This window comes from Hoeflea sp. AS60 (genome assembly GCF_038900115.1).
GTDB lineage: Bacteria > Pseudomonadota > Alphaproteobacteria > Rhizobiales > Rhizobiaceae > Hoeflea.
Genome location: NZ_JBBMQP010000001.1, coordinates 1,644,110 through 1,701,780 on the forward strand (window position 1 = coordinate 1,644,110; position 57,671 = coordinate 1,701,780).

A 57,671-nucleotide genomic window follows, 5' to 3' on the forward strand; every position below is an offset into this window, starting at 1 on the left:
GCGCACGAAAGGACGCCGCGACAGCGTGATGCCCACCGAACCGCCCCAGGAATGGGTGATCTCGATATCATCGAGATCCGGATAGATCTCGGTGATCTGACGGCGGATGTGGCTCGATATGTCGTTGGGATTGTCCGAGGTATAGGCCTCGCGCCCGCCAAACAGCAGCCGTCCGTCGGCGCTCTTGCGGAAATAGCGCACCACGAAGCGCGAATCGTCGACCGATTCTCCGCCCGGGATCACCGGGCTGTTGTGACCGAGCGGCACGGTCGCGCCGATGAACGAGCGGATCGGCATCACATGCGCGGATGTCACCGGCTCGAGCCCGTCGATGAAGGCGTTGCAGGCAATCAGCGCCTTGCCGGCCACAATGTCGCCCGCGTCGGTCTTGACCGTCACCTTGCCGCCCGAACTCGAAATCGCCCGTGCCCGTGTGTTTTCATGCAGCCGCGCCCCGGCCTTTGATCCGGCGCGGGCCAGTCCGACGATATATTTGAGCGGATTGATGTGGCCCGTCCCCGCGTCGTGGGTGCCGCCGTGATAGCGCGTCGAGCCAAGGGCAGAGGCAAGTTGCTCGCGGTCGAGAAAGCGCAGGCCCTTATAGCCGTACTCCTCGGTCATGATCTTCACGTGGTCGCGGTAGTCGTTGACATAGCCCGGCTTGTGCGCCGCCGAGATCTGGCCCGGACGGAAATCGGCGTCGATGTCGTGCGTTGCCGAAAAGGTGAGCAGATGCGCCTTCGCCCGCTCGGCCACGGCAAACTGCGCCTTGGCGTTGTCGCGGCCAAAATCCGCCTCGCTTTCCTCCACCCAGGCGCGCTGGCCGGTGCCGAGCTGACCGCCATTGCGGCCCGAAGCGCCGTCGCCGAAGCGCGCGCCCTCGATCAGCACAACGTCCTTGCCGGCAGCTGCCAGATGATAGGCCGCCTGCAGGCCGGTAAAGCCGCCGCCGACGATCACCACGTCAGCGGTCGTCGGCCCGGGAAGGGCAGGGTAGGCAGGACGGTCACTGAGCGTCGCCTCATAGAAGGAGACGCCCGGTGCGATGGGGCTTTGGTAGGTCATTCAGGTCTCATTTCAAACGTTAAGCAGCAGGAATTCTCGTTCCCAGGGGCTGATCACCTGCATGAACGTCTCGAACTCGCCGCGCTTCACTCCGGCATAGGTGTTGATGAACTCCTGTCCGAACACTTCCGCAAAGGCGGGCTCGCTCTCGAGCAGCGACACGGCTTCGAGCAGCCCGCGCGGCAGGTCGACCGAGCCTTCGTTGACGGTCTTGTAGGCCGGGTCGCTTGGAACCAGCGCATTGACCATTCCGAGATAGCCGCAGGCAAGCGACGCCGCCAGTGCCAGATAGGAATTGGCGTCAGACGAGGGCAGGCGGTTTTCAACGCGCCGCGCCACCGGTTCTGAATGCGGTACCCGAAATGCGGTCGTCCGGTTGTCATAGCCCCAGGCATTGTTGACAGGACAGGCCATGTCGGGCGTCAGCCGCCGGTAGGAATTGACGTATGGCGCCATCATCACCAGTGCCTTGGGCACATAGTGCTGCATCCCGCCGATGAAGCTGAAAAATGCTTCGCTCGGTTCGCCATCCGGCTTTGAGAACACGTTCTTGCCGGTCTTGGCGTCGACCACCGACTGGTGGATGTGCATGGCGGAGCCGGCATATTGCTGCATCGGCTTGGCCATGAATGTGGCGTACATGCCGTGCTTGATCGCCGCCTCGCGGATTGTCCGCTTGAACAGGAACACCTGGTCGGCAAGCTCGATCGGGTCGCCGTGGCGCAGGTTGATTTCCAGCTGCGCCGGGCCTTCCTCATGGATCAGCGTGTCGATCTCCAGACCCTGCTTGTCGGAGAAATCGTAGATATCGTCGACAAGCTCGTCGAATTCGTTGACGCCGGCGATGGAGTAGGATTGCCCGCCGGTAATCGTCCGGCCCGAACGGCCCCGTGGCGGTTTCAGCGGATAATCCGGATCATCCGACTGCGCCACCAGATAGAATTCGATTTCCGGTGCCACCACCGGCTTCCAGCCCCGCGCGGTGTAGAGCTCGACCACCTGCTTGAGCACATTGCGCGGGGTGTAGCTGACCGGATCGCCCTTGGTTGTGACCATGTCGCAGATCACCTGCGCCGTCGGATCGGTTTCCCACGGCACCACCGACAGCGTCGACAGATCCGGCACCAGCTTTAGGTCGCCATCGAGCGGATCATAGCGGAAGTCTCCGGTTTCCTCCGGATATTCACCCGAGATTGTGTGCCGGAAAACCGCTGAAGGCAGCGACAGCGAGGTGTTGGAGGTGAATTTCGACGATGGCATCATCTTGCCGCGCGCCACTCCTGCGAAATCCGGTGTGATGCACTCGATGTCCTCGATGCCGCGGACTCTGAGCCATTCGGTGGCCTGGGTCCAGTTGGCGACGCCGCGTTTGGTGTCGAGAAACTTCGGGGCAGCTGGCTGCGCCGGTTTAGCTGAAGCCGGTTTGCCGGACTTGCGGGATGCCATAAATCACCTTGGTTTTGTCAATGATGCCGAGATCATAGAGGTTTTTTCGCGTCGCGCCAGCCACGAGCCGGCCACGAGCCCGCCATGAGCAAGCCCCGAGCAAGCATGCGGACACAACGCAGTCGTGCCTGTCTGGTGTCATCGCACCCCATCGGCTCAGAATGGAAATTGCCGCCGGTGAAGATGAAGGCGTCAAACTTGCACTCGAAGATATTCGATTTCGAAGATGTGCGTTCAGGTTGCTTTAACCCTGTTCTGCCAGCATGTGCTGAAGGGGAGAGACGACCGCCATTTTTCAAGTGCGGCGCTTGCGCATGATGCGGCCCTGCTTTTACGGGGCTCGCGCTCCCAATGTTGTTTCAGCAATTTCAGTAGGAACTGCCCATGACCATCGACAGGTTGCTCGCCCGGTTCTCAATCCAGACCAAGGTTGTTGTCTTTATTGTTCCGCTCGTCGCCGCAATGGCCGGGTTGGCTGCCATCAATCTGTACACCGGAAACCTGCTGGGCCAGCGCTTGACCGGCACCAGCGCCAGCATCGAGAGCCTGAGCGGCTTCAAGGAAGCCTATGCCGGCATGACCAATTTTCTCCATGACCAGAGCGAGGAAAAGCGTGTCGCGGTGATGAGCAGCCTCGATTCCCAGTTGAGCCGCATGGAAAAGGTTCTCGAACTGGCCGAGACCCAAGGCGAATCCGAAGCGATCACCAATTCCCGTGCCCTGGCCGAGGGCCTGCGCGGCGATGTCGACGCGCTGTGGAACCTGCACGGCGAGGTAACACTCATTCATGCCGCCTTTGATGATACGCTTGGCGAGATTGCCGACGTCCGCAACCGTCTCGAAGGCGTCGTCGCAACGGTTGGCGACGAACTGGCCGCGGCTGAAAGCGACACCAAGTCGATGCTTCGCGCTGCTGGCGAGCTTGGTGACGGCGCTGAGGCCATTGTCGCCATTTCAAGCGCCATTGTCGCTGCAGAAACACCCGAAGAGGCGTTTGACGTCGCCAAGAAATCGCGCCGGGATATCCAGAAACTGGGCCGTGGCCTGCCCAAGGTCATTCCGCAAGACAATGCCGAGCTCAGCCAGCGGGTCAGTGAGAGCACCGACGGTCTGCTCGCCACCATCAAGGCAGGCAGCATCGATGAAGCCGGCATGGCCGAGCTGCAGGGATATGCCAATGCGTTGCGCCCCTCCAGCCGGATGCTGCGCGGCCTTGCCTCGCAGGCCGCTCGCGAGGCCACCGCGAAGTTCAGTGAGCTCGACGCCGAGATCTTGCAGGGCCAGCAGATCATCAATGACAGCCGCGATTTCCTCTCCCATCTTGCGGCGCTGGAACTGTCCATCGTCCACTTCCTTGGCATGCCCAATGAAACCCGTGGCGAGGCTGTTGCTGCCAGGCTCAGCAATGTCGACCAGAGCATCCAGCTGATCGCCTTCTCCGATGGTGGCGAAACGGTGATGGAGGCGATCGGCGGCGGCTGGAGCGCCAAATCTGTCAGCATTCCGGCGCTGATGGCCGATCTGATCGCAAAGAAACAGGCCGAAACCGACATGTTCATGGATGCCTCCGAGCGCATCGACCAGGCCTGGAGCGGTGTCGTCGATTTCACCAACAGCCAGCAGCGCGGCTCTGAAGCGGTCAAGGATCGCGCATCAGGAATCACCCTGACTGCAGCCCTCGTTGGTGGCCTCTTCGGTCTCATCGCAGCCTTCATGCTGGTCTCGGCACTCAAGGGTCCGATCCGTCGTCTGGTCCGCGCCATGGGCGATGTGGCCTCGGGCGATCTCGATGTCGATGTCACCGACAGCGCCCGCGCCGACGAGATCGGCGAAATGGCCCGCGCGCTTGATGTCTTCAAGACCAATGCCATCGACAAGATCCGCATCGAGAGCGAGGGCGAAAAGCAGCGCGAAATGGCAACCCAGGCCCGCGCGCAGTCCGACACCGAGAAGGCCGAGGCCGACGCCCAGGTTCGCTTTGCCGTCCAGTCGCTGGGTGCCGCTCTGCGTGATCTGTCTGAGGGCAACCTTGTCTCCACCATCGACACGCCCTTCACCGGCGAACTCGACAGCCTGCGCATCGATTTCAACGAATCCGTTCAGACCATGCGCGATACCTTGAGCCAGATCCGCGACAATGCCGGCTCGATCAGCTCCAACAGCGACCAGATGAAATCCGCCGCCGACGATCTGGCCCGCCGCACCGAGCAGCAGGCAGCCTCGCTCGAACAGACTGCCGCAGCCGTTGATGAAATCTCGGCCACCGTCCGCACCGCCTCCGTCAGGGCATCCGACACCGACAAGCTGGCCGGCGAAACCGCATCCGACGCCCGCGCGTCCGGCGAAGTCGTTGCCCGCGCTGTCGATGCCATGAGCCGCATCGAGGATGCGTCAAGCAAGATCAACCAGATCATCGGCGTGATTGACGAGATCGCCTTCCAGACCAACCTTCTGGCGCTCAATGCCGGCGTCGAGGCAGCGCGTGCAGGCGAGGCCGGTCGCGGCTTTGCCGTGGTTGCCCAGGAAGTCCGCGAACTGGCCGGCCGCTCGGCCACCGCCGCCAAGGAGATCAAGGAACTGATCGCAGCGTCGGGCACCGAGGTCCGCTCCGGCGTCAGCCTCGTTGGCGAAACAGGTGAAGCCATCACCCGCATCATCGCCCGCATCGAGGAAATCTCCGGCCACGTCGGCGCCATGGCGACCGCAAGCCAGGAACAGTCTGCCGGCCTCGCCGAGGTCAACACCGCCGTCAACCAGATGGACCAGATGACCCAGCAGAACGCGGCCATGGTCGAGGAGACCAACGCCTCGAGCCACACGCTGGCCCAGGAAGCAGCCGAGCTCACAGCCCTGGTCGCCAAGTTCCGCCTCGACCTGGAAGCCGGCCACCACGCCACGCACAGCCGCGCGGCGTAAGGCACCAGTCCTCTCCGAGACCCCGGGCTCGACCCGGGGTCCAGCAGCGCCACGTCCGTGGCGCGAGTGACCCAGTTGAACCAAGAGGGAATGCCGCGCGTCCGAATGCCCCCAATCTCCCCCCTTGCGGGGGAGATGTCACCGCAGGTGACAGAGGGGGGTATCGATCCGAACTCGGTGTCTGCGGCTTCACCCCCCTCTGCCCTGTCGGGCATCTCCCCCGCAAGGGTGGAGATTAGAGGCCGCGATATCCCGCCCATCCGTAAACCTCCCGGACCCGCGTCAGCGCCCCGCCGGCAATGGCGTTGATCTTCGCCCTTTGCGATCCCGGCCAAGTTGCATAATGTGCACTTTGACAGGCGCATGCGACGTGCCGGGGAGACATTTTGGAAATCGAAAGCTTTATCGCCCGTTGGACCGCCCGCGAGGGCGGCGCGGAACGGGCCAATTACCAGATGTTCCTCTCGGAACTGTGCGATGTGCTGGGCGTGGACAGGCCCGAGCCCGCCGGTGCCGAACGCGCGCTCAATGATTATGTGTTCGAACGCGCGGTGCGGCGGCGGCCAAGCGATGACATCGTATCCTCACGGCGCATCGACCTTTACAAGAAGGGCTGCTTCATTCTGGAAGCCAAGCAGTCGCGGCTGCCTGGCGGCAGGAACGCGATCCCTGGCCAGAAATCCTTTTTCGAGGATGACGCCCACGATCTCGGCAAGCGCAACGTAAAGCGCGGCTGGGATGTGATGATGCAGAACGCCCGCAGGCAGGCGGAGAACTATGTCTTCCTGCTCGATGCCGATCATCCCGCACCGCCATTCGTCATCACCTGCGATGTCGGACACGCCTTCGAGATCTTTGCCGACTTCACCGGCACCGGCCGCGCCTATGGCCAGTTTCCGGACCGGAAGGGGTTCAGGATCTATCTCGAAGACCTGCGCAAGCCCGAGATCCGCACTCTGCTCACACAGATCTGGACCGATCCGCTCAGCCTCGATCCGGCGCGGGAATCAGCCCGGGTGACACGCGAAATCGCCACGCGTCTTGCCGCTGTCTCCAAGGCACTTGAGCTCAAGCACCCGCCCGAGGAAGTGGCGCATTTCCTCATGCGCTGCATCTTCACCATGTTCGCCGAGGATGTGAAGCTGCTGCCCGAGGCCTCGTTCACCGAACTGCTCAGCGATTGCATTGACTCCCCCGCAGCCTTCACCCCGCTGGTCGAGGAGTTGTGGGCCAAGATGGATGAGCCCAAGCGTGACAAGCGCTTCTTTTCCGCCTTCAAGGATTATCTCAGGCATTTCAACGGCAATCTGTTCAAGAATGCCCGCGCCTTCCCATTGGGCCGCGAGGAAATCGGCGAATTGCATCAGGCCGCCAAGGCCAAATGGACCGAGGTCGATCCGGCGATCTTCGGCACGCTGCTGGAGCAGGCGCTGGAGCCCGGCGAACGGCGCAAGCTCGGCGCGCATTATACGCCGCGCTCTTATGTCCAGCGGCTGGTCGAAGTCACCGTCATGGAGCCTTTGCGCTCCGATTGGGACAAGGCGCTGACCAAGGCCGAGGACGCCAAGGAGACCGGCAACGAGGCGCAAGCCATCAAGCTGGTGCGCGGCTTCCACCATCAGCTTTGCACCACGCGGGTGCTCGATCCGGCCTGCGGCACCGGCAATTTTCTGTATGTCAGCCTTGAGCTGATGAAAAAGCTCGAAGGCGAGGTGCTGGAAGTGCTGGCCCGGCTCGGCGTCTCTGAAAGCCTCGGCCTTGAGGGCGAGACCGTCGATCCGCACCAGTTCCTCGGACTTGAGCTCAATCCCCGCGCCGCAGCCATTGCCGAACTGGTGGTCTGGATCGGCTATCTGCAGCAATGGTACAAGGTCCGCGACGGCCACCCGGCCGAACCCATCCTGCGCGCCTTCCAAAACATCAATTTCGGCCACCGCGAGGGCTATGACGCGGTGCTGACCTGGGATGGTTACCCGCTTCCCACAGTTGTGGAGCGGGACGGCAATCGCATCGAGACTTTTCCCAATGCACGGCGGCCCGACTGGCCGGAGGCTGAGTTCATCGTTGGCAATCCGCCTTTCATTGGCGGCAAGGATCTGCGCTCGCGCATGGGCTCATCCTATGTCGAGACCCTGTGGGCAGAGCACAAGCATATGAATGAAAGCGCCGATTTCGTCATGTACTGGTGGGACCGCGCCGCAGAATTCCTGTCCCGCAAGAAGACGCCGCTCAGGCGCTTCGGCCTGGTCACCACCAATTCCATCAGTCAGAAGTTCCAGCGCCGGGTGATGGAAAAGCATCTCGACGCCAAGAAGCCGGTCAGCATCATCTACGCCGTCGCCGACCACCCCTGGACCAAGGCCACCCGCGACAGCGCCGCCGTACGCATCGCCATGACAGTCGGAGAGGCCGGTCGCAGCGACGGGCTGTTGCGCGACGTCGTTAGCGAAACCGGGCTTGATACTGACGAGCCGAGGATCGTGTTTGCCAATAGGCTCGGAAAGATCAATTCGGATTTGACTGTTGGAGTTGATCTGTCAAAGGCGAACGGTCTGTTGGCGAACAAGGGACTTGGTTCTCGTGGCGTCCAGCTCATGGGAAGTGGCTTCATTGTCACGCCAACCGAGGCGGCGCATCTCGGGCTTGGCAAGCGCCCCGGCCTCGAAAACCACATCAGGCTTTACCGCAATGGCCGCGACCTGACTGCCCGATCCCGCGACGTGATGGTCATTGACCTTTTCGGATTGTCAAAGGAGCAGGTGCGGCGGGATTTTCCGGAGGTCTATCAGCATCTGACCACGCGTGTTCGCTACGATCTCGATGAACATGGTCAACCGCGTACTGACAAGGATGGCCGCAAGCTTGGCCGCGAGTGGAACAATCGCGAAAGCTACAAGGAAAATTGGTGGGTATTTGGCGAACCAAGGAAGGATCTAAGACCCGCTCTTGATGGCTTGTCGCGCTACATTGTGACAGTAGAAACGAGCAAGCATCGTGTCTTTCAGTTCTTAGATATTGGTATGTTGCCTGATAATAAGCTCATTGCAATAGCAGCGGGTTTAGGCGAATATTTGTCAATCATATCATCACACGTTCATACACTTTGGGCCTCCGCGGCAGGTGGTTTGTTGGAAGATCGACCTGTTTATGTCAAATCATCCTGCTTCGACCCCTTCCCATTTCCCGATCCCTCCGCGGACCTGCGGCAAAAGCTGCGGGACGCCGGTGAGGAGCTCGACGCCACCCGCAAGCGAGTGCTGGCGGATCATCCCGACCTGACGCTCACCGGGCTCTACAATGTGCTCGAAAAATTGAAATCCGGCGCGGCGCTGACCGAGAAGGACGAGGACGTCAAGCATCGCGGCCTGGTGCTGATCCTCAACGAACTGCACGAGACGATCGACCGGCTGACGGCCGAGGCCTATGGCTGGCCCGTTGATCTCACCGAGGAGCAGATCCTCGAAAACCTGATGGCGCTCAACGCCGAACGGGCCAAAGAGGAGGCGCTGGGCCAGATCCGCTGGCTCCGCCCCGACTACCAGATCCCGCGCTTTGCCAAGGGAACATCAGCCAAAACCGGCACCCTCGATCTCGGCGACACTGTGGTGGAAATCGACACCGGCAAGCCCGCCTTCCCGAAAGACCGCTACGAGCAGCCGCTTGCCGTCGAAGCGCTGCTTTCAGCAAGCGCCACGCCCCTCGACGCCGCCACACTGTCCCGCGCCTTCAAGGGCGGCGGCAAGCGCATCGAACCGCGCATCGCCCAGGTGCTGGTTACCCTCGCCCGCTACGGCCGCGTCACAGCACTGGCTGACGGCAAATACGCGGCAAGGCGCGCGGCTTAGGGTTTTGATTTAAAAGTAAAATATTGAGTTTGACATGCGGGTTTGGCGTGCTCCAAATCTCCCCCCCTTGCGGGGGAGATGTCACCGTAGGTGACAGAGGGGGGTAAGGTCCTGCACATGCCGGTCCATCCGGCTGAATCAAACCACACCCCCCTCTGTCGGCGATGCCGACATCTCCCCCGCAAGGGGGGAGATTGGGCTCCCCGCAAAACGCCGTGCCGTGCACATCCACAAAATCCCCCAAACTTTTTCCACACCCTCCACCCCCATGCCATACTCCCCGCACTCCCGCTGCCGGATGGATCGCGAACGTATCGGACCAGGCGGGAGGAAGGCCTCTCGGGGTTTGCCGTGACGTGCGGTGAAGCGCGAGGGGAGGCGGAAGCCAGCGTGGCTCCGTCGGCGTTCCTGATCTTCGTGAGCGAGGATCGGGTTCAGTCGGCCACCGGTGATGCGTTCAGTCCCTTGGCCCTTGGGCGATGCGGGCAGAGAGCGCTGAAACGGGCCTGTGGCGGAGGTCGTTCCCCTTGCGGGGGCGGTGCTTCGTGCCGGAAACCACGCAAGACATGTCTCTGGCGCGGCCCTTGTCCAGGGTTGCGCTCGAGGCGGTGACTGCCTGTCGGATGCGGACATCATCCGGCGAGTTTCGGGTCCGTGCGCGGGTTGCGCCACCCAAACACCCAAACCATTCAGAGGCGACGCCCGCGCGCGGCCCTCCGGACCCCGGTTTCCTGTCACACCCCGGCGGCATTCCCGCGCGGGAAATCTTCCGCATGTCCTTTGCCCGATTGCGGCAGCTTGGCAACACCTGCGCCCCAAAACGCCTTGGCAAACCCTTATGCTTGCTTTGCAGGGTGGAAAAACAGGCGTAGAGGATTTCTCCCATACCCATTTTCTCGGGCCCATATCGGGAGCGCGTGTTGTGAACAGTTTTCCATTGATCAGGTAGCCATGGCGGAGGTCCCGGTCCGGACCTGATGCAGGCTTGTCTGCCGCATCCGGTCTGACGTCCGTTTCAGATTTCCGCCAAAGCTCCGACAGATTTTTTGACAGCCAGATTCGGCCATGAAGCCCGGCAGTCAAGCGAATGATCCGACCCGCCGGCACGCTCCGCGTCCGGCAGGCCGGGCACCATTGCTGCTGCTGTCAGTTTCTGTCAGCGAGATCCATTATTCAGCGTGACGACGCACTCCACGGCACCCTGCCGGCGCTCGTCTCTTGTCATTCATGAGGTATACCCAATGTCTCCGTTTTTCCGCTCGGCGATTGTGCTGGGCCTGTTGTGCGCCACCGGCCCGCTCGCCATCGACATGTATCTGCCGGCACTTCCGCGCATTGCCGAAAGTCTCAATGGCACCATGGCCGGCGCGCAGCTGACCATCACCGCCTATTTCATCGCCTATGGTCTGGCCCAGATGGTCTACGGCCCGGTGGCCGATATGGTCGGCCGCAAGCCGCCGCTGATGGCAGGCCTTGCGCTGTTTCTGGCAGGCTCCATCGGCTGTGCCCTGGCGCCCGACATGAACTGGCTGGTCGCAGCCCGCATCGTTCAGGCGCTCGGCGGGGCGGCTGCCATGGTCATTCCGCGCGCCATCATCCGCGACATGCACACCGGACCCCAGGCCACACGGCTGATGGCGCTGGTCATGCTGATCATCTCGGTCTCGCCGATGCTGGCTCCCCTGGCAGGCTCCGGCGTCATCGCCGTCTCCGGCTGGCGCGGGATCTTCGTCCTGCTCGCGGTCGCGGCCGGGCTCTCCATTCTGGTCACGCTCCTGCTGCAGCCTGAAACGCTGGCGCCACAAAACCGGGTTCCGGTTCGTGTCTCCGCACTTTTGAGCGGCACGGCAACGCTGCTGCGCGATCCGGTGTTCATGGGGCTGACCTTTGTCGGCGGCTTCGGCATGGCGAGCTTCTTCGTCTTCCTCGCCGGCGCCTCCTTTGTCTACACCGGCTATTACGGGCTCTCGCCCACCGGCTTCAGCCTTGCCTTTGCCGCCAATGCCGCAGGCTTTTTCTCGGCCTCGCAACTGGCAGCGGGGCTTGGCGAGAAGTTCGGCTCCACCCGCGTGGTCACCTGGGCGGTGTCGGGCTTCCTCGGCTTTACCCTGGCGCTGCTCGCACTTGTCTGGGCCGGCTTCGACCAGTTCGCCCTGCTGGTCGCCATGCTGATCGGCGCCAACGCCTGCCTCGGTCTGGTCATCCCTACCGCCATGGTCATGGCGCTCGATGATCACGGCGACATCGCCGGCCTCGCCTCCTCATTGGGCGGCATGCTGCAAATGCTGACCGGCGGCATTCTGGCCATGCTCGCGGGGCCGTATTTTGATGGCACGCCGCTGCCGATGGTCGCGGCAATCGCGCTTGCCGCGGTGCTGTCGTTTGCGGCAATGCGCATCACCGACTCAGCCCGCACTCGCCGCGGCCTGATGCCGGTCTAGCCAAACGAAAAACCCCGCTGCGAGGCAAGTCGCAGCGGGGTCAATCTGCCTGGAGGCATGTCCGGGATCCTCAGCCCGGATCAGCGGGCCCAAGCGAACGGATCCAACTTCACCGGCCCGGAATCACTTGCCTTGTGTCACGATCACCGGGATCAGCAGATCACCCCAGTTGCCCTCGCCGCCATGGTGGCGGGCGGAACGGACCAGCTCCACCGAGACGCCGGCGTCCACGGCTTTCATGACGGAGTGGTTGAGACGGTGCAGATCGTTTGCGAGCATGCGGATTGCTGCCTGCTGGTCTGCATCCATAGCCGAAGACTGCTCTTCTGCTCTTTCCTTGACGCGGGTCTGGGGTGCCATTTGCATTTCTCCTCTAGCGGGGTTTGTGATCGGGTCGTCTGATGGGGTCCCCACCCGCCCGGGTCGTGTTGGGCGGGTGAGGGGATTTTTTGCTTTATTCAGCGGCTGGCTTGAACTGGGCGTGCTCGGTCGATTCACCCATTGCGGTGGTCGAGGACTTGCCGCCGGTGATCGCCATCGATACGGCGTCGAAATAGCCGGTGCCGACTTCGCGCTGGTGCTTGGTCGCTGTGTAGCCGTTGACCTCGGACGCGAATTCCGCTTCCTGCAGCTCGGAATAGGCCGACATCTGCCGGTCCTTGTAGCCGCGGGCCAGTTCGAACATGCCGTGGTTGAGCTGGTGGAAACCAGCCAGCGTGATGAACTGGAACTTGTAGCCCATGGCGCCGAGTTCGCGCTGGAACTTGGCGATGGTCGCGTCGTCGAGGTGCTTTTTCCAGTTGAACGACGGCGAGCAGTTGTAGGCGAGCAGCTTGCCAGGATGATGCTTGTGCACACCTTCGGCAAACTTGCGGGCCTGCTCGAGATCGGGCTTGGAAGTCTCGCACCAGATCAGGTCGCAATGCGGCGCATAGGCAACCGCGCGGGCGATGCAGGGCTCGAGGCCGTTCTTGATGTTGTAGAAGCCCTCGATGGTGCGGCCAGCATCATAGTCGACAAACGGACGGTCGCGCTCGTCAATGTCCGACGTCAAGAGCTTCGCAGCTTCCGCATCTGTGCGGGCGATGACCAGCGTCGGCGTGCCCATCACGTCGGCGGCAAGCCGCGCAGCGTTGAGGTTGCGGATATGGGCTGCGGTCGGGATCAGAACCTTGCCGCCCAGATGGCCACACTTCTTTTCAGACGCCAGCTGGTCTTCATAGTGAACGCCGGCAACGCCTGCTTCAATGAAGGCCTTCATGATTTCGAATGCGTTGAGCGGGCCGCCGAAACCGGCTTCCGCGTCGGCAACGATCGGGGCGAACCAGGTGTCGACCGACAGGCCGTTGCCTTCTGCAGTCTCGATCTGGTCGGCGCGCTGCAGCGTACGGTTGATGCGTTTGGCAAGCTCGGGTGCAGCGTTTGCAGGATAGAGCGACTGGTCGGGATACATCGACGAGGCGGTGTTGGAGTCGGCAGCAACCTGCCAACCCGAAAGGTAGATCGCCTTCAGCCCTGCGCGAACCTGCTGCATGGCCTGGTTGCCGGTCATCGCGCCCAGCGAATTGACGAAGTCTTCCTCGTGGATCAGCTTCCACAGCCGGTTGGCGCCCATTTCTGCGAGGCTGTGCTTGATGTTGACCGAGCCGCGCAGCTTCTGAACGTCTGCAGGGCTGTAAGGACGCTCAACGCCGTCATAGCGGCCTTCAGGAGCGGTGGGAACGAGGTTGTAAAAATCAGTCATGATGTGTCTCCGGTCTGCAATTGTCAGGTTCGGGCAAACCAGCTTGGGAGCTCTTCGTTCGCCTTCGATGTGACAGGATTTACATTGCGCCGCACATGAAGCCGAGAAAATTCCGCAATTACAGTCGATAATTGAGGTCATGCTGTCTTGTCTTTTACAAATTCCTTCTGTAAATTTGTCACAATTGTAAAAGATGAAAACTCTCAGACTTCAGTAAAAGTCTGTAAAAACCTGTAAAGACGGGCGCCATGGCTGAACAGAAGATATTTGCCGGTCCGCGGATCCGCCGCATCCGCAATGCCAAGGGCCTGACCCAGACCGCAATGGCGGAGGCGCTGGCTATTTCGCCGTCCTATCTCAACCTGATCGAACGCAACCAGCGCCCACTGACGGTCCAGCTGATCCTCAAGCTCTCCGGCGTGTACAAGGTCGATGTCGAGGAACTCCAAGGCGAGGGCGGCGGCACCACGCTGGCAAGCCTCAAGGAAGTCTTCGCCGATCCGCTGCTGACCGGTGAGCTGCCCGGCGACCAGGAAGTGGTCGAGATCGCCGAAGCCGCGCCCAATGCCAGCGCCGCTATCATCAAGCTGCATCGCGCCTACCGCGAGCAGGCCGAGCGCCTGTCCGATCTGTCGGCCATGCTGGCCCGTGATGGGCACAGCCCGGCACTGTCGGGCGCAAGGCTGCCGATGGATGAAGTGCGCGAGGTTCTTGAAACACGGCCCAACGATCATCCTGCACTGGAAGAGGAGGCGGAAGCCTTTCACCACCTGCTCAAGCCCGGCGATGATCTGATGGGTGCGCTCAAGGCCTGGCTCAGGACCGAGCACGGCGTCGTCGTCCGCTCATTGCCGGTCGCCACCATGCCAAATTGGCGCCGCCGCTATGACCGGCACTCGCAGCGCCTGTTCCTCTCCGAGCGGCTGTCACCATTTGATCAGCTGCGCGAAGTCGCCATGGAGGCGTCGCTGATCCGTATGAATGTCGCCATTGCCGCCGGCATCAACGAGCTGCAGCTGTCAAGCGACGAGGCCCGCCGCATCGCCCGGTTCGAGCTGGCGAGGTATGCGGCGCATGCGTTGATGATGCCGTATGAGGCATTCCATTCGGCGGCCCAGCGCGCTCGTTATGATATCGACGTGCTGAAGTCGCGCTTTGCCGTGTCGTTCGAGCAAGCCGCCAACCGGCTCACCACCCTGTGCCGTCCTACCTTGCAGGGTGTGCCATTCTTCATGCTGGAAGTCGATGTGTCGGGCCACCGCTTCCGCCGCGCCGGCGCGCAAGGATTTCCCCAGCAGCGCTTCGGCGGCAATTGCCCGAAATTGTCGATCCATGCTGCGTTCTCGCAACCCTCCCAGGTTCTGGTCGAGGCGGTGGAATTGCCCGGCGGCGCCGAGTTTCTGACCATCTCGCGCACGCTGGAGGGGCCGCAGGGGGCCTTCTCCGAACGGCCGCGCCGCACCGCCATTCTTCTGGGCTGCGATATCGGCTTCCGCGATGAAATTGTCTATGGCGGCGCATTGGCCATGACAGGTGGCAAGTCATCGCAGCCGGTTGCCATTGCCGTGGGACCGTCCTGCAGATTGTGCGAGCGCGCCGGCTGTCTCGCCCGTGTCGAACCACCGATCACCCGCCCGTTGGGGCTTGATGAGATGGTCACCGGCCTGTCTGCCTTCGATTTTCAGTAGGGCTTCCGGAGTCATGATGATGCCGCTGATTGCGGTGCAGCATAAAAGCACTTGATCGCTCAATCCCCTCTTGTGGCTCGGGCAATTCCTTCATAGGGTTGGAGGTCTGCGTGCCTCCGGCATTACCGGCAAAGCCTTAGAACCACCGCAGACGGGCGCAGGGCGCAAGACCTTTGGCCTGATTTGGCGGTGGGAACGAAAAAACGAGAGGAACAGGAATGACCCTGAAAACCCGTCTATTCTCTGCGGCCGTCATGCTCGCTGCATCGACTGTTTTCGCATCCGCACAAGAACGCGTCGTCAACGTTTACAACTGGTCCGACTATATTGATGAGTCCATCCTTGAGGACTTCACCAAGGAGACCGGCATCAAGGTTGTCTACGACGTGTTTGATTCCAACGAAGTGCTGGAAACCAAACTGCTCGCCGGCTCCACTGGCTACGACATCGTTGTGCCAACCGGTACCTTCCTTGCCCGGCAGATCATGGCTGGCGTGTTCCAGAAGCTCGACAAGTCCAAGCTCCCGAACCTCGCCAACATGGATCCGGCGATCAGTTCGCGTCTGGAAAAATACGACCCCGGCAACGAGCACGCCATCAACTACATGTGGGGCACAACCGGGATCGGCATCAACGCCGAAAAGGTCAAGGAACGCCTCGGCGACACGCCGCTCAATTCCTGGGACATCGTTTTCAAGCCAGAGAATCTTGCCAAGCTCGCCGATTGCGGCGTCTACATGCTCGATACCTCCGAGGAGATCATTCCTGCAGCGCTCAACTATCTGGGCCTCGACCCGGACTCCAACAAGCCTGACGACATCGCCAAGGCAGAAGAGCTGCTGCTCAGCGTCCGTCCGAGCGTGAAGAAGTTCCATTCGTCGGAATACATCAATGCGCTCGCCAATGGCGACATCTGCCTGGCCGTCGGCTGGTCCGGTGATATTCTGCAGGCCCGCGACCGCGCGGCTGAGGCCGATCAGGGCAATACCATCGAGTACATCATCCCCAAGGAAGGTGCATTGATGTGGTTCGACAACATGGCGATCCCGGGTGATGCCCAGCATGTCGAAGAGGCGCATGAGTTCCTCAACTACATCATGAAGCCGGAAGTCATGGCCAAGGCATCCAACTATGTCTACTACGCCAACGGCAATCTGGCTTCCAAGCCGTTCCTCAATGAAGACGTGATCGGCGACCCCGCCATTTACCCGGACGAGGAAACCATCGGGCGGCTTTATTCGACAACGCCCAAGGATCAGCGCACCCAGCGCCTCATGACCCGGACCTGGACCAAGGTCGTCACTGGTCAGTGAGACAAACCTTCACCCCCGGTCCTGCAAAGGGCCGGGGGTTTTCACTGCAGCGCCATGCATCTGATCGGACGTGCAAATGCGCTGTAGCAGTTGGAAATGATGCGTGTACGGTATCACCCGGACAATAAGGTTGAGCGCGACAGGCATTTGTATTGATCATGGGGACAGTTGATCATGAAATCATTGGGCAGCATCAGGCGCAGTTTTGAACCATGGAATGATCCGAACCAGCGCCCCTACATTGCTTTTGATAACATCACCAAGAAATTTGGCGATTTCGTCGCCGTCAAAGACCTGACGCTGCATATCTATCAACGCGAGTTTTTCGCGCTGCTCGGTGGCTCTGGATGCGGCAAGTCAACGCTTCTGCGCATGCTGGCCGGCTTCGAGAACCCGACCGAAGGGCAGATCCTGCTCGATGGCGAGAACCTCTCGGGCGTGCCGCCCTACAAGCGGCCGGTCAACATGATGTTCCAGTCCTATGCGCTGTTTCCGCATATGAGCGTGGAAAAGAACATCGCTTTCGGCCTCAAGCAGGACGGCATGGCCAAGTCCGAAATCGATGACCGCGTCAACAATATGCTCAAGCTGGTCAAGCTCGACCAGTTCGGCAAGCGCAAGCCGCATCAGCTTTCAGGTGGCCAACGCCAGCGCGTGGCCCTTGCAAGGTCCATCGCCAAGCGCCCCAAGGTGCTGTTGCTCGATGAGCCGCTCGGCGCGCTCGACAAGAAGCTGCGCGAGGAAACCCAGTTCGAACTGATGGATCTGCAGCAGGATCTGGGTCTGACCTTCGTGGTCGTTACCCACGATCAGGAAGAAGCCATGACCATGGCCGACCGGATCGCGGTGATGGATCTTGGCCGCATCATCCAGATCGGAACGCCGGCAGAAACCTATGAGGCGCCCAATTCGGAATTCGTCGCGAGCTTCATCGGCGACATCAACATTTTCCGCGGTGAGGTCACCGGTTCCAACGGCAACATTGTCGATATCGAAACACCCGATGGAATGATCATTCGCTCCGAAACCCAACATGCACTGACGCAGGGCAAGAAAGCCAGTTTCGCCGTCAGGCCTGAAAAACTCCGGGTCTCGCGCGAGAAACCCGAGGGCGGGATCAATGCTGCCGTCGGCGAGGTCTGGGACATCGGATATCTTGGCGACATGACGGTATTTCACGTCAAGCTCAAGAACGGAGACGTGGTCAAGGCCTCCCTGCTCAACGCGGTCCGCACTGTTGAAAACCCGATAGGTTATGACGAGGAAATCTGGGTTTGCTTCGATACCGACAGCGGCATCGTGCTGAGCAATTGAGGGCAATGAGATGAAGCTTGTTTCCGCCATCACCCGCCGCCTGGTCATCATCGTTCCCTATCTCTGGCTGTTTGTCTTCTTCCTGGTGCCTTTCGGTATCGTCCTGAAAATATCGCTGTCCGAGCCGATGATGGCGATGCCGCCCTATGCGCCGACCATCGATATGGCGGACGGGATTTCGGGCATCATCGACGCCTTCAGGCAGTTCAGCTTTTCCAACTATCTCTGGCTGACCGAGGATTCGCTTTATATCAACGCCTATATCTCCTCGATCACCATCGCCTTCATCTCGACGGTCTTCACCCTGCTGATCGGCTTTCCGCTGGCATATGGCATGGCGCGGGCTCCGGCATCGCTGCGTCCCACGCTCCTGATGTTGGTGATCCTGCCATTCTGGACCAGCTTCCTGATCCGGGTCTATGCCTGGATCGGCATTCTCAAGCCGGAAGGTCTGCTCAACCAGTTGCTGCTCGCCATCGGCGTGATCGATGAGCCGCTGATCATCCTCAACACCAACACCGCCGTCTATATCGGCATTGTCTATTCCTATCTGCCATTCATGGTGCTGCCGATCTATTCGGCACTCGAGAAGATGGATTACACGCTGATCGAGGCTGCACAGGATCTTGGCTGCCCGGCCATTTCGGCCTTCTGGAAAATCACCTTTCCGCTCGCCATTCCCGGCATCGTCGCGGGCTGCCTGCTTGTGTTCATCCCGGCCGTCGGCGAGTTTGTCATTCCGGATCTGCTCGGCGGTTCTCGCACCCTGATGATCGGCAAAACGCTGTGGAGCGAGTTCTTCAACAACCGGGATTGGCCGGTCTCCTCGGCTGTCGCCGTGCTGCTTCTGTTGATCCTGGTGGTGCCCATCATGTTCTTCCAGCAGGCGCAGGCCAAATCCCAGGAAAGCGGGCGGTGAGGATTTTCCCATGAACACAACCTGGTCACGTTTCAACATTGCCTCGGTGGTCTTCGGCTTCGCATTTCTCTACCTGCCGATCCTCATTCTGGTGATCTACTCCTTCAACGAATCCCAGCTGGTTACGGTCTGGGCCGGCTTTTCCACCAAATGGTATGGCGAGCTGTTCAACAATCAGGGCCTGATGGATGCCGCCTGGGTGACCGTCCGGGTGGGCTTTGTTTCGGCCTCCTTCGCCACCGTCCTGGGCACGCTCGCGGCCCTCGCACTGACCCGCTACACGCGCTTCAACGGGCGTATCCTGTTCTCCGGCATGGTGTTTGCGCCACTGGTCATGCCCGAAGTCATCACCGGCCTCTCGCTGCTTTTGCTTTTTGTGGCGGTGGATTTCTCGCGCGGTTTCTGGACCGTGACGTTGGCGCATATCACCTTCACCATGTGCTTTGTTGCGGTGGTTGTGCAGTCACGATTGATGAGCTTTGATCGCTCGCTCGAAGAGGCGGCGATGGATCTGGGCGCCGGACCCGTCACCACCTTCATGCAGATCACACTGCCGGTCATTCTGCCTGCGGTGATCTCCGGCTGGATGCTGGCCTTCACCCTGTCGCTTGATGATCTGGTGATCGCGAGCTTCACCTCGGGTCCGGGCGCAACCACGCTGCCGATGAAGATCTATTCCCAGGTGAGACTTGGTGTGACGCCGGAAATCAACGCGGTCTGTACGCTGCTGATAGGTGCTGTGGCAATCGGCGTCATCATTGCCTCGGTTCTCAACAAGAGCCGTGAGGTCAAGCGTCAGCGCGATGAACAGGCGGCATTCGCCAATCACTGATTTCGGACATAGGGTCTGAAAGTTTCAGTTCCGGGGCGGGCGCAGCAGATAGGTGACGAACCAGATCGGCACGATCACCAGCGATCCCAAAACAATGTTGGGGACCGCCCAGGCAGCGCCTTCCTGCAGAGCCTCGAAAACCCTATCCGGCGTCAGCCCTATCTCGGCCAGCAATTCGGCTGCGGAAAGATTAAGCGCCGACAGCACTGCGCCGGTAACCAGCGAAGCCAATAGGATTTTGACAAGTGCTGAAAGCAACCGCAGCATAATCTGGCTTGTCCCCATTCTGTTCTGGCAAATGCCAGCTGTCCCCGAAGCAGTATACTGGCGGATTGTCTCCAAATACTAAAGCTTTCGCAAGCGCTCGGGTCTGCCGCCAGGTGTCACGGCGTGACCGGGGAAATCACCGGCCGGGGCCATGAGCCGCCGATGAAGAACCTCAAAGGTTCCGGACCGGTGCCGGGTTGCACAACCTTGCCGTCGGCTGGAGGCACAGGTCCGAGTACACCTGCAATGGCAAGGCTCGAGCGCGAATAGGGGATGACTCCCGACAATGAAATCATCTGCTGCGGGCCGATCAGTTCTGCAGTAGTCAGATTGGCCTCGCCGTCGGCGATGGTTGCCTGGAAGCGCGCGGAGTTGAAGGAGAAGCCGGTGCCTTCGCCCAATTCCCCGAGATCGAAGAAGCGCTCGGTCTTGGCCAGCTCGCGGAATTTTACGATATTGAGGCCCGGCACTATGCCCCCATCCACGGCAAGATCGATCTTGCCCGTCAGATCCGACAGCGCCGTGGCCCATGTTGGATAGGGAGACGTGACCTCGAGGTCGAGCGATCCATTGCCGCGCGGCAAAGGCCCGGTCAGGCCTATGGCATCGAACAGGCCGCCGAGATTTGTCTTGCGCGCCGACAGTTGCACCTTGACGCCGCCGTCTATGCCTTGCTCGGAAAGGGCAATACGGCCGATCAGGCTGCCGCCATAGGCCGTGGCATCACCAACATCGAAATTGGCGCGCCCCTGATCGATACGGGCAGCCGCAGCCAGATTGGACAGCGCCACCGGGCCGAACTGCGCCGATTGCGCGGAAAGTCTCAGATCCAGCCCAAGCTCGCGCAGGAACCGTGTGTCGATGGTCGAGGCAATGTCCTGGCCTGCCTTGGGCAGCGGCGTGAATGCCTGCAGGAACGAGGCGATATCAAGCGAGTTGAATGCCAGCGTGCCGGCAATCAAAGGCGGCGCATCTTCGCGCAGGGAGACGTCGAGCACGCCAATGCCGCGGTTGCGGTCGATCATGATGATCAGGTCGTCAAGCTTGGCCTTGGTTTGCTCGGCATTGATCTTTGCCGAAAGTTCGAGCGCGCCCAGCGCTTCTCCCGGCTTGATGTCGGTGCCTGACCATTCGAGCGCGCGGCGCACCGAAACGCTTGCCAGTTTGAGCGCGCCTGAGAGGAAGAGGTTCCGTCCCAGACTTGCCGAGCCGGCGAAATCGATATTGAGCGGCGCCGATGCCACCTTCACGTCCACAGGCGCGGTACGACCGCCGAGCAGCAACAGTGGCGCCGCGGTGGAGCCGGTGAGCGTTACCTGCTCACCGCGAAAGATGGCCGTGATGTTGGCACGCGCCACAGCCGTGGGCGCGGTCCAGGCCAGCGTGCCGTTGATCGCTGTCAGCTTTTCGGCTTCCGCGCCCGGATCACGGATCCATTTGACAGTCCCGTCCTCGATCGTGACCGCCCCGAGAGCCGCCGAATCCGGAATGACTGCTGTTGCCGGGGCCTCTTCGCCGGCTTGCGCCGCCAGATCGCGCGCCACTGCAGCCTTGACCCCTTGCGCCAGCTCACCAGACGCCGAGGACCAGTTGGAGGTTGCGTCCGGATAGAGCTCGACATTGAAGGTTGGGCGGATCAGCCTGAATTCGGAGAAACTCGGCGCGCCAAGCACCGCCGAGAACAGGTTGAAATTGGCGACGATGCTGTCGGCGCGCATGATAGCGTCGCCGCCCGCGAAGCTCGACGGGTTGATCTCGACATTGTCCAGCTTGATCGTCGGCGTTGGCCAGTAATCGATCGAGGGCGCATCGCCGAGCGACACGGGGTGGCCCGCCCATGTGCTGATATCGCGCTCGAGACGGTCACGCACCACGCCGCTGGAGACCGCCAGCGGCAGGCTTGCGAACACGGCCAGGGCCGAGACGAGCACGAAAAGCGCACCCGAAATCGCCGCACGTCGCAAGGACCACTGTGCGATGATGAACCCCAATCCGATACTCCCAAACCGATGCCCCATTCTGGGCTGCTGGTTCTGGTTAAAGCTTGGTGAACGCGAATGCAATTGGCGAACGGTCAGTCTTCGCTTTCCCATGCCTTGCGGCACGATGTTCTGTTTGCATCGGGCAGAGCCAATGCTACTAACCGGACAGCAGCATATGGCAGGAGCAAAACATGGCCGACACACCGCTTTGGCGCCCAAACGCGCAGGATCTGAAGCAGAGCCCGTGGATGAAATTTGCCGAATTCGCCGGAGAGCGTGCCGGTCAGCCGCTGGCGGATCCGCTGGCGCTGCATGAATGGTCGATCTCGGACCGCGAGGGCTTCTGGTCGGCGGTCTGGGATTTCTGCGGCGTGCGCGGCAAGAAGGGCGAGCGCATCATCGAGAATGGCGATGCCATGCCCGGCGCGCGGTTCTTCCCCGATGCCGAACTGAATTTTGCCGAAAACCTGCTCTCCCGCACCGGCTCCGAACCGGCGATGCTATTTCGGGCCGAGGACAATCCACAGCGCTCCATGAGCTGGGACGAGCTGCACGCTCTGGTCTCGCAGTTGCAGCAGGCCTTCCGCGCCCACGGCGTCACCAAGGGCGACCGCATCGCCGCGATGATGCCGAACATGCCCGAAACCATCGCCTGCATGCTTGCGTGCGCCTCGATCGGCGCGATCTGGTCGTCCTGCTCGCCTGATTTTGGCGTGCGCGGGGTGCTCGATCGCTTCGGCCAGATCGAACCCAAGCTGTTCATTTCGTGTGACGGCTACTGGTACAATGGCAAGCGCCAGGATGTGACGGCGAAGCTCGTCGAGATCGCCGATTCGCTCAAGCCCAACGCCACCATCATCGTGCCGATGCTTGATGATGGTGAGGCGGTCGCGAGCGCGGTTTCTGGCGCCACGACGCTTTCGGCCTTCATCGCCGATTACCCGGCCAAGCCGGTCGAGTTCGAGCCGCTGCCGTTTGCCCACCCGCTCTATATCCTGTTCTCCTCTGGCACCACCGGCATCCCGAAATGCATCGTTCATTCGGCCGGCGGCACGCTGCTGCAGCATCTGAAGGAACACCGGCTGCATTGCGGGCTCGAACCCGGCGAACGGTTGTTCTATTTCACCACCTGCGGCTGGATGATGTGGAACTGGCTGGTGTCCGGTCTGGCGGTCGGCGCGACGCTGTGCCTCTATGACGGCTCGCCGTTCCATCCCGACGGCAACGTGATTTTTGATTACGCCGCAACAGAGCGTTTCGCGGTCCTCGGCACCTCTGCGAAATTCATCGACGCCGTGCGCAAGGGCGGGCTGGAGCCGGTCAAGACCCATGATCTCTCGTCGCTCAGGCTGTTGACCTCGACCGGTTCGCCGCTGTCGCCGGAAGGGTTTTCCTTCGTCTATGAAGGCATCAAGCCGGACGTGCATCTGGCCTCGATTTCAGGAGGCACCGACATCGTATCCTGCTTCGTGCTGGGCAATCCGGCGCTGCCGGTGTGGCGCGGCGAGATTCAGGGCCCCGGCCTCGGCATGGCCGTCGATGTCTGGGACGAGGACGGCAAATCCGTCACCGGTGAAAAGGGTGAACTGGTCTGCACCAAGCCGTTCCCGGCCATGCCGATCGGGTTCTGGAACGATCCGGACGACCAGAAGTACCACGCTGCCTATTTCTCTCGCTTCGACAACATCTGGACCCATGGCGATTTCGCCGAATGGACGCCGCATCACGGCATCATCATCCACGGCCGCTCGGATGCAACGCTGAACCCGGGCGGCGTCCGCATCGGAACGGCAGAGATCTACAACCAGGTCGAACAGATGGACGAGGTGCTGGAGGCGATCTGCATCGGCCAGGACTGGGAGGATGATGTCCGTGTCGTGCTCTTCGTCCGCCTCGCCGAAGGTGTCGCCCTCGATGATGCGCTGCAGGCCAAGATCCGTTCAAAGATCCGCACCGGCGCCTCGCCGCGTCACGTGCCGGCCAAGATCATCACTGTCGCCGACATCCCGCGCACCAAGTCCGGCAAGATCGTCGAACTCGCCGTCCGCGACATCGTCCACGGAAGACCGGTCAAGAACCAGGAGGCGCTGGCCAATCCTGAGGCGCTGCAGCTGTTCGAAGGGCTTGAAGAACTCAAGAGCTGAAGTGATGGCATACTATAGTCTATTACATGCCGCGAAAGTGACGTGTAGAACCCGGGCGTGGCAATAAGTATTGCGTGAGCTGGAACGATTTAAATGAATGGGAGTAATGTATTTTACCTATATCGCATATTGGTAAAATACCATTCAGAAAATCTATTTCCAGTTTTCCGATTCAGGAATTTATTTAGCTGAAATATGCTTCATATTCGGTATGGTTGGGGTCAGAATGACGCTGCCGTGTTGAAATATTTCAAGGATGAACCAATTAGTCTGCAACATTGACGAAAGGTTTTCCGTGACGCGCGTTCTGAAATTTGTGATCTCCTTCATTGTCGTTCTGGCTTTCGCGGCAGGAGGGGTGTTCGGCACACAGCTGCTTCTTTCGAGTGAGGAGGCGGGCTCTGGCGATGTTGGTTCGGGCAGGCAACCGACGCGTGTCGGTGTCACATCGCCCCAGGCGCAGACCATCGAGGATGCGGTCTCCGCAGTGGGAACGCTCCGGCCCGTACGGTCGGTGGAACTTGTCTCCAATGCGCCGGGACGCGTCACAAGTGTGCCGGTTGCATCCGGGCAGCAGGTTGAGGAAGGCGCATTGCTGATCCAGCTCGATGACCGTGCAACGCGTGCCGCGCTGGTCGAGGCCGAAGCGACATTGAGCGAGGCGCGGCAGAACTTCGAGCGGATCGAGCAATTGGCCGACAGCAATGTTGCTGCTGACGCCAGCCTTGAGCAGGCACGCGCCACGCTGAGCCGTGCCGAGGCAGCCATCATGACGGCCCGTGCGGATCTTGACGATCGCGCCATTACCGCTCCTTTCGCGGGCACGCTCGGGGTGATCGACACCGAGCCGGGCAGCTTCATTCAAAGCGGCGTGCCGGTGACGAAGCTGTCGGACCTTTCGGCGGTCGAGGTGTCTCTTTCCGTGCCGGAGCGCTATTACGACAGGGTACAGCAAGGTCAGGCCCTGTTCATCACCACTCCCGCCTATCCCGGCGAGAGCTTTGAGGGACGCGTCACATTGCGCGCGCCGGAGATCAATCTCGGCTCAAGAAGCCTGGAGATCAGGGCTGAAATCGACAACCCGGACCGCCGTCTTGTCGGCGGCATGTTCGCCAATTCGCGGCTTGTGCTCGACACCTACCAAGGCATTGGAATTCCCGACGACGCGATCATCAGCGAAGGTCTGACAACCTATGTCTACAGGGTCGAGGACGGCAACGCCGAGCGAACCGAGATCGAAATCGGCACCTCGCTTGGCGCGCTGACCGAGGTGCGGGAGGGCTTGAGCGCAGACGATCGTGTTGTCATTGCGGGATGGGATCAGCTCTCGGACGGCGCCCCTGTCGTAATTGATGAGAACGTTGCGCGGGAGGGCCTCGAATGACCCTTCCTGATCTGTGCATCCGCCGCCCCGTGCTCGCCACGGTGATGTCAATTCTGATCGTTGTTCTGGGCATCGCCGGCGTCACCAGCATGCCTGTGCGCGAACTGCCAAACACCTCGACCGCACGTGTAACCGTCAGCGTCGGATACACCGGCGCTGGGCCGGGGGTCGTTGACAGCGAACTGGCCTCCGTCGTCGAGGGTGCGATTTCGACGGTCGCGGGCATCGACCGGATCTCGACCGAATCCGAACTCGGGGGCTTGCGCACCGTCATCACCTTTCGTCAGGGGCGCGATGTCGATCAGGCCGCGTCCGATGTGCGCGCCGCAGTTCAGGCTGTGTCGGGTGATCTGCCGACAGAAGCCGACGAGCCGCAGGTGGAAAAGAACGACAGCCAGGGCGATCCGATCGTCTGGATGACCATGACCTCTGACACGATGTCGGCGCCGGAGCTGACCGATTATGCCGACCGTTTTGTCACCGACAGGCTTGAAACGCTGGCCGGAGTGGCTGCAGTTCAGATCTATGGTGACCGCCCCTATGCCATGCGTATCTGGCTTGATCCCGATGCCATGGCTGCGCGCAGTATCACTGCGACCGAGATCGCCGACGCGCTTCGCGCCAACAATCTGGAACTGCCAGCAGGCCAGATCGAAAGCAGTTCGCGCACCTATCTGCTGCGTACCGAAACCCGGTTGTCGAGTGTCGCAGAGTTCGAGGAGCTGATCGTCAGTACGACAGAGAACGGGCGGATCCGCCTTGGCGATGTGGCTACGGTCGAGATCGGGACCGAGAGCGACGACAGCATGTTCCGCGCCAACAGCGAGACAGCCATCGGCATCGGTGTGTTGCGTCAGTCCTCGGCCAACACGCTGTCAATTTCCTCGGCGGTGAACGCCGAGGTCGAAGCGATCCGGTCGGATCTGCCAGGGGGGACGACGCTTCAGATCTCATCGGATGATGCGGATTTCATCAACAATTCGATCCGCCAGGTGCTGACCACGCTTGTCATATCCGTTGCCATCGTGGTGATGGTGATCTTCCTGTTTCTCACCTCGATCCGCGCGACAATCGTGCCGGCAATCACCATTCCAATTGCGCTTCTTGGCGCCTGCGCCGGCATTGCCGCTGCAGGGTTTTCGATCAACATCCTGACGCTGTTTGCGCTGATCCTTGCCATTGGCCTGGTCGTCGATGACGCCATCGTGGTGCTGGAAAACATCGAGCGGCGCGTGGAAAAAGGCGACGATCCGAAAGAGGCTGCGCGCGCAGGCGCAAACCAGGTGTTTTTTGCGGTGGTCTCCACCTCGGCGGTGCTGATCTCGGTGTTTGTGCCACTGTCCTTCTTGCAGGGTGAGATCGGCAAGCTGTTTCAGGAATTCGGCATCACGCTTGCCATCGCCGTGGCGCTCTCGACCTTTGTCGCGCTGACATTCTGCCCGGTGATCGCGAGCCTTGTGCTGAAAAAGGGCATGAACGACAGCCGCTTTGCCCGCATTGTTCAGGGCGCGACGGAGCGTCTTTCAAATAGCTATCGCAGCCTCCTGACCCGGGCAATCAAAGCGCCCATCGTCATCCTCGCGATCTCCGCCGCCCTGACCGGAATGTCCTGGACACTCTATCAGCAGCTTCCCTCGCAGCTGACGCCGAACGAGGATCGCGGTACGTTCTTTGTCTCCATTCAGGCCCCTGCCGGCTCGGCACTGGGCTTGACCGATGCAGCGGTAAAGCGGGTCGAGGACCTGATCGAACCTTACCGCGAGGAGGGCGTCGTCGAAGACGTCATCGCAATTGTTGGTCAGTATGGCGAGACCGGTCGGGCCTTCGTCGTTGCCACCATGGCACTCTGGGATGAGCGCGACATCGGACCGCGCGAGGTACTGTCGGAACTCCGCCCCGAATTTGCCAAGATCACGCTGGCCAATGTCCGCAGCTTCGCGCCCTCCGGCCTGAATGCAGGCGGCAGCTCCGGCCTTGAGCTTATCGTCACGGCGCCGAGCTTTGAAGATGCCGCCAATTACTCTGCCCAGTTGGTCCAGCGTCTGCGCGAAGAGCCTGATATCGTTGGCGTGCGCCGCGATTACGAGATCAACACGCCCGGCTACGACATCAACGTGAACCGCGCCATGGCGCGTGAGATCGGCATTGACGCGCGGGCGATTTCCGATGCAGTGCGCACCTTCTTTGCCTCTGCCGAGGTGACGGAATTCATATCTCGCGACCGCCAGTATCCGGTGATCCTGCAGGCGCCTGACGACCGGCGCGCCTCAGCCGGGGACCTGCGCGGCATCAATGTGCGCGCGGCGAATGGCGAACTGGTGCCGCTCGACGGATTGGTAACGCTCGAACGCCGCGCCTCGGTGCAGGCCTTCAACAGGTTCAACCGCCAGCCCTCCGTCGAAATCTCCGCCTCACTGGCCGATGGCGTCGATCTGGGGTCGGCTATCGCCACGGTCGAGCGCATCGCCCGGGATCTGCCGCCGCAGATGCAGGTTGCCTATTCGGGACAGGCCGAGACCTTTCAGGAGACCTCGGGCGGGATAGCGCTCACATTCGGCCTTGCCCTGCTGGTGGTCTTCCTGGTGCTGTCGGCCCAGTTTGAAAGCTTCATCCAGCCGGTTGTCATTCTGCTGTCGGTGCCTCTGGCCGCGGCCGGCACCTTGCTGACGCTGTTCACACTTGGGGAGGCGGTCAACATCTACACGCAGGTCGGCATGATCATGCTGATCGGCCTGATGGCCAAGAACGGCATTCTGATCGTCGAATTCGCCAACCAGTTGCGCGACGAGGGCAAGCCTGTTCGTGAAGCCGTGATTGAAGCCGCGACCGTGCGCCTGCGTCCGATCCTGATGACTGTGTTGTCGACCGTTCTGGGCGCAGTGCCGCTGGTGCTTTCCACTGGTGCAGGTGCGGCCAGCCGCGTTTCCATCGGTATCGTCATCATCGGCGGCTTCCTCGCCGCATCGATCCTCACGCTGTTTCTGACGCCTGTTCTCTACGACCTTCTGCAATGGGACCGGGAAAGCGAGGAAGAGATGGCGCAGAGCGCAGCTTAGCAAAGCTGGCTCGTCATCAGTTGGGCTCGTTCGAGTGGAGAGAGAAGAGTATGCCCGGCGTCTCATTTGGACAGCACTTGCACCATTCGGCGCTGTGATCGCCCCATCATGGTTAACCAGACCTTACCCCGAATTTTAACCAAGCCAAGCGAAGCCGGTTAATTCAGTAAAGTCTTAAATAAGATGGCAAGGACACGGCAAGAGTTTGGGCGCATATTTCGCGCTAACCTTGGGAAGCACAAGCTCTTCATGGTGTTGGTTAGCACTGATGCAATTACTCAAACGGGGACCCATTAGGTCCCCGTCTTTTTTTACTGTGTCAGTCTGCCAGAACCCTCTGCGGAGGGAAGGCGATGGAGACAAGCGTTCCTTCGCCCGGTGCCGAGACAATGTCGAACTGGGCGCGGTTGGCCTCGACCATCGCCTTGGTCAGCGGCAGGCCGAGGCCGGTGCCGTCACCGCGCTGGCGCGGGCCGGGGCCGACCTGGCCGAACGGCTTCATCGCCTGCTCGAGTTCCTTGCGGTTCATGCCGATACCGGTGTCGCGAATGCGGATGACCACATTGCCCGAAGGCTCGTAGGAGGTCGAGACGACAATCTGCCCGCCCGACGGCGTGTAGCGGATGGCGTTTGACAGCAGGTTGAGCGCGATCTGCTTGATCGAACGCTGGTCTGCGACAACATCCGGCACGCTCGCCGACAGGCTGGTGCGGATGATCACGCGCTGGCTGTTGGCCATCGGCTGCAACAGTGAAACGCTTTCGGCCAGATGATCATTGAGCGAGACCGAGACAAACTCCATGCTGACCTGGCCGGCCTCGATCTTGGAAATGTCGAGCAGGTCATTGACGATGTCGAGCACATGTTTTCCCGAATTGCCGATGTCGTGGGCGTATTCAAGGTAGCGCGGGCTGCCGATCGGGCCGAACCGCTCTTCCACCATCATTTCGGAAAATCCGATGATGGCGTTGAGCGGCGTGCGGACTTCGTGGCTGACCCGGGCGAGGAAATCGGACTTGTGCGAATTGGCCGTTTCCGCCGCGCGCTTGGCATTGCGCAGCTCTTCCTCCGTCCGCTTCCACTGGGTGATGTCGCGCAGTACGGCGCAATAGCCGTTCGAGCCCGAAAGCCGGCCGATGGTCATGAACAGCGGCAAGAACCCGCCGGAGGCTTCGCGCCCTATCACTTCACGCCCGTCATTGAGCACGCTCGACACTCCGTGATCGGCAAGGCCCGAGACATAGTCCATCACCGCGCGCTGGCTTTCATGGGCAAACAGCATGGCGAACGGCTGGCTGTGGGTCTCGGTCTCATCGTAGTTGAACAGCGCGCAGGCCGAGCCGTTCATCGAGCGGATGGTGCCGTCATTGTTGAGGATGACGACGCCATCGGTGGCGGTCTCCAGGATCGAACGCAGCTCCTGCGCCTCGATCTGCAGTGCGTTCACCTGGGACGCCGCTTCGAAATCGGGCTCGGGTTCATCGACGCTCTCATCCTGCGGGGTGAGGGTGGGCACCTCGGCAGCGTGAGCAGTCGAGACTTCGCGTGGCGACAGCGCCAGCAAAAGCGCCTGGCCATTGCCCCAGTTGACCGAGCGCAGTCGGGCGGTGACGCCACGTCTGCCACCATCGCCGCGCCTGACAAACAGTCCACTGTCATTTGATGGTTGCTCTTCACTCGAGCGCTCAAGCAGATGATCAAGGCCGCCGTGACCGGCGAGCTCTTCCAGCGAGGCGTAGCCGGTCAGTTCGAAGAACTCTGCATTGCCGTGGATCAGCTCGTCACCGGCATGCACCAGAAGGGCTGCCGGGATAGCATCGATGATGCCGGCATCCATGCCCGCAGGCATGACCTGGCGGGCCGGAAGCGCGAATGCGGATGGCAGAGCCGCCAAAGCTGCGGTTTGGGTTTCCTCGGCCTGAGCCGGAGAGACAGCATCACTGCGGGCCTCATCAGCTGAATTTCCGGCCATGTCAGCGTCCGCTCCGGTCTGCGGAAGGTCGCTCTGCTGGTCCACGTGGTCATCATGGGATGACAAGCTGCTATCGCCAGCACCGGACTGGTCATTCTCGGGTGCCTGACGCTTGCCAAAGGTCTGCGGCTCTCTTGGCAATGCAGGCGGCGCGGATTCGGATCTTGATTGCTCCGCCTTGTCCGGTGCACCGGTGTCCTGCTGAGACGTCTTGCCAAGGCGGACGCCGATCTCGCGGAATGCAGCCTGTTCTCCGGGCGAAAGACTCTCCCTCGGCATTCGCGGCCTGTGCGCCTCGAGATTGATGACCTTGTCACTGTCGCGCCGCATTGGTGTTTCCACCAGCCGGATCGCCGGGCGTTCGCCGCGGAACGGATCGGCTGCGTGGTTGCCGGTCTCCTCAGCATCGGCGTCATCGGTCACGTCCAGATTGGCGTCATCCGTGCCGGACTGCTTGTCTGTCGGCTCGTCGTGAACGCCGTCCATGCGGGAAAGGTCGTCGATATCGCGCTCAAGATCGCGCATTTCGAGATCCGCATCGTCCTCGGCGGTCGCACCGTCCGTGTCGCCAAGGTCTGGCGAAAGCGAGCCGTGATCATCCTCGAATTCTGTACCGGTAAGGTCGTCGGTCAGGGGTATGTCATCAATCGATCGCGAAACGCTGCCAGGGACGAGAGCCAGACCCAGCGCTTCCGGGTCCGGGCGTGTTTCACTGGTCCGGACAATGCCAAAGCCCCTGAACCCGTCGAAGTGCCGGTCGCGGGTGTAGGTCGGCAAAGCCGCCAGATCGACCGGCGTGACGAGGTCGGTTCCCTGAATCGGCCAAAGCACCGTCTTGCCTGACCAGGTGTCGCGGCGATTGAGCAGGTCGGAGATGACATGATCGGGATCAAGGTTGAAAACCCGCGCCAGATCCGGAAATTTGCGGCCGACAATATCTGCTGAATGCGGGCCGACCGCGGCTGCGAACTCAGGCGAGACTTCGCTGAATTCGCCGTCGCGATTGATCTTCCAGACGAACCGCGCCGGTTTGCCAGCCGGATCGAACTGGAATTCGGGCACTGCTGCGGCAGCCTCTTGAAGCGGCTCTTTGTCAGCAACCTCTTGCACCGCCGGCTGATCGTCTTGGCCTGCAGTCTCGTCCTGACGTGAGCTCTCGCCCTCGCCGGTGTTCTCGTCTCGGACGGAAATCCCGTCCTGATCGGAAGCGACCTCGTCACCAGAGGCCGCTATTTCCTCACCGGATGTTTCTGGTGTCAGATCTGCGCTTTCGTCGTCTCTGGTGGCCGTGTCATCGTCCTCGCCGTTAGTCTCGTACTGAGTGGAGGTATCACCCTCATCGGCATCTGACGCGATGCTCGACGTCTCGTCGTGATCGGAAGGAGCATCTTGGCTGGAAGCCGTCATATCCTCACCGGATGACTCTGGTGTCAGATCTGCGCTTTCGTCGTCTCCGGTTGCCGTGTCATCGCCCTGGCTGTCAGTCTCATGCTGAGTGGAAATTTCGCCCTCGCTGGAATGCTCCTCGGTGTTCGACGTCTCGTCGTGATCGGAAGGAGCCTCCTCGCTGGAGGCCGTCATATCATCACCCGACGTCTCCGGCGCATGATCTGCGGCCTCATCATCGTGGTTGGCGGTGTCATCTTCGCTTGTCTCTTCCGTCTCCGAAGGGAACTCAAGACCGCGGGCGTCGGCGAAGGCTGCCGGGAGATCATTCTCCTGTTCCGCCTTTGCCAGCCGCGCATTGAGTTCGTCGCGAATCCGCCTGGTGTCGAAGAATGTCCGGGTCGGGGCCTCCTCGATGGCTTCGGGTTCATCGGCGGCTTCAGTACCGTTTTCCGAAGGTGTCTCTGCGATGCTTTCAGTCACCGTTTCGGTATCGGTTGACGTCTCGGTCTCGAAAGTCGGAGCTGCATCGCTTTTCTCACCGGTGTCCGATGGCGCTTCGTACAAAGCGTCTTCGGAGTGAACGTCGCCAGCGGAAACTTCTTCTGCCGTTTCGGCGGTTTCACCAGTCGCAAAGGGTGTCTCGTCTGCCGGGGCAGGTTCGACGGCAAACAGAAGGTGCAGCACCGGATCATCCGCCAGCCTGCCGATTGCGGTGGGCATTGCGCCATTGGGCGAATCCGTCATCCGCTTGACCAGCCGATCAACTGCGCCGGCCACATCCGCGACCATCCGCTGAATATCGGCACCTGCAAGGCCGATCTCGTCGAACGTGCTTGAGGCCGCCAGCACCTGGGCGTCCTCGTCGAGAACGGCAACATGGGTGCCGGTTCCCTCGAACCCGGCAATGATCTGCCGTGCGCGTGCGATTGGGCCCAGAGCCTGGCCAGCCTGGCTGCTGGTGAGCATCAGCGCCTGTTCGCCGTCGGGCAGGGTGAAGTCCTCAAGCGTTGCAGGTGCCATCGTGCGTGAAAAGCCGCTCGTTGCCCGCATCATGAAATTCTGCGGTCTGCCGGTGCGCTCCAGCCCGCTGACCGCGCTTTCGATCTGCCGCCGTGTCGAAGTCTGGCCACCAAAGCCTTCATCCAGAATGTCGTAGATATTGGAGAAGCCGAAAAGCTGCGCGGCAGCGCCATTGGCCCATAGCACTTCGCCCAGGTCGCGGCTCAGCACGGCGACAGCATTGCCCCTGGCAAAGTGGTCGCGGACCGAGGCGTGAACCGCAAGGTCAATAAAAGGATAGTGGTGTGCCGGCATGGGTGGTATTCCAGTTTTGGCCTGTTTATCCCCATCACGAGGAGGAATTAAGGAATTATTAATAGCTTTGCCGCCGTCACTGGTCCAGCGAACCGGGCCACAACTGCCGTGATTTGTCGCGAAACGGTTAACGGATGGCGCGCTGCACAATAAATGTTGCACTGCACCATAAGCTATGATACTGTTCTCTTGAAATCGAAACGGGGCCACGAAAGGTCCCACTGATGCTTCAAGGAGAAGTGACATGGCGACCAAGAAAACCACTACATCCGCTGAAATGTATGAATTCCCTTCATTCGACGTCAGCAAGATGACCGACAGCTACCGCGAAATGGCTGACAAGTCTGTCAATCAGACCAAGGAAGCCTACGCCAAGGTCAAGACCGTTTCCGAAGACGCCACCAAGGCGATCGAAACCACGCTTGAAACCGCCCAGGCCGGTACTGTTGAACTCAGCCTCAAGGCAATCGACGCCGCTCGCGGCAACGTTGAGCATTCGCTGTCGCACATGGAAGCCCTGCTGGGCGTCAAGTCTGTCGCTCAGATGATCGAACTGCAGACCGGATTCTTCCGCAAGCAGGCCGAAATGATGGCTGACCAGGCCAAGACAATGCAGGAAGCAACCCGCAAGCTGGCTGAAGAAGTTTCCAAGCCTTCCAAGACCGTGGCCGAAAAGGCCATGAGCGAATTCAAGGCTGCCTGAATTATTCATGCGCTGAAATGACAAAAGGCCGGACCCTGTGTCCGGCCTTTTCTGTTGCATGACGGTTCTCATGGCATGCGGGTCCTGATCGCGTCAGGCCAATTTTTCGGCGGGTGAATTTGTGAAAACCGGCTGGAAACCCCTTGCAAAAACCACCTGCTGCCAGTATGTGAGCGGCAACAAAGCGGCTTGGACGTGGTCCTTGTCAGCTGGCGTGCGGTTGTAGCTCAGTTGGTTAGAGCGCCGGATTGTGGATCCGGAGGTCGGTGGTTCGAGCCCACCCAATCGTACCACTCTTTTTTCATTACAAGATTTGCAGCGCCGCGCACATTTGATCATGTGCGAGGCGCACGGCTGTTCGCCCATCGGTGTTGGTCGTGGCTCAGAATGCCTTGAAGGTCAGGATGGTATGGGTTCGCTCCACCCCGGATACGGTGTGAATATTGTCGGCGACAAACCTGCCGATATCGACATCGTCCTCGATGTAGAATTTAGCCATCAGGTCGAATTGTCCGCTGACCGAGTAGATCTCAGACGCAATCTCGCGATTGGCAATCTCATCTGCCACTGAGTAGGCTTGGCCGAGCTTGCATTGAAACTCAACGAAAAAACACTGCATGGACGGTCTCCTTCTGCACTTGATGGCTGATGCCGCATTCTACCTTGGAACCATGCCCGGGGCCGTGGTGCAAGGGACAATTGCTGCAGATTTATTTTAAGCTTAAAAAAAGCACTGGAATTCTCCAAGCTCGCTGGTAAGGTCTGGATCAATGGCGATCATGGGAGCGCCATGTGCCACCCGAAGGTGCTGCAACCGCTCCAATGCTCTCATAAAATGCCTGCATGCCCTTCTCGAATGGACTCTTTGAGGCGAGGTGTGCATTTATTGACCACAGGGAACAATGGTGCATTGACCGGACCGCAACAAGGCCGGCTCTGCATCAAAAACAGAGAGGACTATCAATGAAAAAGACATTTTTGGGTTTGGCGACCGCTGCGTCGCTTCTGGCCGGCGTATCGATTGCGTCTGCTGAACCGGTCAAGGTCGGCATGATCACGACACTGTCCGGCGGCGGCGCATCGCTCGGCATCGATTCCCGTGATGGCTTCCTGCTCGCGGTCAAGCAATCCGGCAACAAGGATATCGAAGTCATTGTCGAGGATGATGCACAGAAGCCGGATCTGGCCGTGCAGCTAGCCGACAAGCTGATCCAGTCAGACAAGGTCGACGTGCTCACCGGTATCGTCTGGTCCAACCTCGCCATGGCTGTCGTGCCGTCGGCGGTGGCCCAGGGCAAATTCTATCTCTCCACCAATGCCGCACCTTCGGCCTTGGCGGGTGCGGGCTGCAACCCGAACTATTTCTCGGTCTCCTACCAGAACGACAATCTGCATGAAGCCGCCGGCGAATACGCCAACACCGCGGGCATGAAGAAGGTCTTCATCATGGCGCCGAACTATCCGGCGGGCAAGGATTCGCTGGCCGGCTTCAAGCGCTTCTACAAGGGCGAAGTCGTAAACGAGGTCTACACCGAACTGGGTGCCACGGACTATGCCAACGAGATCGCCCAGATCCGCGCTTCCGGCGCCGATGGCGTGTTCTTCTTCCTGCCAGGCGGCATGGGCATCTCCTTCATGAAGCAGTATGCCGGCGCAGCCGTCGGTGTACCGTTGATCGGTCCTGCCTTCTCGTTCGATCAGAACATCCTGCAGGCGGTCGGCGACGCAGCACTCGGCGTCAAGAACACCTCGACCTGGTCAAAGGATCTCGACAACCAGGCCAACAAGGATTTTGTTGCCGCCTACCAGGCCGAATACAACCGCCTGCCGTCGATCTACGCGGCCCAGGGCTATGACACCGGCAATTTGCTGCTCTCGGCCATGGGCACTGCCGCCGTCACCGATCAGGATGCGTTCCGCAAGGCTCTGGAATCAGCCGACTTCAAGTCGGTTCGTGGCAAGTTCAGCTTCGGCCCGAACCACCACCCGATCCAGGACATCTATGTCCGCGAAGTGATCAAGGAAGGTGACATCTTCACCAACAAGATCGTGGCCACGGCGCTCTCCGACCGCGGCGATGCCTACGCCGCCGATTGCAAGATGTAATCATCAGCCGTCAGGACCGGGCGGATGCACCATGCTCCGCCCGGTCTTTTTCTTGCATCGATAAAGAGCCTTGCAGCGTCCCTTTCGCGTTCGATTGAATGTGCGGCGCTGGAGTGCGAGCCCGGTAGACGATGAGTATTGCCCTTTTTCTTGAGCAGATCCTGAACGGCCTGCAACTCGGCGTCATGCTGTTTCTGATGGCGGCCGGCCTGACCTTGATTTTTGGCGTCATGGGATTGATCAATCTCGCCCATGGCTCGCTGTTCATGGTCGGCGGCTTCGTCTGCGCAGCAGTCGCTGCCTGGACAGGGTCGTTCTGGCTCGGACTGATTGCAAGCCTGGCCGCAGCCGCAGCCCTTGGCGCGCTGGTCGAAATCGTGGTGATCCGCAGGCTCTATGACCGCGATCACCTTGATCAGGTGCTGGCGACCTTCGCGCTGGTGCTGATGTTTTCAGAAGGCGTCCGCTTCCTGTTCGGCTCGTTCCCGCTCTATCTCGATCCACCTGACTTTTTGACTGGTGTGGTGATGCTGCCCGGCGGCTTGCCCTATCCCGCCTACCGGCTGGCGATCATCGTCGCCGGCCTGGTTGTGGCGGCCGGGCTTGGTCTTCTGATCAGCCGAACAAGGCTCGGCATGCAGATCCGCGCAGGAGAAGCCGACCGCGAAATGATCGCAGCACTGGGCGTCGACATCCGTTTTCTCTACACCGTGGTCTTCGCGCTCGGCGCAGCCCTTGCCGGCTTTGCCGGCGCCATGATTGGCGCCATCCAGTCGGTTCAGATCGGCATGGGCGAGCCAGTGCTCATTTTAGCCTTTGTGGTCATCGTCATCGGCGGCATCGGTTCGATCCGCGGCGCGCTGGTCGCAGCTCTCATTGTCGGCGTTGTCGACACCATGGGCCGCTTCCTGCTGCCTATTCTGCTTTCCACCGTCATGGGAGCCTCAGACGCTGCCGGTGTCGGCTCGGCGATTGCCTCGATGCTGATCTATCTGTTGATGGCCGCCGTGCTGGTGTTCAAGCCAAAAGGGTTGTTTCCCGCCAATGCGTGACCTCATCACTGAACATCGTCTCAACATCGTGCTGGCGCTGATCCTGCTCGGCGGGCCCTTGATCGCGCATCTTGCCGATGAGCCGTTTCTCGTGACGCTCGCCACCCGCGCGACGATTCTGGCGCTGGCCGGTGTCGGGCTGAACATTGCGCTTGGGCTTGGCGGACTTGTGTCCTTCGGCCACGCCGCGTTCTTCGGCATCGGCGGTTATGCCGTGGGCATTCTGGCGAGCCACCATCAGACCTACGAGCCGCTGATGACCGCGCCCTTCGTGATCAACGGCACCAACCAGATGCTGGTGCTGTGGCTTGTGGCGGTGTTGGCGAGCGGTCTGGCCGCACTGGTGATCGGCGCGCTGAGCCTGCGCACCTCGGGCGTCTACTTCATCATGATCACACTCGCATTCGCGCAGATGATCTACTATTTCGCCATCTCCTGGCCCGCCTATGGCGGCGAAGATGGGCTTTCGATCTATGTCAGAAATGCGTTTCCGGGCATCAACACGCTCAAGCCGCTGAGCTTTTTTCTGCTGTGTTATGCAGTCTTGATGGTGGTTCTGGTCGCCCAGTGGAAGATGACCGGTGCGCGCTTCGGCATTGCCTTACAGGCCGTCCGCCAGAACGAGGGCCGTGTTGCAGCCCTCGGACTGTCGCCCTACCGGATCAAGCTCGCAGCCTTCGTGCTCTCGGGCATGGTGACCGGTCTGGCCGGCGCGCTCTATGCCGATCTCAACCGTTTCGTCAGCCCCTCGATGATGACCTGGCACCTCTCGGGCGAGATCATGGTGTTCATCATTCTGGGCGGCGTTGCGCGGCTTTTCGGACCGGTGGTTGGCGCCTGTCTGTTCGTGCTGTTCGAGCATGCCTTTGGCAGCGTCACCGAGCACTGGCAGTTTTTCCTCGGCGCGGCGCTGCTGGCAGTCGTGCTGTTTGCCCGTGGCGGTTTCATAGGCTTGGTCGCGGGGAGGGTACGTCATGACTGAACCGGTACTGTCGCTCTCAGGTCTGAGCAAATCCTTTGGCGCATTGAAGGTCACCGATGGCGTGGAACTGGATGTGCGCCCCGGCGAGATCCATGCCCTGATCGGCCCCAATGGTGCCGGCAAATCGAGCCTGATCAAGTTGATTGCCGGCGAGCTCGCAGCCGATGCTGGCTCGATCCGCTTCGACAGCCATGAGATCAGCGGACTTGATCAGATCGCCCGCGCCCGTCTGGGGCTCACCCGTACTTTTCAGGTCTCCTCGCTGATCCCGGAATTCTCGGCGCGCGGCAATGTCATGTTTGCAGCCCAGGCCCGGCGCCGTTCGGTGTTCGGCTTCTTCCGTCAGGTCGGCGGTGACAAGGAACTGATCGATGAGGCGATGGCAGCGCTTGAGCGTGTCGGACTGAGCGAGCGGGCAGGGGTCCGCGTCAGCGAACTCTCCCACGGCGAAAAGCGGCTGCTGGAAATCGCCATGGCGCTGGCCATGCGGCCACGGATTTTCCTGATGGATGAGCCGATGGCTGGTCTTGGACAGGAAGGCTCGAGCCGATTGATCGGCTTCCTCGACAAGCTGCGATCCGAAGCGCCGATCCTGTTGATCGAGCATGACATGGACGCCGTCTTCCAGCTGGCCGATCGTATCTCCGTTCTGGTGGCCGGAAAGATCATTGCGCGTGGCAAGGCCGATGAAATCCGCAATCATCCGGAAGTCCGCAGCGCCTATCTCGGGGAGGACGCGGCATGAGCCTTCTGGAAGTCAGCAATCTCGAAGCCTTCTATGGCGCCTCGCAGGCACTGTTTGGGGTTAACCTCCAGATCGCCGAGGGCCAACTCGTGGCGTTGATGGGCCGCAACGGCATGGGCAAGACCACCACCGTCCGCTCGATCACTCGGATGCTCAGAACCACCAAGGGCGCTATCCGGTTTGATGGCAAGGACCTTACGGTGCTGCCGTCCTTCCGCGCAGCACGGCTCGGCATCGGCCTGGCGCCGGAAGGCAGACGCTGTTTTGCCAATCTCTCGGTCTCGGAGAACCTGATGGCATCGGCTCGCTCTGGCCCCTGGGACATTGAAAAGGCGACCGAGCTGTTTCCGCGCCTTGGCGAACGGATGACGCAGAGTGCATCAACGCTTTCGGGCGGCGAACAGCAGATGCTGGCGATTGCCCGGGCGCTGCTGACCAATCCGCGCTTGCTCATTCTCGATGAGGCGACTGAAGGACTTGCCCCGGTGGTGCGTCAGGAAATCTGGGCAGCCATCGCCAAGCTCAAGCAGGGCGGACAATCGATCCTGGTGATCGACAAGGGCTTCTCCGAACTCCGCGCTGTGGCCGATCGCTGCGTCATTCTCGCCCGTGGCGAGACGGTCTGGACCGGCACGCCGGCCAGCCTGACCAGCGACGTCGAAACCGAATTCCTGGGTGTTTGAATGGGTGCAAAAACCGGGGCTGATACAGCCCCGGTGGTTTGTTACTCGGCAGCCTGCTGGGTGATCACCAGCTTTGGCGGGGCGCGGTCTGCCTGACTTTCGAGCCGCGCCAGCCGTTCGCGCAATTCGGCGATCTCTCCGGCATTTTCACCGATGGCAACCGTCATCGCTTCGGGCTCCAGCACCTCGATCTCGTCTTCCTTCGGGCCGACAAAGCGGCTGAAGATCCAGCTCAGGAGCCGTGACAGGTCATCCATGATCAGAAAGAACGACGGCACCACCACGAGGCTGAGGACCGTCGAGACTATTATCCCGCCGATCACCGCAATCGCCATCGGCGCGCGGAACGATCCGCCTTCGCCAACGCCGAGCGCGCTGGGCAGCATGCCCGCCGACATGGCAATCGAGGTCATGACGATTGGCCGGGCGCGCTTCTGGCCGGCCTCGATCATCGCTTCGACGCGGTCGCGGCCGGTGCGGATCAGCTCGACAGCGAAATCAACCAGTAGGATGGCGTTCTTGGTGACAATGCCCATCAGCATCAGGATGCCGATCAGCACCGGCATCGACAGCGCGTTGTTGGTCAGGATCAGGCCCGCCGCGACACCACCAATGGCAAGCGGCAGCGAGAACAGGATGGTGAACGGCTGGATCACGTCCTTGAACAACAGGATCAGCACGGTCAGCACCAGGAGAAGCCCCATCAGCATGGCGTTGAGGAAGCTGTCCATCAACTCGTTCTGGACTTCCGCATCACCTGATTCCAGCACCTGAACGCCGGCCGGCAACTCGGTCGATTGCACAATCTCGTTGAACCGGTTCTTGGCCGTGTCGAGAGCCACACCGATCGGCAGGCTGGCGCCGATTGTCGCCTGCCTTTCGCGGTTGAAGCGCTTGATGGTCGACGGACCTTGCGTGATGACCACATCCGCCACGGTCTTGAGCGGCACTGAAACGCCCTTGGTGGTCTGAACCCGAAGGTTTCCGATGCGGTCGATATCGGTCCGGTAGACCGGATCGAGCTGCACCCTGATCGGGATCTGGCGGTTGTCGAGCGAGATCTTGGCAAGCGCCGCGTCGACATCGCCGATGGTGGCGACCCGGACAGTTTCGGCGATCTGCGCCGTGGTCACGCCAAGCCGGGCGGCTTCCTCGAGCCGCGGACGGATCTGCACTTCAGGACGAGGCAGGGAGCCCGATACGCTGACGCTCGAGAGCACGCTCTCGGCCTTGAGCTTCGGCTCGAGAATGGCAACGGCACGGTCGATCGCCGCGTCATCGGTCGAGATCACGTTATAGGTCAGGTCGCGTTCGCCGCGGTCATTGAGCTTGTAGGCCCTGATGTCGGGAATGGCGGCCAGCTTGTCGAAGATCTCGGTTTCGATCTCCGCCTGCGAGCGGATACGACCCAGCACCTCCATGCGCGGCAGGGCATCCGACACGAACGGAACTGCACCTGCGAGACCGTTGACCACCTTCTTGACGATCGAGTGCTCGATTTTCTCAAGCATCACCGAAACAGAGGCGCGGCGGATATCGAGTTCGCCGCGCGGCGAGGTGCCGCCCAGAATGAACACGCTCTGCACACCTTCCACATCCTTGATGATATCGCGCATCGCCTGGGTGGTGTCGTCGGTGTCGTCCAGTGTTGCCCCGGGAGGCAATTCAACACTGATGCTGACCCGCGAGACGTCTTCAGGCGGCAGGAACGAGCCCGGCACCTGGGCCATGAAATAGACGGCAACCACCAGGGAACAGATGGCTGCGAGAAGCGTGGTGTATCTCCAGCGCAAGGTCTTGCTGATAAACCATGTGTAGCCGCGCATGATCCGGCCGCCGCCCTCGGCTTCCTCATGGGCATCGCTGTCGCGCATTAGATAGGCAGCCATCATCGGCGTGATCAGGCGCGCGACCAGCAGCGAGAACATCACCGCGACAGCCACCGTCATGCCGAACTGGATGAAATACTGCCCGGGAATGCCCGGCATGAACGACACCGGCACGAACACGGCAATGATGGTGAAAGTGGTGGCAATCACCGCGAGCCCGATTTCATCTGCGGCCTCGACCGCGGCCCGGTAGGGTGTCTTGCCCATGCGGATATGGCGCGAGATGTTCTCCACCTCGACAATCGCGTCATCGACCAGAATGCCTGTCGCAAGCGTGATGGCGAGCAGGCTCACCAGATTGAGCGAGAAGCCGAGCAGGTCCATCACGTAGAAGGTGGGGATGGCCGACAACGGCAGCGCGATTGCCGCGATCAAGGTCGCCCGCCAGTTCCTCAGGAACAGCAGCACCACCAGAACGGCGAGCAGCGAACCCTCAACCAGCGTATGCAGCGCCGATTCATAGTTGCCGTAGGTGTAGAACACCGTGTCATCGACCGGAACCAGCTGCACATTGGGATAGTCAGCGCGGATTCCATCGAGCGTTTCAGTCACCACTTCGGCAACAGAAACCTCGCTGGCGCCCTTCGATCTGAAGACTGCGAAGGACACCACCTGGTCGCCGTTGAATCGGCCGAACGACCGCAGCTCCTCGTAGGTGTCGCGCACAACGCCCAGATCGCTCAGTCGCACATAGCGGCCGTTTGCGAGCGCAATGGTGGTCTTGGCCAACGCCGCTGGATCCTTGGCGTCCCCAAGTGTGCGGATCACCTGTTCCCGGTCACCGATTTCACCGCGGCCGCCACCGAGATTGGCGTTGGTCGCGCGCAGCTGCCGGTTCACGTCGGCTGCGGTGATGCCATAGGAATCAAGCCGCGCTGGATCGAGTTCAACGCGGATTTCGCGGTCGGCGCCGCCGTAGCGATCCACCTTGCCGACACCGCGCTGGCCCTGGAGCGCCCGCTTGACGGTGTCGTCAACAAACCACGACGCTTCCTCGAGCGTCATGTCGGGCGCATGCACCGCGAAGGTCATGATCGCCTGGCCTTCGACATCCACGCGGGTGACGATCGGTTCTTCCACCGAAGCCGGCAGATCGCCGCGCACCCTGTCGATCGCATCCTTGACGTCCTGAACCGCCTGGTCGGTCGGCACTTCCATGCGGAAGATCACGTTTGTGGTGGAGATGCCGTCCGAAACGGTGGAGGCAATGTCATCAACCCCGGTGATGCCGGCCACCGTATCTTCGATGCGCTTGGTTACCTGCGCTTCCATTTCCGATGGAGCGGCACCGGACTGCACGACGGTGATCGCCACCAGCGGCACGTCGATATTGGGGAAGCGGGTAATCGGCAAGGTCAAGAAAGACTGGATGCCGACAATCGTCAACAGGGCGAACGCCAGGATCGGCGCGATCGGATTGCGGATGGCCCATGCGGAAAAATTCATGTCGAGTGCCTCACTCGGTGATTGCGGCAACAGAGCCGCTGTCGGTTTCTTCCACCGGAGTGATCCGGTCCCCATCGCGCACGAATGCGCCTGCCTTGGCGACGATCAGATCGCCGCTCGAAAGTCCATTGACGATTTCAACCATGCCGCCCTCGCGGATGCCGGTGGTGACATTGGTGCGTCTGGCAATGCCGTCCTCGATCTTGAGAACGTCTGCACCATCGCTCTCCATGTTGACCGATGTGACCGGCACGGTGATCGCGTCGCGCTTGGCAACGATGATCTCGGCATCGGCGAACATGCCGGCGCGCAAATTGGCGCCATCTGCAATTTCAATGCGGGCCAGGCCGAGCCGGGTTGTGGTGTTGAGTGTTGGGTCGATCAGCCGGATAAGACCTTTAACGGGCGTTCCCGCGCCGATGAGATGGATCATCACTGTCTGGCCTTCGGCGATCCGGTGCATATCGGCTTCAGCGATATCTGCCCGCATTTCGAGACTGCCATCCCTGATGATCGTGAACAACGGGCCGGCACTGGCGCTGGCGATAGAGCCGACGCGGGCGCCTCTGGCCGAGATGATGCCCGACACCGGCGCCTTGACCTCCGTGCGTGCCAGCCGCAAGTCCACGTCCTTCACCTGGGCGTCGATCAGCGCGATATCGGCCTGCGCCACCTTGACCGATTCCTTGACCGAACGGACCCGCGCAAGTGACGCCGTTGCCTGGGCTTCTGCCTGTTCCGCCTGGACTGTCGAGTAGGTGCCCTGTTCGGCCAGTTGCTTGGCGCGGTTGCTTGCCTTGACTGTTTCCTGGGTGTTGGATTCGACTTCGGCCAGTTGCGCGTCCAGCTGGGCGATTGCCGCAAGCGCCTTGGCGCGGTTGGCGTCAAGCTGACTGCGTTGCAGGATCAGCTGGTCCTTGGAAAGCGTGGCCAGCACGGACCCGGCCTCGACCCTGTCACCGATATCAGCCTCAAGGCTTTCAATCGCCAGCCCTTCGACCTGCGGCGCGACAAGCACCTCCTCGACAGCCATGATCATGCCGTTTGACAGCACCCGGTCGGTGATCGGCGCTTGCTCTGCCCTGACCGCAATGATCGCAGGAGGCAGGGCGCCGGACGAAGGGGCATTTTCCGCATCATCCGCACCGGCCGGCAAGGCCGGGATCGAGAGAAGCGGCAGTGTAAGGAGCAGGCTAAAAACTGGGCGCATATCGGGTCCGGTCATTCGGCGGGAGTGGTTGGGGTGGCGAAAATCGTGTCATGCAGCGTGGAAAGAACGAGCTCTCCCAGTGCCGCGGATTGGTCGTCGTTCATGGCCTCGCGAGCACAGTATTTGCGCTGGGCAAAGCCATGGATAAGCAGCATCATCAGATGCGCTCGGGTTTCGAAGATCTCTCGTGCGTCAGTGCCATCATCGCCATGGATGCGGACAAGTGCGTTGACGATGTTGCTGCGGACTGTCTCGTCCATGGCGCGCATCAGCGTCGCAATCTCGGGCGCGCGGAAAGAGGCGGCCTGAACTTCGCTCCACAATGCGGCGTCCTGGCAAGGCAAAGTTTCAATTCGCTGACGCAACAACTGCATGAAGGTGGCGCCAGGATCCGATGAGGTTTGTACCGCATCAAAGACAGCTTCGATCTGCATCAGGTCACGTTTGACAAGCGCAGTGATGATGGCGTCCTTGGACGGGAAATAGCGGTAGAAATTGCCGACACTCATCTGCGTCGCCTGGGCCAGATCCTGCATTGAAGTGCCGTCGAAGCCGTTCGTTGCGAAAACGGACTTCACCTGGTCGAGAATGTCCAGAGCGCGCTGGCTGGCGATGCTGTGCGTGGCTGTATCCATGCGAAGGTCCCTGAAAGTTATGTGCAGGTGGCCTGAAAAGGCAGTCGTTACTCATGCATATACAAGAGGAGCCCGGGTTCCCGGTGCCTTGTTTCGGAAGTAAACATAGTGAATGAATATTCATTCATCAAGACTTGATGGAAAAATAGCACCGCTCATCCAGTGCCGCGAGGCAAATCACCGCCTCATGCTTACCCCAGTTGAGTGTCAGTGGCTGTCAGCATGCTGGTACGGCAATGGAATATCCATTTCAGCTTGTGGAATATTTCAAGCTGCTGCGTAATGTTTAGATCAAATCAATGAAAATCTGCCTTCCTAAGTGGCAGTTTGCAAAAAGTTTCGCCGTGCTTTGTTCGGCTTGCGGTCACAGGCGCCGGATGAAAAAGAGGCGGCCCGAAAGCCGCCTCTTGATATTCGAGATCAATTTTACTCAGCTGCCTCGGCATAGTCCGACATCGGCGGGCAGGAGCAGACCAGGTGTCGGTCACCATAGACATTGTCGACCCGGTTGACCGGCGCGAAATACTTGGCGTTGCGCATCGCGCCTGCCGGGAAGCAGGCGGCGTCCCGGTCGTAAGGCCGGTCCCATGGGCCGACCAGATCCTCGATCGTGTGCGGCGCGTTCTTGAGCGGGTTGTTGTCCCGGTCCATCGTGCCGTCCTCGATCGCCTGGGCTTCTTCGCGAATGGCGAGCATTGCCGCACAGAACCGGTCGAGCTCGGCCTTCACTTCCGATTCCGTCGGCTCGATCATCAAGGTGCCTGCAACCGGCCAGCTCATCGTTGGTGCGTGGAAGCCACAATCGATCAGCCGCTTGGCAACATCATCGACGGTCACGCCGGCACGCGCCACCAGGGGTCGCGTATCGAGAATGCATTCATGTGCCACCCGGCCCTTCGATGATGTGTAGAGCACGTTGTAAGCGCCCTTCAGCCGGGCTGCGATGTAATTGGCGTTGAGGATCGCGATCTTGGTCGCCTGGGTCAGGCCTTCGCCGCCCATCATCAGGCAATAGGCCCAGGAGATCGGCAGGATCGAAGCCGACCCGAACGGAGCGGCCGAGACAGCACCCGGCTTGCCGTCGGTTTCCGAATGTCCAGGAAGGTAGGGCGTCAGATGCGCCTTGACCCCGATCGGCCCCATGCCCGGTCCGCCGCCGCCATGGGGGATGCAGAAGGTCTTGTGCAGGTTGAGATGGCTCACATCCGAGCCGATGTCGCCAGGACGCGCGAGGCCCACCAGCGCATTGAGATTGGCGCCATCGAGATAGACCTGGCCACCATGGGTGTGGGTGATTTCGCAGACCTCGGTGGCCGTCTCCTCGAACACCCCGTGTGTTGACGGATAGGTGATCATGCAGGCGGCGAGATTGTCGGAGTGCAGCTCGGCCTTGGCGCGGAAATCATCAAGGTCGATATCACCATTCTCGCGGGTGCCGACAGCCACGACTGTCATGCCCGCCATTTGCGCCGACGCCGGGTTGGTGCCATGCGCCGAAGTCGGGATCAGGCAGACATGCCGGTGGGCCTGGCCATTGGCGCGATGATAGGCGCGGATGGTCATCAGGCCTGCATATTCGCCCTGCGCGCCTGAATTGGGCTGCATCGAGATCGCGTCATAGCCGGTGATCTGGCAGAGCTTGTCCGACAGATCGTCGATCATCTGCTTGTAGCCGAGCGCCTGGTCCGCCGGTGCAAACGGATGGATGTCGGCGAATTCCGGCCAGGTGATCGACAGCATCTCAGCCGTGGCGTTGAGCTTCATCGTGCACGAGCCGAGCGGGATCATCGTCCGGTCGAGCGCCAGATCCTTGTCCGACAGGCGGCGGATGTAGCGGGTCATCTCGCTTTCGGCGCGGTTCATGTGGAAGATCGGATGCTCGAGATAGCGCGACTGGCGCACCAGCGGATCGGCGATGATCGGCTCTGCCAGCAGATCCTTGAACTTGAGATTGCCGCCAAACGCGCGCCAAACCGCTTCCACGGTTTCAGGTCGCGAGACTTCATCGAGCGCGATGCCGATGCGGTCGTCACCCACCTTGCGCAGATTGAGACCTTCGCTCCGCGCCGCTTCCAGGATCTTGGCCTGGTGGCCTTCGGCGAATACGGTGATTGTGTCGAAGAAGATCGCCGGATCGATGATGAAATCAAGCTGCTTGAGGCCGGCGGCAAGAGTTGCAGCCTTGATGTGCACGCGCCCGGCGATGGCGCGCAGGCCGACGGGGCCATGGAACACGGCGTACATCGAGGCGATCACGGCCAGCAGCACCTGCGCGGTGCAGATGTTCGAGGTCGCCTTCTCGCGGCGGATGTGTTGCTCGCGGGTCTGCAACGCCAGCCGGTAGGCCTGGTTGCCGCGCGCATCGACAGTCACACCGACCAGACGGCCGGGCATCGAGCGCTTGTAGGCATCTTTCACAGCCATATAGGCAGCATGCGGGCCGCCATAGCCGACAGGCACGCCGAAGCGCTGCATCGAGCCGATGGCGATGTCGGCACCCATTTCACCGGGCGATTTCAGAAGCGTCAGCGACAGCGGATCGGCGGCGACGACGGCGATGGCGTTCTCTCCATGCAGCTTGGTTATCAGATCGGTGAAATCCTGCACATGACCATGGGTGCCGGGATACTGGAAGATTGCGCCAAAAACTGCAGCGGCATCGAGTTCGGTGAACGGATCGCCGACAATGACTTCCCAACCCAGCGGCTCTGCACGGGTGCGGATGACGTCGATCGTCTGCGGATGGCAGTGATGATCGACAAAGAAAGCGCTTTTCTTCGATTTCGATGCCCGCTCGGCCATCGCCATGGCTTCGGCTGCTGCTGTTGCTTCATCGAGCAGCGAAGCGTTGGCGATATCGAGGCCGGTGAGATCGGCGACCATGGTCTGGAAGTTCAGCAGCGCTTCCAGCCGTCCCTGGCTGATTTCCGGCTGGTAGGGCGTGTAGGCCGTGTACCAGGCCGGATTCTCGAGAATGCAGCGCTGGATCACCGGCGGCATGATGGTGCCGTGATAGCCCTGACCGATCAGCGAGACCATGACCTTGTTCTTGCGCGCCGTCGCCCGCAAGTGATCAAGCACCTCGCGCTCGCTCATCGGATCGCCAAACGCCAGCGGCGTTTTCTGGCGGATCGAGCCCGGAACGGTCTCGTCAATCAGCGCGTCGAGAGAGGAAGCGCCGACCACCTTGAGCATGTCGGAAATTTCCGCAGGCGATGGGCCGATGTGGCGGCGGTTGGCGAAGTCGTAAGGATCGTAATCAGTCAGTTTGATGGTCATGGCAGATATCAGCCGATCATTGCGTTGTAGGCGGTTTCGTCCATCAGATCGTTTGCGCTACTCGCGTCATCAAGCTTGAGCTTGAAGAACCAGCCGGCGCCTGTGGGATCGGAATTGACCAGCGACGGGTCGTCGGCAATCGCCTGGTTGACCTCGGTGATTTCGCCGGCGAGCGGGCAGTAGACATCCGATGCCGCCTTGACCGATTCCACCGTCGACGCCTCGCCGCCCTTGTCGAGCTTTGCGCCGACCTCTGGCAGTTCGACAAACACCAGGTCGCCAAGCTGCTCGGCGGCATGTTCGGTGATGCCGACGGTGGCAACATCGCCTTCGATCTTGAGCCATTCGTGGTCTTCGGTGAATTTGAGCATGGGACTGTTCCTGTAATGAATTAGCGTTTGTAGGTGGAGGGGACGAAGGGCAGGGCGGCAACAGTGCATTCAAGCCGCTTGCCGCGCACTTCGGCAAATATCTTTGTGCCGCCAGCGGTCAGAGCCGCAGGCACGTAGCCCATGGCAACGGGGCCGCCTGCGCTGGGACCGAAGCCGCCCGATGTCACGGTGCCGATCGCCTCGCCGCCGGTTTCGGTCTCAAACAGCACCGCGCCCGCCCGCACAGGCGCCTTGCCTGCAGGTTGCAGCCCGACCCGGACGCGCGATGCGCCATTGTCAAACTGGCCGAGGATCACGTCAGCACCAGGGAAGCCGCCTTGGCGCGCGCCGCCGGTGCGCCGCACCTTCTGGATCGCCCATTTGAGATTGGCCTCGACCGGCGTCGTGGTCTGATTGATGTCGTTGCCATAAAGGCAGAGCCCGGCTTCGAGCCTGAGTGAATCCCGCGCGCCAAGTCCGATCGGTGCAACATGGTCATCCGACAACAACAGCCGGGCGATGCGCTCGGTCTCCTCCACCGGGATCGAGATCTCGTAGCCGTCCTCGCCGGTATAGCCCGAGCGTGACACCACCACCGGTACGCCGGCGATTTCAAGCTCGGTGACATCCATGAACAGCATGTCTTCCGCATCCGGCGCGTAGGAGGAGAGCACACCTTCGGCAGCCGGACCCTGCAGCGCAATCAGCCCGCGATCAAACTGCGCCTCGATCTCGCAACTGTCGGAAAGTGCTGCTTCGATGCGGGCCAGATCCTGATGCTTGCAGGCGGCGTTGACCACCAGGTAGAGATGGTCACCGCGGTTGGCGACCATGAAATCGTCTTCCAGGCCGCCCTTGTCATTGGTGAAAAGCCCGTAGCGCTGGCGGCCGGGTTTCAGGTCCGCCACATCGACCGGCGTTATCTTTTCGAGAGCCAGTGCCGCGTCACGGACATCGCCGCTTTTGGCGCGGATCAGGATCTGCCCCATATGCGAGACATCGAACAGGCCGGCATTGGCGCGGGTGTGAAGATGTTCCTGCATGACGCCCATCGGGTACTGGATCGGCATGTCGTAACCGGCAAAACCGGCCATGCGCGCGCCAAGCTCAAGGTGCAGGGAATGTAGAGGTGTCTCAAGAAGGTCAGCTGTGGTGTCCACGCTGCAGTCTCCATCTCAGGTGCCGGCTTCAACCGCGCACGGGCCAATCATCAGGTGCAAGACACCTTCAAACAGCCCCCTCTGTCCTTTTGCCTGAGATTGTTATCCCTTCGGCAGACGCGTGAACGCCATTCTCCAGAGTCCGTGATGTTCCGCTGGTCCTTTTGCCTGAGAGTTTCCGGGGCGGTTGCTCCTTCGGCACCGGATCAAACCGGCTTCTCCCAACGGGACGGGGTAACTATGCTGAATCGGGCGGGGAAGGCAAGGGGGAGGGGTTGGGGATGGAGTGCGTGGATGGGGGAATGACTGCGCGGGAACACCACCGCATTCTAGCTTTTTCAGCGCTGAACTGTCTGCCGTGACGATGAAACTGAAGTCTGGTGACCAGTTTGGCGCGCGTGGTCAGTGCAGACGCGCTAATCATTCAAGAGCCAGGTGCGCCGAGTGTGTGCTTCCGCTCGATGGCCGGCATTTGATCTTACTGGCGTTGACGCAACAGCTTTTCTTCATTCGATTCCCGTAATAATGTCCAAAAATGCTGAGTTTTTTGAAACACATATGTATTTTTGCAGTGCTGACGGTCGCTACGCAAATTGGCGGGTTGGCCTGGTTGATTGCACTCTTGTTCAAAAGGCGAATGACCATTTTTGCAGCTTCATATGCCGTTTTGTCATTCGCTGCGCTTTGGGTGGCTCCAATGCTTGGGCGTGAACCGCTGCCATGTATCGGAGCTGGTTCCCTCCAGATGCAATCTAAAATCTATTGTTTGTTGAACCGGCACTACGTTGTCCCGGAGATGAAAGCCTCTCTAAATGACCTTGCTGCTCAGATGGAAAGCGAATTTCCGGGCACCATGACGCTCGTGCTTGATGCCAATTTTCCGTTTATCGCTGGCTTCCCTTTGTTGCCGCACCTCTCGCATGATGATGGGCGCAAGGCAGATCTGGCCTTTTATTACCGTGAAAATGACGCCTATATGCCCGGATACACGAGATCACCAGTCGGCTACTTTGCGTTTGAACCAGGCCCGACCAACTGTCCGAGCCAATTAATTAGCCTGAGATGGGATATGGATTGGCTTCAAGGCTTCTGGCCCGACTATCAACTTGATGAGGCACGGGTGAAGTCGGCATTAGAATGGTTGAGCTCTGATGAGCGCATTGAGAAGGTATTCATCGAACCGCACTTGCGCGAACGATTTGGCATTCAAAGCGATAAGATCAGATTTCAAGGATGCCGCGCGGCGCGTCATGACGACCATATTCACATCCAGTTGTGAGAACTAAACATACGAGTTCTGGGGCCACTGAATCTCTACCCTCTACCCCCGCGCCCACCGCCGCATCCGCATGTCCCGCACCTGGCTCACCACCAGTGCCACGATGAAAAATCCGGTCATCATCAGCACCATGGTGGGCGCCGGTTCGCTGTCGATGTGGTAGCTGGCGAAAATGCCGATCAGCGCGCTCAGGATCACGGATCCCACAGCCACGATCAGCATGCCGGCGAAGGTGCGGGCGACGAGGAAGGCGATCGCGCCCGGCGCCACCAAGAGCGCGATCGACAGGATGATGCCGACGGCCTTGAGGCTGGCGACGATCATCAGGGCGATGGCGGTCAGCAGACCGTAATGCAGCCAGCCAGTGCGAAGCCCGATGGCGCGGGCATGCATGCCGTCGAATGCCTGGGCGACGAGATCGCGCCATTTGATCAGCAGGAACCCGCCGCAGAGTGCTGCCAGCAACGCGGTGGCGCCGATGTCGGACCAGCTGACGCCGAGCATGTCGCCGAACAGGATATGATCGAGATGCAGGCTGGAGCGGACGCTGACATGCAGCACGATGCCGAGGCCAAACATGCCGGAAAACACGATGCCCATTACCGTGTCTTCCTTGACCCGGCTGTTGGCGTTGAGCCAGCCGGTGGCAACCGCGCAGAACAGGCCAGCAGCGAAGGCGCCGATCACCAGCGGCAGGCCGGCGATATAGGCCATGACGATGCCGGGCAGCACGGCGTGGCTCATGGCGTCGCCCAGAAGCGACCAGCCCTTGAGCACCATCAGGGAACTCATGGCGGCCATCGGCATGGCGATCAGAAGCGTGATCAGAAACGCCTTCTGCATATAGGCGAAGCGGAACGGGTCGATGAGGAAATCGATGAGACCGTCCATCACGCGGGCCCCGTCTCGGGGCTGGCGTTGCGGACTTTTGCGCGCTGGGCCAGAAGCCCGTGGCGGGGCGCAAAGACAAAAGCCAGAAGGAACAGCCCAGTCTGCAGCATGATCACCACGCCCCCGGTCGCGCCATCGAGGAAGTAGCTGAGATAAACCCCGACGAACGACGTGATCGAGCCTATCGCCACGGCAATGACGATCAGCTTCGGAAACCGGTCGGTCAAGAGATAGGCGGTGGCGCCGGGTGTCACCACAAGGGCGATCACCAGAAACGCGCCAACGGTCTGCATCGCGGCTACGGTGGAGGCGGCGAGCAGCGTGAAGAACACGACCTTCAGCGCTGTGGCGCGGATGCCGATGGCGCGGGCATGGCTTTCATCGAAGAACACCAGCATCAGGTCTTTCCAGATCACCGACAGCACAACGAGGGTGACCACGCCGATGATGATCAGTTGCGTGGTGTCGGCCGGCGTGATTGCCAGCACATTGCCAAGAACGATGGTCTGCACATTGATCGGCGTTGGCGAGATCGACACCATGAACAGCCCGAGCGCAAAGAACGAGACAAAGATCATGCCGATGATTGCGTCTTCGCGAAGCCGGGTGCGTGAGCGGATGGCAAGCATGGCGGCAGCCGCAAGACCGCCCGCGAGAAACGCGCCCGCTGCAAACGGAAGACCCAGCATATAGGCGCCGGCGACGCCGGGCACGATCGAATGCGAGAGCGCGTCGCCGATCAGCGACCAGCCCTTGAGCATCAGGTAGCACGACAGGAATGCGCAGATCGCCCCGGTCAGCGCCGAGACCCACATGGCGTTGACCATGTAGCCATAGGAGAAGGGTTCGAGCAGCAGGCTCATGTGGCCTTGTCCTTGGTCACATCCTTGTCTTTGGCAGACCCTTTGGCCTTGCTAGCCTTGCGCTCGGTTTCGCCGTAGATGACGAAAGGCCGTTCGTCGTCGGTCAGAACGGTGACCTGCCGGCGGTCGTCATCATCATGCAGATCCTGCCCGCCCAGAACGAAGTGCCTGAGCACACCGCCAAAGGCCTTCTGCAGGTTCTTCTGGGTGAAGACTTCGCTGGTCGGTCCTTCCGCCAGGATGCTGCGATTGATCAGCACCGCCCGGTCGCAGAATTCCGGTACACTGCCGAGATTGTGGGTCGAGACCAGCATCACCCGGCCTTCCGCGCGCAGGTCCTTCAGCAGTTCGATGATCTGCTGCTCGGTGGTCACATCAACGCCGGTGAAGGGCTCATCAAGCAGGATGACCTGGCCTTCCTGGGCCAGCGCACGGGCGAGGAACACACGCTTCTTCTGCCCGCCCGACAATTCGCCGATCTGGCGCTTGCGGAATTCGGTCATGCCAACCCGCTCGAGCGCATCGTTGACGGCCACGCGGTCCTGCGGGCGGGTCATGCGCAGGAAATTCATGTGGCCGTAACGGCCCATCAGAACGACATCCTCGACCAGAACAGGAAACGACCAGTCGATCTCCTCGCTTTGGGGCACATAGGCCACCAGATTGCGGCGAAGCGCTTCCTTGACGTTCATGCCCATGATGCTGATCTGGCCGCTCGCCAGCGGAACAAAGCCCATCAGCGACTTGAAAAGGGTCGACTTGCCGCTGCCGTTGATCCCGACAAGAGCGGTGATCGAGCCGCGCGGCACGGAGAACGCCGCGCCATCAAGCGCCCGGTTGCCATTGCGGTAGATCACCGAAACGTCCGTGACCTCAAGGCCGGTCGCTTCGGCAGTCTGGTTCTCAGCGGATGCGGTGGTGCTCATGGTTGTGCCGTCAGGCCAGTGACAATGGTTTCCGACGTCACCCGGAGAAGATCCAGATAGGTCGGCACCGGACCGTCGGGCGTCGACAGCGAGTCCACATAAAGTACGCCGCCATAGGCGATGTCTGTCTCGCGCGCCACCTGCTCAGCGGGCTTGGGCGAAACCGTGCTTTCGGAGAATATCACCGGAATGTTGTTGTCACGGATCAGGTCGATGATGCGGCGCACCTGTTGCGGCGAGCCCTGGCTGTCGGCGTTGATCGCCCAGATGGAGGCTTCCTTGAGGCCGAAATCCCTGGCCAGATAGGAAAACGCGGCTTCGCTCGTCACCAGCCAGCGCTTCTCTTCTGGTAGTGCTGCGATTGCTGCGCGGATCGGCGCGAAGGTGGAAGCGATTTCCGCCTTGTAGGCCTCGCCATTGGCGGCGTAGGCACCGGCATTCTCCGGATCGGTCTCCGACAGGGCGGTCACGATATTGTCGATATAGATGATCGCATTGCCGGGCGACATCCAGGCATGTGGGTTGGCCCGGCCTTCATAGGCGCCCTCGCCAATCATGATCGGCTCGACACCATCCGACAGCGTATAGGCTTTGATATTGCCGAGATTTTCAAGATAGCGCTCGAACCAGGTCTCGAGCCCGAGACCGTTCCACAAGACCACATCGGCGCCAAGCCCGCGCTTGATGTCGCCAGGCGTCGGCCGGAACATGTGGATCTCGGCGCCCTCGCGGGTGATCGAGACAACCTCGGCATGCTCGCCCGCAATATTGCGGGCCATGTCGGCGAAAACAGTAAAAGACGTCAGAACCTTGATCTGCGCCAGGGCCGGTGACGCCGGACCAAGGCAGAGTGCGAAGAAAAGTCCCAGAACTGCGAAAAGACGCATGAATGCTTCCTGCGAATGGTTTGCAAGAAGCAATCTATGCGGATTGCGAGCGTTGTCAACGTTTTTGCAAATCATTCGCAAGAACGGGGATGGGCAGTATCAGTTGCGCGGCCGGAACCGCGCGCGGGCGCGGGATCTTCCGGTGACGAATGCCTGGAGTGGTGCACGATTTGGTTTTGCCGCCGGGCAAATTGCGAAGGAAAGTGGTCTTCTCGGGTCCGGCGTTCAGGCTCAGGCTGTGCCGAGGCGGGCGTTGCGATCAATCAGATATTTGTCGAACAGCGGCAGGCTGGCGGCCCCCAGCGCGCGGGCGAGATGGCCCACTGTTCCCGGCAGGAGCTTTGGCACGTCGAGCCCGCGAAGGTCATAGGTCCTGATCTCAGCCCGCGTTGCCGCAACTATCTTTTCCCTGATCTCGGCCGGCAACCCGCCATCAATGACAACATGCTCGAAATCGATGATCGATGCGGCCGAGACAATGGCCTGCGCCAGGCCGCGGGAAAGGATTGCGACCCATTCGTCGGCGAGAGCTTCGAAACCGGTCCACTTATCCGGGCTGTTCCAGAGGGGCGAGGGATCCCGGCCGGCAGCTCTGAGCATGCGCTCGAGCAGCATGATCGAGGCCCGTTCGATCAATTGCACCGGCTTGCCGTCTGTTCCGGAAACGGGCAGCGGGCCAAGTGCACCGGCATTGCCCGTTCGCCCCGAATAGACGCTGCCATTGAGCACAACGCCGCCGCCGATGAAGGTGCCGACATAAAAATACAGATAATCGCTCAGACCCGGATGGGTGCCGAACACCAGTTCCGCCGCGCAGGCCGCGGTCGCGTCGTTCTGCAGGTAGACCGGCATGTTGCAGACGCTGGCAAGTTCCGCCCTGAGGTCGCAACTGCGCCACAGATCCATTTCCTCGCGCGGCGCGCCTGCCTGCTCGGTCCAGTCCCACAGCTGGAACGGCGTGGCGATGCCCAGTCCGGCCACGCGGTCACGCAAATTCGCGGGCAGCCCCTGGATGATCTCCTCGATGCCGTCACGGACAAAGGCGATGATCTGCGGCGGTGTCGGCCATGGATAGCTTTTGCGCAGTGTGGCCTTCGGTTCGCCAAGGAAATTGATCAGGATGAGTTCGGCGCTGCGGCGACCAACCTTAAGCCCGATGAAGAAAGCCCCGTCGGGATTGATCGAGAGTGGAACGGACGGCTGGCCCACCTTGCCGCGGATCGGTTCGCCCTTGACGATCAGATCTTCAGCCTCGAGCTCGCGCATGATAACCGAGCCGGTTTGGGCTGAAAGGCCGGTCATGCGGGCAATATCGGTCTTGGCCAGCTTGCCGTGCGTATAGACAAGGCTGAGGACGAGCCTCTGGTTATAGGCACGCAAACCGCTCTGGTTCGATCCACGCATCGAATGGCTCACGGGGCCGTTGCGGTCGTTGCCGGTCTTCGCATCTTGCGGCACCTGTCAGTGTCCTCCCGAATTCGTTGTCAATGCAACGATCTTCCAACGCGGATGTTCCTTAGCAAAACAATGTTAGAAAGACGATACCCAGTCAATAGCTAAATAAGAATGAATTATTAATTGACAGGTGAACATGTTTTGTGCTTTTTTAGCGATGACGCGGAGAACAGGCTGGAGGAATTCCGGTTCGCCGCGCATGCAGACTGACCTGCAAGACAAATCCCGGGAGGATCATATGAAGTCGATTTCCACATTAAAGACCGCGTTGCTTGCCGCTGCCGCATTGGGCGCAATGGCCACCGCACCTGCCTACGCCGCCAGCCACAGCATTGGCGCTTGCCTGATCACCAAGACCGACACTAACCCGTTCTTCGTCAAGATGAAGGAAGGCGCCGAAGCAAAGGCCGCCGAACTCGGCGTCAATCTGAAATCCTATGCCGGCAAGATTGACGGCGATCATGAGTCCCAGGTTGCAGCCATCGAAACCTGCATCGCCGATGGCGCAAAGGGTATTCTCATCACCGCGTCGGACACGTCCTCAATCGTTTCTGCCGTCAAGCAGGCTCGTGATGCCGGCCTCGTGGTGATCGCGCTTGATACACCGCTTGACCCCATCGATGCCGCTGATGCGACGTTCGCCACCGACAACTTTCTTGCGGGCGAACTGATCGGCAAATGGGCTGCAGCTTCGCTTGGTGCAGAAGCGGCCAATGCCAAGATTGGCATGCTCGACCTCGCCGTCAGCCAGCCGACCGTCGGCGTGCTACGCGACCAGGGCTTCCTCACCGGTTTTGGTATCGACATCAAGGATCCTGCCAAGTGGGGTGACGAAGATGATCCCCGCATCGTCGGCCATGACGTTACCGCAGGCAACGAGGAAGGCGGACGCAAGGCGATGGAAAATCTTCTCGCCAGTGATCCGATGATCAACGTGGTTTACACCATCAACGAGCCTGCTGCTGCCGGCGCCTATGAGGCGCTCAAATCCATTGGCCGTGAAAACGACGTGCTGATCGTTTCCGTTGACGGCGGCTGCCCGGGCGTTGCCAATGTCAAGGATGGCGTCATCGGTGCCACCTCGCAGCAGTACCCGCTTTTGATGGCCTCCAAGGGCATCGAGGCCATTGCGGCGTGGGCCAAGGACGGCACCAAGCCAGCCCCGACCGACGGCAAGGATTTCTTCGACACTGGCGTGGCGCTTGTCACTGACAAGCCTGCTGAAGGCGTCGAGTCGATATCGGTTGCTGAAGGCATGGACAAGTGCTGGGGTTGATTGCCCGCTTCTATCGGTAAACAGTGGTGGGGCGGCTTAAGGCCGCCTCATTGCAAAGCACGTGCCTTGCCTTGGGCAAGGCTGCAAATCCATGCCGTGTGACGTTGGGGAGGAACCATGTCCAATACGCAGGAATTCGAAAAGGCCGCAGCCACAAGTCCGACTGCTGTCGCAGCTTTCGCAACCCATGACACAGGCGTGGTCAAACGCATACAGCATGCCTTGCACCAGACACCCTGGCTGGTGCCGGCCACCGTGCTGGTTGGCTCGATCCTTGTCTTCGGATTGCTGCTTGGGCAGAAATTCTTCTCGCCCTTCGCACTTACCCTGATTTTGCAGCAGGTTCAGATCGTCGGCATACTGGGCGCCGCCCAGTCTCTGGTGATCCTGACCGCAGGTATCGATCTTTCGGTCGGCGCGATCATGGTGCTGTCCTCTGTCGTCATGGGATTGTTCTCGTTCCGCTACGGCCTGCCGACAGAAATAGCCATTCTCGCTGGTATCGCCTGCGGAACATTCTGCGGCTACATCAATGGCTTTCTCATCGCCGTGATGAAGCTGCCACCCTTCATTGTGACGCTGGGCATGTGGCAGATCGTGCTTGCCACCAACTTTCTTTATTCCGCCAACGAGACCATCCGCGCCCAGGACATCGCCAATGATGCGCCGCTGTTGCAGTTCTTCGGCGAAAAATTTGCCATCGGGGGCGCCGTCTTTACCTATGGCGCGATCTTCATGGTGCTGCTGGTTCTGTTCCTGGCCTATGTTCTCAAGCAGACGGCCTGGGGACGACATGTCTATG

The 57,671-nt window shown here is 60.6% G+C and carries 39 protein-coding genes, 1 tRNA gene and 1 riboswitch (2 of these 41 running past the window's edge); of the genes, 21 read left to right on the plus strand and 19 right to left on the minus strand.

All coding sequences use genetic code 11. The features are described from left to right. Together WNZ14_RS07630 and WNZ14_RS07635 are read right to left on the minus strand one after the other, a co-directional pair. Nucleotides 1–1,065, minus strand: partial view of an FAD-binding oxidoreductase gene (locus WNZ14_RS07630; protein WP_342867975.1) — the 5' portion only. 222 nt of this gene lie to the left of the window's left edge; only the first 1,065 of its 1,287 coding nucleotides appear in the window; the start codon lies at nt 1,063–1,065; the stop codon falls past the left edge of the window. Nucleotides 1,066–1,077: 12 nt separating this feature from the next. Beyond that, nucleotides 1,078–2,511: a glutamine synthetase family protein gene (locus WNZ14_RS07635; protein ID WP_342867976.1), complete on the minus strand. Its 1,434-nt coding sequence runs from the start codon at nt 2,509–2,511 to the stop codon at nt 1,078–1,080. A gap of 384 nt (nt 2,512–2,895) precedes the next feature. Between WNZ14_RS07635 and WNZ14_RS07640 the strand changes: the two genes are divergently transcribed. The 3 genes from WNZ14_RS07640 (at nt 2,896) to WNZ14_RS07650 (ending at nt 11,713) form a co-directional block, all read left to right on the plus strand. Further along, the gene (locus WNZ14_RS07640) at nt 2,896–5,427 is read left to right on the plus strand and encodes a methyl-accepting chemotaxis protein (RefSeq protein WP_342867977.1); all 2,532 of its coding nucleotides are present in this window, start codon (nt 2,896–2,898) and stop codon (nt 5,425–5,427) included. Between the two features lie 386 nt (nt 5,428–5,813). Next, a complete protein-coding gene (locus WNZ14_RS07645) occupies nt 5,814–9,272 on the plus strand; it encodes a DNA methyltransferase (protein ID WP_342867978.1) in 3,459 nt (1,152 codons plus the stop codon). Nucleotides 9,273–10,513: 1,241 nt separating this feature from the next. Further along, nucleotides 10,514–11,713 carry a multidrug effflux MFS transporter gene (locus WNZ14_RS07650; protein ID WP_342867979.1) on the plus strand — a complete coding sequence of 400 codons (1,200 nt, stop codon included), beginning with the start codon at nt 10,514–10,516 and terminating at the stop codon, nt 11,711–11,713. A gap of 123 nt (nt 11,714–11,836) precedes the next feature. Here WNZ14_RS07650 and WNZ14_RS07655 read toward each other — a convergent pair whose 3' ends face one another. Together WNZ14_RS07655 and aceA are read right to left on the minus strand one after the other, a co-directional pair. Continuing rightward, complete coding sequence (locus WNZ14_RS07655; RefSeq protein WP_342867980.1) at nt 11,837–12,073, minus strand: hypothetical protein; 237 nt, start codon at nt 12,071–12,073, stop codon at nt 11,837–11,839. Between the two features lie 94 nt (nt 12,074–12,167). After that, nucleotides 12,168–13,457: an isocitrate lyase gene (gene aceA, locus WNZ14_RS07660; protein WP_342867981.1), complete on the minus strand. Its 1,290-nt coding sequence runs from the start codon at nt 13,455–13,457 to the stop codon at nt 12,168–12,170. Between the two features lie 248 nt (nt 13,458–13,705). Between aceA and WNZ14_RS07665 the strand changes: the two genes are divergently transcribed. From WNZ14_RS07665 to WNZ14_RS07685, 5 genes are all read left to right on the plus strand, one after another. Then, the gene (locus WNZ14_RS07665; RefSeq protein ID WP_342867982.1) at nt 13,706–15,145 is read left to right on the plus strand and encodes a short-chain fatty acyl-CoA regulator family protein; all 1,440 of its coding nucleotides are present in this window, start codon (nt 13,706–13,708) and stop codon (nt 15,143–15,145) included. 254 nt (nt 15,146–15,399) lie between these two features. Further along, entirely contained in the window at nt 15,400–16,458 is a 1,059-nt protein-coding gene (locus WNZ14_RS07670) for a polyamine ABC transporter substrate-binding protein (protein ID WP_342868536.1), read from the plus strand. A gap of 174 nt (nt 16,459–16,632) precedes the next feature. Continuing rightward, nucleotides 16,633–17,772: an ABC transporter ATP-binding protein gene (locus WNZ14_RS07675; RefSeq protein WP_342867983.1), complete on the plus strand. Its 1,140-nt coding sequence runs from the start codon at nt 16,633–16,635 to the stop codon at nt 17,770–17,772. Nucleotides 17,773–17,782: 10 nt separating this feature from the next. Further along, nucleotides 17,783–18,691: an ABC transporter permease subunit gene (locus tag WNZ14_RS07680; RefSeq protein WP_342867984.1), complete on the plus strand. Its 909-nt coding sequence runs from the start codon at nt 17,783–17,785 to the stop codon at nt 18,689–18,691. 10 nt (nt 18,692–18,701) lie between these two features. Next, nucleotides 18,702–19,523 (plus strand): ABC transporter permease, encoded by an 822-nt coding sequence (locus tag WNZ14_RS07685; RefSeq protein WP_342867985.1) that lies wholly within the window; start codon nt 18,702–18,704, stop codon nt 19,521–19,523. Nucleotides 19,524–19,547: 24 nt separating this feature from the next. On the opposite strand, the gene WNZ14_RS07690 is transcribed toward WNZ14_RS07685, so the two are convergent. Together WNZ14_RS07690 and WNZ14_RS07695 are read right to left on the minus strand one after the other, a co-directional pair. Then, the gene (locus WNZ14_RS07690; RefSeq protein ID WP_342867986.1) at nt 19,548–19,790 is read right to left on the minus strand and encodes a DUF6460 domain-containing protein; all 243 of its coding nucleotides are present in this window, start codon (nt 19,788–19,790) and stop codon (nt 19,548–19,550) included. 116 nt (nt 19,791–19,906) lie between these two features. Continuing rightward, the gene (locus WNZ14_RS07695; RefSeq protein WP_342867987.1) at nt 19,907–21,781 is read right to left on the minus strand and encodes an AsmA-like C-terminal region-containing protein; all 1,875 of its coding nucleotides are present in this window, start codon (nt 21,779–21,781) and stop codon (nt 19,907–19,909) included. A 182-nt stretch (nt 21,782–21,963) separates the two neighbouring features. Here WNZ14_RS07695 and WNZ14_RS07700 point away from each other — a divergent pair, with 182 nt between their 5' ends. The 3 genes from WNZ14_RS07700 to WNZ14_RS07710 all read left to right on the plus strand — a co-directional run bounded on the left by WNZ14_RS07700 (nt 21,964) and on the right by WNZ14_RS07710 (nt 28,356). Beyond that, nucleotides 21,964–23,916, plus strand: coding sequence for an acetoacetate--CoA ligase (locus WNZ14_RS07700; RefSeq protein ID WP_342867988.1), 1,953 nt, complete (start codon nt 21,964–21,966; stop codon nt 23,914–23,916). Nucleotides 23,917–24,211: 295 nt separating this feature from the next. Then, nucleotides 24,212–25,300, plus strand: coding sequence for an efflux RND transporter periplasmic adaptor subunit (locus WNZ14_RS07705; RefSeq protein ID WP_342867989.1), 1,089 nt, complete (start codon nt 24,212–24,214; stop codon nt 25,298–25,300). Next, nucleotides 25,297–28,356 carry an efflux RND transporter permease subunit gene (locus tag WNZ14_RS07710; protein ID WP_342867990.1) on the plus strand — a complete coding sequence of 1,020 codons (3,060 nt, stop codon included), beginning with the start codon at nt 25,297–25,299 and terminating at the stop codon, nt 28,354–28,356. Before WNZ14_RS07705 ends, WNZ14_RS07710 begins: the two co-directional genes overlap by 4 nt. A 319-nt stretch (nt 28,357–28,675) precedes the next feature. Here the strand turns inward: WNZ14_RS07710 and WNZ14_RS07715 are convergent, their stop codons facing one another. Beyond that, the gene (locus tag WNZ14_RS07715) at nt 28,676–33,031 is read right to left on the minus strand and encodes an ATP-binding protein (protein WP_342867991.1); all 4,356 of its coding nucleotides are present in this window, start codon (nt 33,029–33,031) and stop codon (nt 28,676–28,678) included. A 244-nt stretch (nt 33,032–33,275) separates the two neighbouring features. Between WNZ14_RS07715 and WNZ14_RS07720 the strand changes: the two genes are divergently transcribed. Together WNZ14_RS07720 and WNZ14_RS07725 are read left to right on the plus strand one after the other, a co-directional pair. After that, complete coding sequence (locus tag WNZ14_RS07720) at nt 33,276–33,734, plus strand: phasin family protein (protein ID WP_342867992.1); 459 nt, start codon at nt 33,276–33,278, stop codon at nt 33,732–33,734. Nucleotides 33,735–33,950: 216 nt separating this feature from the next. Then, nucleotides 33,951–34,027: transfer RNA gene (locus WNZ14_RS07725), tRNA-His, on the plus strand. 89 nt (nt 34,028–34,116) lie between these two features. Here the strand turns inward: WNZ14_RS07725 and WNZ14_RS07730 are convergent. Then, nucleotides 34,117–34,353, minus strand: coding sequence for an Lrp/AsnC ligand binding domain-containing protein (locus WNZ14_RS07730; RefSeq protein WP_342867993.1), 237 nt, complete (start codon nt 34,351–34,353; stop codon nt 34,117–34,119). Between the two features lie 344 nt (nt 34,354–34,697). Between WNZ14_RS07730 and WNZ14_RS07735 the strand changes: the two genes are divergently transcribed. From WNZ14_RS07735 to WNZ14_RS07755, 5 genes are all read left to right on the plus strand, one after another. After that, nucleotides 34,698–35,840, plus strand: a complete 1,143-nt coding sequence (locus WNZ14_RS07735) for an ABC transporter substrate-binding protein (protein WP_342867994.1) — start codon at nt 34,698–34,700, stop codon at nt 35,838–35,840. A gap of 131 nt (nt 35,841–35,971) precedes the next feature. Beyond that, on the plus strand, nt 35,972–36,892 hold the full coding sequence (locus WNZ14_RS07740; protein ID WP_342867995.1) for a branched-chain amino acid ABC transporter permease: 921 nt from the start codon (nt 35,972–35,974) through the stop codon (nt 36,890–36,892). Continuing rightward, the gene (locus WNZ14_RS07745) at nt 36,885–37,874 is read left to right on the plus strand and encodes a branched-chain amino acid ABC transporter permease (RefSeq protein WP_342867996.1); all 990 of its coding nucleotides are present in this window, start codon (nt 36,885–36,887) and stop codon (nt 37,872–37,874) included. Before WNZ14_RS07740 ends, WNZ14_RS07745 begins: the two co-directional genes overlap by 8 nt. Then, nucleotides 37,867–38,619, plus strand: a complete 753-nt coding sequence (locus WNZ14_RS07750) for an ABC transporter ATP-binding protein (RefSeq protein ID WP_342867997.1) — start codon at nt 37,867–37,869, stop codon at nt 38,617–38,619. The genes WNZ14_RS07745 and WNZ14_RS07750 overlap by 8 nt, the downstream gene beginning before the upstream one ends. After that, nucleotides 38,616–39,302 carry an ABC transporter ATP-binding protein gene (locus WNZ14_RS07755; protein ID WP_342867998.1) on the plus strand — a complete coding sequence of 229 codons (687 nt, stop codon included), beginning with the start codon at nt 38,616–38,618 and terminating at the stop codon, nt 39,300–39,302. Before WNZ14_RS07750 ends, WNZ14_RS07755 begins: the two co-directional genes overlap by 4 nt. A 41-nt stretch (nt 39,303–39,343) precedes the next feature. Here the strand turns inward: WNZ14_RS07755 and WNZ14_RS07760 are convergent, their stop codons facing one another. The 6 genes from WNZ14_RS07760 to gcvT form a co-directional block, all read right to left on the minus strand. Next, nucleotides 39,344–42,637, minus strand: coding sequence for an efflux RND transporter permease subunit (locus tag WNZ14_RS07760; RefSeq protein ID WP_342867999.1), 3,294 nt, complete (start codon nt 42,635–42,637; stop codon nt 39,344–39,346). A gap of 10 nt (nt 42,638–42,647) precedes the next feature. After that, a complete protein-coding gene (locus WNZ14_RS07765; protein WP_342868000.1) occupies nt 42,648–43,847 on the minus strand; it encodes an efflux RND transporter periplasmic adaptor subunit in 1,200 nt (399 codons plus the stop codon). 11 nt (nt 43,848–43,858) lie between these two features. Next, complete coding sequence (locus tag WNZ14_RS07770) at nt 43,859–44,482, minus strand: TetR/AcrR family transcriptional regulator (RefSeq protein WP_342868001.1); 624 nt, start codon at nt 44,480–44,482, stop codon at nt 43,859–43,861. A gap of 426 nt (nt 44,483–44,908) precedes the next feature. Then, a complete protein-coding gene (gene gcvP / locus WNZ14_RS07775) occupies nt 44,909–47,761 on the minus strand; it encodes an aminomethyl-transferring glycine dehydrogenase (protein WP_342868002.1) in 2,853 nt (950 codons plus the stop codon). Between the two features lie 8 nt (nt 47,762–47,769). Continuing rightward, nucleotides 47,770–48,132, minus strand: coding sequence for a glycine cleavage system protein GcvH (gene gcvH / locus WNZ14_RS07780; protein ID WP_342868003.1), 363 nt, complete (start codon nt 48,130–48,132; stop codon nt 47,770–47,772). A gap of 20 nt (nt 48,133–48,152) precedes the next feature. Further along, on the minus strand, nt 48,153–49,292 hold the full coding sequence (gene gcvT / locus WNZ14_RS07785; RefSeq protein ID WP_342868004.1) for a glycine cleavage system aminomethyltransferase GcvT: 1,140 nt from the start codon (nt 49,290–49,292) through the stop codon (nt 48,153–48,155). Nucleotides 49,293–49,438: 146 nt separating this feature from the next. Beyond that, nucleotides 49,439–49,526: riboswitch (glycine riboswitch) on the minus strand. 301 nt (nt 49,527–49,827) lie between these two features. Between gcvT and WNZ14_RS07790 the strand changes: the two genes are divergently transcribed. Continuing rightward, entirely contained in the window at nt 49,828–50,571 is a 744-nt protein-coding gene (locus WNZ14_RS07790) for a hypothetical protein (protein ID WP_342868005.1), read from the plus strand. Between the two features lie 42 nt (nt 50,572–50,613). Here WNZ14_RS07790 and WNZ14_RS07795 read toward each other — a convergent pair whose 3' ends face one another. From WNZ14_RS07795 to WNZ14_RS07815, 5 genes are all read right to left on the minus strand, one after another. Then, nucleotides 50,614–51,462, minus strand: a complete 849-nt coding sequence (locus WNZ14_RS07795; RefSeq protein WP_342868006.1) for a metal ABC transporter permease — start codon at nt 51,460–51,462, stop codon at nt 50,614–50,616. Beyond that, nucleotides 51,462–52,325, minus strand: coding sequence for a metal ABC transporter permease (locus WNZ14_RS07800; RefSeq protein ID WP_342868007.1), 864 nt, complete (start codon nt 52,323–52,325; stop codon nt 51,462–51,464). Before WNZ14_RS07800 ends, WNZ14_RS07795 begins: the two co-directional genes overlap by 1 nt. Next, nucleotides 52,322–53,251 carry a manganese/iron ABC transporter ATP-binding protein gene (locus WNZ14_RS07805; RefSeq protein ID WP_342868008.1) on the minus strand — a complete coding sequence of 310 codons (930 nt, stop codon included), beginning with the start codon at nt 53,249–53,251 and terminating at the stop codon, nt 52,322–52,324. The genes WNZ14_RS07800 and WNZ14_RS07805 overlap by 4 nt, the downstream gene beginning before the upstream one ends. Continuing rightward, nucleotides 53,248–54,138 carry a metal ABC transporter substrate-binding protein gene (locus WNZ14_RS07810; protein WP_342868009.1) on the minus strand — a complete coding sequence of 297 codons (891 nt, stop codon included), beginning with the start codon at nt 54,136–54,138 and terminating at the stop codon, nt 53,248–53,250. The genes WNZ14_RS07805 and WNZ14_RS07810 overlap by 4 nt, the downstream gene beginning before the upstream one ends. A 231-nt stretch (nt 54,139–54,369) precedes the next feature. Then, on the minus strand, nt 54,370–55,542 hold the full coding sequence (locus WNZ14_RS07815; protein WP_342868537.1) for an ROK family transcriptional regulator: 1,173 nt from the start codon (nt 55,540–55,542) through the stop codon (nt 54,370–54,372). 289 nt (nt 55,543–55,831) lie between these two features. Between WNZ14_RS07815 and WNZ14_RS07820 the strand changes: the two genes are divergently transcribed. Together WNZ14_RS07820 and WNZ14_RS07825 are read left to right on the plus strand one after the other, a co-directional pair. Then, nucleotides 55,832–56,869 (plus strand): sugar ABC transporter substrate-binding protein, encoded by a 1,038-nt coding sequence (locus WNZ14_RS07820; protein WP_342868010.1) that lies wholly within the window; start codon nt 55,832–55,834, stop codon nt 56,867–56,869. 117 nt (nt 56,870–56,986) lie between these two features. After that, nucleotides 56,987–57,671, plus strand: partial view of an ABC transporter permease gene (locus tag WNZ14_RS07825; RefSeq protein WP_342868011.1) — the 5' portion only. It continues 377 nt past the right edge of the window; 685 of the gene's 1,062 nt are visible here — the first part of the coding sequence; its start codon is at nt 56,987–56,989; the stop codon falls past the right edge of the window.

Bases quoted from the DNA above. Each gene is read 5' to 3' on its own strand.
- WNZ14_RS07820 (WP_342868010.1), top strand. From the start codon at position 55,832: ATGAAGTCGATTTCCACATTAAAGACCGCGTTGCTTGCCGCTGCCGCA.
- WNZ14_RS07765 (WP_342868000.1), bottom strand. From the start codon at position 43,847: ATGCGCCCAGTTTTTAGCCTGCTCCTTACACTGCCGCTTCTCTCGATC.
- WNZ14_RS07720 (WP_342867992.1), top strand. From the start codon at position 33,276: ATGGCGACCAAGAAAACCACTACATCCGCTGAAATGTATGAATTCCCT.
- WNZ14_RS07745 (WP_342867996.1), top strand. From the start codon at position 36,885: ATGCGTGACCTCATCACTGAACATCGTCTCAACATCGTGCTGGCGCTG.
- WNZ14_RS07730 (WP_342867993.1), bottom strand. From the start codon at position 34,353: ATGCAGTGTTTTTTCGTTGAGTTTCAATGCAAGCTCGGCCAAGCCTAC.
- WNZ14_RS07675 (WP_342867983.1), top strand. From the start codon at position 16,633: ATGAAATCATTGGGCAGCATCAGGCGCAGTTTTGAACCATGGAATGAT.
- WNZ14_RS07700 (WP_342867988.1), top strand. From the start codon at position 21,964: ATGGCCGACACACCGCTTTGGCGCCCAAACGCGCAGGATCTGAAGCAG.
- WNZ14_RS07815 (WP_342868537.1), bottom strand. From the start codon at position 55,542: ATGCGTGGATCGAACCAGAGCGGTTTGCGTGCCTATAACCAGAGGCTC.
- WNZ14_RS07795 (WP_342868006.1), bottom strand. From the start codon at position 51,462: ATGGACGGTCTCATCGATTTCCTCATCGACCCGTTCCGCTTCGCCTAT.
- WNZ14_RS07665 (WP_342867982.1), top strand. From the start codon at position 13,706: ATGGCTGAACAGAAGATATTTGCCGGTCCGCGGATCCGCCGCATCCGC.
- WNZ14_RS07810 (WP_342868009.1), bottom strand. From the start codon at position 54,138: ATGCGTCTTTTCGCAGTTCTGGGACTTTTCTTCGCACTCTGCCTTGGT.
- WNZ14_RS07750 (WP_342867997.1), top strand. From the start codon at position 37,867: ATGACTGAACCGGTACTGTCGCTCTCAGGTCTGAGCAAATCCTTTGGC.
- gcvH (WP_342868003.1), bottom strand. From the start codon at position 48,132: ATGCTCAAATTCACCGAAGACCACGAATGGCTCAAGATCGAAGGCGAT.
- WNZ14_RS07790 (WP_342868005.1), top strand. From the start codon at position 49,828: ATGCTGAGTTTTTTGAAACACATATGTATTTTTGCAGTGCTGACGGTC.
- WNZ14_RS07805 (WP_342868008.1), bottom strand. From the start codon at position 53,251: ATGAGCACCACCGCATCCGCTGAGAACCAGACTGCCGAAGCGACCGGC.
- WNZ14_RS07770 (WP_342868001.1), bottom strand. From the start codon at position 44,482: ATGGATACAGCCACGCACAGCATCGCCAGCCAGCGCGCTCTGGACATT.
- WNZ14_RS07760 (WP_342867999.1), bottom strand. From the start codon at position 42,637: ATGAATTTTTCCGCATGGGCCATCCGCAATCCGATCGCGCCGATCCTG.
- WNZ14_RS07640 (WP_342867977.1), top strand. From the start codon at position 2,896: ATGACCATCGACAGGTTGCTCGCCCGGTTCTCAATCCAGACCAAGGTT.
- WNZ14_RS07735 (WP_342867994.1), top strand. From the start codon at position 34,698: ATGAAAAAGACATTTTTGGGTTTGGCGACCGCTGCGTCGCTTCTGGCC.
- WNZ14_RS07710 (WP_342867990.1), top strand. From the start codon at position 25,297: ATGACCCTTCCTGATCTGTGCATCCGCCGCCCCGTGCTCGCCACGGTG.
- WNZ14_RS07650 (WP_342867979.1), top strand. From the start codon at position 10,514: ATGTCTCCGTTTTTCCGCTCGGCGATTGTGCTGGGCCTGTTGTGCGCC.
- aceA (WP_342867981.1), bottom strand. From the start codon at position 13,457: ATGACTGATTTTTACAACCTCGTTCCCACCGCTCCTGAAGGCCGCTAT.
- WNZ14_RS07690 (WP_342867986.1), bottom strand. From the start codon at position 19,790: ATGCTGCGGTTGCTTTCAGCACTTGTCAAAATCCTATTGGCTTCGCTG.
- WNZ14_RS07755 (WP_342867998.1), top strand. From the start codon at position 38,616: ATGAGCCTTCTGGAAGTCAGCAATCTCGAAGCCTTCTATGGCGCCTCG.
- WNZ14_RS07670 (WP_342868536.1), top strand. From the start codon at position 15,400: ATGCTCGCTGCATCGACTGTTTTCGCATCCGCACAAGAACGCGTCGTC.
- WNZ14_RS07800 (WP_342868007.1), bottom strand. From the start codon at position 52,325: ATGAGCCTGCTGCTCGAACCCTTCTCCTATGGCTACATGGTCAACGCC.
- WNZ14_RS07715 (WP_342867991.1), bottom strand. From the start codon at position 33,031: ATGCCGGCACACCACTATCCTTTTATTGACCTTGCGGTTCACGCCTCG.
- WNZ14_RS07685 (WP_342867985.1), top strand. From the start codon at position 18,702: ATGAACACAACCTGGTCACGTTTCAACATTGCCTCGGTGGTCTTCGGC.
- WNZ14_RS07740 (WP_342867995.1), top strand. From the start codon at position 35,972: ATGAGTATTGCCCTTTTTCTTGAGCAGATCCTGAACGGCCTGCAACTC.
- WNZ14_RS07635 (WP_342867976.1), bottom strand. From the start codon at position 2,511: ATGGCATCCCGCAAGTCCGGCAAACCGGCTTCAGCTAAACCGGCGCAG.
- WNZ14_RS07655 (WP_342867980.1), bottom strand. From the start codon at position 12,073: ATGGCACCCCAGACCCGCGTCAAGGAAAGAGCAGAAGAGCAGTCTTCG.
- WNZ14_RS07680 (WP_342867984.1), top strand. From the start codon at position 17,783: ATGAAGCTTGTTTCCGCCATCACCCGCCGCCTGGTCATCATCGTTCCC.
- gcvP (WP_342868002.1), bottom strand. From the start codon at position 47,761: ATGACCATCAAACTGACTGATTACGATCCTTACGACTTCGCCAACCGC.